The organism is Gemella sanguinis ATCC 700632 (genome assembly GCF_000701685.1).
Taxonomy (GTDB): domain Bacteria; phylum Bacillota; class Bacilli; order Staphylococcales; family Gemellaceae; genus Gemella; species Gemella sanguinis.
This window is the reverse complement of the sequence record NZ_JNJO01000001.1, coordinates 173,015-221,308: the sequence shown is the minus strand read 5'-3', so window position 1 is coordinate 221,308 and position 48,294 is coordinate 173,015. Positions and strand designations below refer to the sequence as shown.

The 48,294-nt window shown below is 28.2% G+C and carries 49 protein-coding genes and 1 pseudogene; 12 read left to right on the top strand and 38 right to left on the bottom strand.

Features of this window, described 5'->3' with window-relative positions:
• Positions 1–154: pseudogene (locus tag T369_RS09580) on the bottom strand (IS5/IS1182 family transposase); the annotation flags it as partial.
• Between the two features lie 333 nt (positions 155–487).
• Here T369_RS09580 and T369_RS0101105 point away from each other — a divergent pair.
• Positions 488–1,306 carry a DUF6612 family protein gene (locus T369_RS0101105; protein WP_031550581.1) on the top strand — a complete coding sequence of 273 codons (819 nt, stop codon included), beginning with the start codon at positions 488–490 and terminating at the stop codon, positions 1,304–1,306.
• A gap of 171 nt (positions 1,307–1,477) precedes the next feature.
• On the top strand, positions 1,478–3,049 hold the full coding sequence (locus tag T369_RS0101100; protein ID WP_031550578.1) for a DUF6612 family protein: 1,572 nt from the start codon (positions 1,478–1,480) through the stop codon (positions 3,047–3,049).
• Between the two features lie 77 nt (positions 3,050–3,126).
• On the opposite strand, the gene T369_RS0101095 is transcribed toward T369_RS0101100, so the two are convergent.
• Complete coding sequence (locus T369_RS0101095) at positions 3,127–3,948, bottom strand: HAD family hydrolase (protein ID WP_031550575.1); 822 nt, start codon at positions 3,946–3,948, stop codon at positions 3,127–3,129.
• Positions 3,949–4,141: 193 nt separating this feature from the next.
• Here T369_RS0101095 and T369_RS0101090 point away from each other — a divergent pair, with 193 nt between their 5' ends.
• The 5 genes from T369_RS0101090 (at position 4,142) to T369_RS0101070 (ending at position 8,904) form a co-directional block, all read left to right on the top strand.
• Entirely contained in the window at positions 4,142–4,903 is a 762-nt protein-coding gene (locus T369_RS0101090) for a DUF6612 family protein (RefSeq protein ID WP_031550573.1), read from the top strand.
• A 259-nt stretch (positions 4,904–5,162) separates the two neighbouring features.
• On the top strand, positions 5,163–5,939 hold the full coding sequence (locus T369_RS0101085) for a DUF6612 family protein (protein WP_006364241.1): 777 nt from the start codon (positions 5,163–5,165) through the stop codon (positions 5,937–5,939).
• A gap of 166 nt (positions 5,940–6,105) precedes the next feature.
• Complete coding sequence (locus tag T369_RS0101080; protein WP_031550571.1) at positions 6,106–6,867, top strand: DUF6612 family protein; 762 nt, start codon at positions 6,106–6,108, stop codon at positions 6,865–6,867.
• A 156-nt stretch (positions 6,868–7,023) separates the two neighbouring features.
• Positions 7,024–7,788: a DUF6612 family protein gene (locus T369_RS0101075; RefSeq protein WP_031550568.1), complete on the top strand. Its 765-nt coding sequence runs from the start codon at positions 7,024–7,026 to the stop codon at positions 7,786–7,788.
• A gap of 123 nt (positions 7,789–7,911) precedes the next feature.
• Positions 7,912–8,904 (top strand): ornithine cyclodeaminase, encoded by a 993-nt coding sequence (locus T369_RS0101070; RefSeq protein ID WP_031550567.1) that lies wholly within the window; start codon positions 7,912–7,914, stop codon positions 8,902–8,904.
• A 42-nt stretch (positions 8,905–8,946) separates the two neighbouring features.
• Here the strand turns inward: T369_RS0101070 and gloA2 are convergent, their stop codons facing one another.
• The 13 genes from gloA2 to T369_RS0101005 form a co-directional block, all read right to left on the bottom strand.
• Entirely contained in the window at positions 8,947–9,333 is a 387-nt protein-coding gene (gloA2, locus tag T369_RS0101065) for an SMU1112c/YaeR family gloxylase I-like metalloprotein (protein ID WP_031550566.1), read from the bottom strand.
• The gene (locus T369_RS0101060) at positions 9,320–10,108 is read right to left on the bottom strand and encodes a copper homeostasis protein CutC (protein ID WP_031550565.1); all 789 of its coding nucleotides are present in this window, start codon (positions 10,106–10,108) and stop codon (positions 9,320–9,322) included. Before T369_RS0101060 ends, gloA2 begins: the two co-directional genes overlap by 14 nt.
• Before the next feature lie 108 nt (positions 10,109–10,216).
• Entirely contained in the window at positions 10,217–11,953 is a 1,737-nt protein-coding gene (locus tag T369_RS0101055; RefSeq protein ID WP_031550564.1) for an ABC transporter ATP-binding protein, read from the bottom strand.
• 1 nt (position 11,954) lies between these two features.
• On the bottom strand, positions 11,955–13,694 hold the full coding sequence (locus T369_RS0101050; protein WP_031550563.1) for an ABC transporter ATP-binding protein: 1,740 nt from the start codon (positions 13,692–13,694) through the stop codon (positions 11,955–11,957).
• Positions 13,695–13,715: 21 nt separating this feature from the next.
• Positions 13,716–14,447 carry an NAD-dependent protein deacylase gene (locus tag T369_RS0101045; RefSeq protein ID WP_031550562.1) on the bottom strand — a complete coding sequence of 244 codons (732 nt, stop codon included), beginning with the start codon at positions 14,445–14,447 and terminating at the stop codon, positions 13,716–13,718.
• A gap of 54 nt (positions 14,448–14,501) precedes the next feature.
• On the bottom strand, positions 14,502–15,044 hold the full coding sequence (locus T369_RS0101040; protein WP_031550561.1) for a hypothetical protein: 543 nt from the start codon (positions 15,042–15,044) through the stop codon (positions 14,502–14,504).
• A gap of 53 nt (positions 15,045–15,097) precedes the next feature.
• Positions 15,098–15,610: a hypothetical protein gene (locus T369_RS0101035; protein ID WP_031550559.1), complete on the bottom strand. Its 513-nt coding sequence runs from the start codon at positions 15,608–15,610 to the stop codon at positions 15,098–15,100.
• A 24-nt stretch (positions 15,611–15,634) separates the two neighbouring features.
• Positions 15,635–16,153 carry a hypothetical protein gene (locus tag T369_RS0101030; RefSeq protein WP_031550556.1) on the bottom strand — a complete coding sequence of 173 codons (519 nt, stop codon included), beginning with the start codon at positions 16,151–16,153 and terminating at the stop codon, positions 15,635–15,637.
• Between the two features lie 16 nt (positions 16,154–16,169).
• A complete protein-coding gene (locus tag T369_RS0101025) occupies positions 16,170–16,718 on the bottom strand; it encodes a hypothetical protein (protein ID WP_031550552.1) in 549 nt (182 codons plus the stop codon).
• Between the two features lie 17 nt (positions 16,719–16,735).
• Positions 16,736–17,284 (bottom strand): hypothetical protein, encoded by a 549-nt coding sequence (locus T369_RS0101020; RefSeq protein WP_006364255.1) that lies wholly within the window; start codon positions 17,282–17,284, stop codon positions 16,736–16,738.
• A gap of 88 nt (positions 17,285–17,372) precedes the next feature.
• Positions 17,373–19,943 (bottom strand): preprotein translocase subunit SecA, encoded by a 2,571-nt coding sequence (gene secA, locus T369_RS0101015; protein ID WP_031550548.1) that lies wholly within the window; start codon positions 19,941–19,943, stop codon positions 17,373–17,375.
• 341 nt (positions 19,944–20,284) lie between these two features.
• Positions 20,285–23,017, bottom strand: coding sequence for an isoleucine--tRNA ligase (gene ileS / locus T369_RS0101010; protein ID WP_031550545.1), 2,733 nt, complete (start codon positions 23,015–23,017; stop codon positions 20,285–20,287).
• 349 nt (positions 23,018–23,366) lie between these two features.
• Positions 23,367–24,011: a hypothetical protein gene (locus T369_RS0101005; RefSeq protein WP_006364259.1), complete on the bottom strand. Its 645-nt coding sequence runs from the start codon at positions 24,009–24,011 to the stop codon at positions 23,367–23,369.
• A 236-nt stretch (positions 24,012–24,247) separates the two neighbouring features.
• Between T369_RS0101005 and T369_RS0101000 the strand changes: the two genes are divergently transcribed.
• The 3 genes from T369_RS0101000 to T369_RS0100990 all read left to right on the top strand — a co-directional run bounded on the left by T369_RS0101000 (position 24,248) and on the right by T369_RS0100990 (position 26,638).
• A complete protein-coding gene (locus tag T369_RS0101000) occupies positions 24,248–24,505 on the top strand; it encodes a SemiSWEET family transporter (protein ID WP_031550542.1) in 258 nt (85 codons plus the stop codon).
• 136 nt (positions 24,506–24,641) lie between these two features.
• On the top strand, positions 24,642–25,691 hold the full coding sequence (locus tag T369_RS0100995; RefSeq protein ID WP_031550539.1) for a PTS sugar transporter subunit IIC: 1,050 nt from the start codon (positions 24,642–24,644) through the stop codon (positions 25,689–25,691).
• 125 nt (positions 25,692–25,816) lie between these two features.
• The gene (locus T369_RS0100990; RefSeq protein WP_031550535.1) at positions 25,817–26,638 is read left to right on the top strand and encodes a lipoate--protein ligase family protein; all 822 of its coding nucleotides are present in this window, start codon (positions 25,817–25,819) and stop codon (positions 26,636–26,638) included.
• A 44-nt stretch (positions 26,639–26,682) separates the two neighbouring features.
• Here T369_RS0100990 and T369_RS0100985 read toward each other — a convergent pair whose 3' ends face one another.
• Positions 26,683–27,405: a DUF554 domain-containing protein gene (locus T369_RS0100985; protein ID WP_031550531.1), complete on the bottom strand. Its 723-nt coding sequence runs from the start codon at positions 27,403–27,405 to the stop codon at positions 26,683–26,685.
• Positions 27,406–27,424: 19 nt separating this feature from the next.
• A complete protein-coding gene (locus T369_RS0100980; protein WP_031550528.1) occupies positions 27,425–28,153 on the bottom strand; it encodes a DUF554 domain-containing protein in 729 nt (242 codons plus the stop codon).
• A gap of 135 nt (positions 28,154–28,288) precedes the next feature.
• On the opposite strand from T369_RS0100980, the gene T369_RS0100975 reads away from it, so the two are divergent.
• Positions 28,289–29,242, top strand: a complete 954-nt coding sequence (locus T369_RS0100975) for a ketopantoate reductase family protein (RefSeq protein ID WP_031550524.1) — start codon at positions 28,289–28,291, stop codon at positions 29,240–29,242.
• A 99-nt stretch (positions 29,243–29,341) separates the two neighbouring features.
• Here T369_RS0100975 and T369_RS08815 read toward each other — a convergent pair whose 3' ends face one another.
• From T369_RS08815 to clpB, 15 genes are all read right to left on the bottom strand, one after another.
• Complete coding sequence (locus tag T369_RS08815; protein WP_233417869.1) at positions 29,342–29,677, bottom strand: hypothetical protein; 336 nt, start codon at positions 29,675–29,677, stop codon at positions 29,342–29,344.
• A 12-nt stretch (positions 29,678–29,689) separates the two neighbouring features.
• A complete protein-coding gene (locus T369_RS09550; RefSeq protein ID WP_267878958.1) occupies positions 29,690–29,818 on the bottom strand; it encodes a hypothetical protein in 129 nt (42 codons plus the stop codon).
• A 378-nt stretch (positions 29,819–30,196) separates the two neighbouring features.
• Positions 30,197–30,556 carry a hypothetical protein gene (locus tag T369_RS0100960; protein ID WP_031550521.1) on the bottom strand — a complete coding sequence of 120 codons (360 nt, stop codon included), beginning with the start codon at positions 30,554–30,556 and terminating at the stop codon, positions 30,197–30,199.
• Between the two features lie 2 nt (positions 30,557–30,558).
• Positions 30,559–31,875: a T7SS effector LXG polymorphic toxin gene (locus T369_RS09385; protein ID WP_031550517.1), complete on the bottom strand. Its 1,317-nt coding sequence runs from the start codon at positions 31,873–31,875 to the stop codon at positions 30,559–30,561.
• Between the two features lie 22 nt (positions 31,876–31,897).
• Positions 31,898–32,191 (bottom strand): hypothetical protein, encoded by a 294-nt coding sequence (locus T369_RS0100950; RefSeq protein ID WP_031550514.1) that lies wholly within the window; start codon positions 32,189–32,191, stop codon positions 31,898–31,900.
• 26 nt (positions 32,192–32,217) lie between these two features.
• A complete protein-coding gene (locus T369_RS0100945) occupies positions 32,218–32,502 on the bottom strand; it encodes a TIGR04197 family type VII secretion effector (protein ID WP_006364274.1) in 285 nt (94 codons plus the stop codon).
• 176 nt (positions 32,503–32,678) lie between these two features.
• On the bottom strand, positions 32,679–33,272 hold the full coding sequence (locus T369_RS0100940; protein WP_031550511.1) for a TipC family immunity protein: 594 nt from the start codon (positions 33,270–33,272) through the stop codon (positions 32,679–32,681).
• An 11-nt stretch (positions 33,273–33,283) separates the two neighbouring features.
• Positions 33,284–34,906, bottom strand: a complete 1,623-nt coding sequence (locus T369_RS0100935; RefSeq protein WP_031550507.1) for an LXG domain-containing protein — start codon at positions 34,904–34,906, stop codon at positions 33,284–33,286.
• Positions 34,907–34,917: 11 nt separating this feature from the next.
• Positions 34,918–35,211, bottom strand: coding sequence for a hypothetical protein (locus tag T369_RS0100930; protein WP_031550505.1), 294 nt, complete (start codon positions 35,209–35,211; stop codon positions 34,918–34,920).
• 26 nt (positions 35,212–35,237) lie between these two features.
• On the bottom strand, positions 35,238–35,522 hold the full coding sequence (locus T369_RS0100925; RefSeq protein WP_031550502.1) for a TIGR04197 family type VII secretion effector: 285 nt from the start codon (positions 35,520–35,522) through the stop codon (positions 35,238–35,240).
• A 149-nt stretch (positions 35,523–35,671) separates the two neighbouring features.
• Positions 35,672–36,250: a hypothetical protein gene (locus tag T369_RS08805; protein WP_051618949.1), complete on the bottom strand. Its 579-nt coding sequence runs from the start codon at positions 36,248–36,250 to the stop codon at positions 35,672–35,674.
• A 105-nt stretch (positions 36,251–36,355) separates the two neighbouring features.
• Positions 36,356–36,682 (bottom strand): DUF7957 family protein, encoded by a 327-nt coding sequence (locus tag T369_RS0100915; protein ID WP_051618948.1) that lies wholly within the window; start codon positions 36,680–36,682, stop codon positions 36,356–36,358.
• A gap of 128 nt (positions 36,683–36,810) precedes the next feature.
• On the bottom strand, positions 36,811–37,383 hold the full coding sequence (locus T369_RS08800) for a hypothetical protein (protein ID WP_051618947.1): 573 nt from the start codon (positions 37,381–37,383) through the stop codon (positions 36,811–36,813).
• An 89-nt stretch (positions 37,384–37,472) separates the two neighbouring features.
• Positions 37,473–38,117 carry an aspartate/glutamate racemase family protein gene (locus tag T369_RS0100905; protein ID WP_031550488.1) on the bottom strand — a complete coding sequence of 215 codons (645 nt, stop codon included), beginning with the start codon at positions 38,115–38,117 and terminating at the stop codon, positions 37,473–37,475.
• Positions 38,118–38,244: 127 nt separating this feature from the next.
• Positions 38,245–40,827, bottom strand: a complete 2,583-nt coding sequence (gene clpB / locus T369_RS0100900; RefSeq protein ID WP_031550485.1) for an ATP-dependent chaperone ClpB — start codon at positions 40,825–40,827, stop codon at positions 38,245–38,247.
• A 474-nt stretch (positions 40,828–41,301) separates the two neighbouring features.
• Here clpB and T369_RS0100895 point away from each other — a divergent pair, with 474 nt between their 5' ends.
• Positions 41,302–41,565, top strand: a complete 264-nt coding sequence (locus tag T369_RS0100895) for a SemiSWEET family transporter (RefSeq protein WP_006364287.1) — start codon at positions 41,302–41,304, stop codon at positions 41,563–41,565.
• Between the two features lie 132 nt (positions 41,566–41,697).
• On the opposite strand, the gene T369_RS0100890 is transcribed toward T369_RS0100895, so the two are convergent.
• The 6 genes from T369_RS0100890 to T369_RS0100865 form a co-directional block, all read right to left on the bottom strand.
• Positions 41,698–42,456, bottom strand: coding sequence for a nitroreductase family protein (locus tag T369_RS0100890; protein ID WP_031550482.1), 759 nt, complete (start codon positions 42,454–42,456; stop codon positions 41,698–41,700).
• Positions 42,457–42,562: 106 nt separating this feature from the next.
• Positions 42,563–43,030, bottom strand: coding sequence for a GNAT family N-acetyltransferase (locus T369_RS0100885; protein ID WP_031550479.1), 468 nt, complete (start codon positions 43,028–43,030; stop codon positions 42,563–42,565).
• Between the two features lie 78 nt (positions 43,031–43,108).
• A complete protein-coding gene (locus T369_RS0100880) occupies positions 43,109–44,773 on the bottom strand; it encodes a hypothetical protein (protein ID WP_035496233.1) in 1,665 nt (554 codons plus the stop codon).
• A gap of 18 nt (positions 44,774–44,791) precedes the next feature.
• Positions 44,792–46,012, bottom strand: a complete 1,221-nt coding sequence (gene dcm / locus T369_RS0100875) for a DNA cytosine methyltransferase (RefSeq protein ID WP_031550473.1) — start codon at positions 46,010–46,012, stop codon at positions 44,792–44,794.
• A gap of 299 nt (positions 46,013–46,311) precedes the next feature.
• Positions 46,312–46,701: a DUF2513 domain-containing protein gene (locus tag T369_RS0100870; protein ID WP_031550470.1), complete on the bottom strand. Its 390-nt coding sequence runs from the start codon at positions 46,699–46,701 to the stop codon at positions 46,312–46,314.
• 41 nt (positions 46,702–46,742) lie between these two features.
• Positions 46,743–47,627 carry a hypothetical protein gene (locus tag T369_RS0100865; protein WP_031550467.1) on the bottom strand — a complete coding sequence of 295 codons (885 nt, stop codon included), beginning with the start codon at positions 47,625–47,627 and terminating at the stop codon, positions 46,743–46,745.
• Positions 47,628–48,294 lie beyond the last annotated feature (667 nt).

Here is a 48,294-nt window from a genome sequence, read left to right as displayed (position 1 = left end):
CTGTCGTATGGCTATAGTATTTTTCTGTTAAATCATAAATAAATTTAAAATCGATAGCTTTATCTACTTTTCTTAAAAAATGGTCTTTAGGTACTATTTCTGATAGTGTCATTAGTATTATTTCATCTTTTATATTTTCTACTTTATTAAACATACTAAAACCTCCTTTGTATACTTATATTATACCATTTTAAAGGTTTTATTTCAGTTAAAAAAAGGCTGTTGACCTATTTGTCAACAGCCTGTGAACTCCAAGTAAATTATTACTTGGAGTTTTTTTATTTTCCCTACTCTATATTTTAAAAAATTTAATAATTACTATTTATAAAAATTATCACTTTTTATGTACTCTTAACTAGAATAATATGTACTATTATAAAATTATCTTGAAAAAGTTTTCTTTCCTATAATATAATACTTAAGATGTTGTATTCATTCTTTTTATATATTATAATATTTATATAAATATTAATATGGAGGTTTTATTATGTACAAATCACTTAGAAAAATTCTGTTAATAATATCCACAGTTATACTATCAGTAGTACTTGCTGCATGTGGTACAAAATCGCAAACTGAGTCTCAACAAGAGTCTCAACCCAAACCTTTAACATCTCAAGATGTTATTGAAAAATATTCTGAAGCTGTAAAGAATGTAAATAGTTTTAAATATACATCAGATTTCACTTCAAAAACTGCTTCAAAAAATCCAGAATCATCACCATTAGGTCCTATTAACTTAGATTCTGGAATTAGTAAAGATGGTGTGTTGTCTTCGGAACCTTTCTCAATACTGACTAACCAAACTATGACACTTACAGGTACGAGTCTTAAAATATCTAATTATATAAACGAATCAAATGAACTATATACAAGAGCAGGTAATGAACCATGGAAAAAAACTAATTCTAAAAAAACTCAAAGCGAAAAAGCTGACGTAGTAAAAAAAGAAATTTATAACGATAAGTTTTTAGATGCATTAAAAAATGTTGCTGGTGATTTAAAACTAGAAGAACAAGGTGAAAACTATGTTCTAAGTTATTCAGGTACTGATGCAAAATTTATGGAAGTACTTCAACAATTTGATAGAGGTGCAGGATCAGTTGTAAATAAGCTTGCTGATACTAATATATTAAGTTTAAATTTTAAATTAACTATTAAAAAATCTAGTTTCGAGCCAACCGAAATACAATTTGATTGTGAAACTGGAAAGAATGAAAGTTCACTAACTACTAAATTCACAGGTAAACGTACATTTTCAGAAATTAACACTGCAAAAGTTACAAAACCAGAAGGTATCAATTAATACTATAAACTCCAAGTATGTGTCTACTTGGAGTTTTTGTTTTTTATATTATAACACATTTACAACTAAGCTGAAATAGCTTACAACCTTGCCATATTAACTTTTATTTGCTTGAATTAATACTATATATAAATTATAATAATTATATAAATATTATTTTTGGGGGGTATTATGAATAAATTATTTAAAAAAAATCTGTTAATGATTTCCATAACTATTTTTATAGCTGCATCAGCTATATTTATTTGCTATAAAAAGGTTCAACATCAGTCTCAAACAGAATCTCAATCATCGTCTCAAACTAGTCCTATAACCTCTCAATATGTGATAGAAAAATATTCTGAAACGGTAAAGAATGTAAAAAGTTTTAAATATAAAACAGAATATTCTACAAATTTTAATAATACAGATCCTAAAGTAGTAGAAAAAATAGGAGCTAAGGATTTAGTAATGAAAAAAATACAAGATGGTACTCTATCTATAGAACCATTTTCATTACAGTCTAACATTTTTTTGACTGATACTAAAAAATCTCAAAATTTATCAAATTATGTAAATGAAAAAAATATTCTATATTACAAAATAGATAATCAATCTTGGAAAAGTAAAGAATCTAGTCAGAGCATTAGCGAGGCAATTGACAGTAATAAAAAATATATTGCTAATGATAAGTTTTTAGATGCTCTTAAAAATGTTGTCGATGATTTAATACTAGAAGAACAAGGTGATAACTATATTCTTACTTTTATAGGAACAGACGATAAATTTATATCATTATTGTCTGAATTTGACAGTGACTTACCTCCTGCTCTAACTGACTTAAAAAAATCCGACGGAAAATATCTTAATTTTAGATTAACTATTAATAAATCTACCTTCGAGCCAATTGAAATATCATTCAAAGCTAGTATTTCTAAACATAACCAAGAGGGCACAGATAGAAAAATAGAAGCAAAACAAACATTCTCAGAAATTAATACTGCAAAAGTTGAAATTCCAGAGGATGTACAATATGAATCTCAGTCAGAATCGCAATCTAAGCTACCCTCACCACAGGACGCATTAGAGAAATTTAGTGAAGTTATCAATGATGTTGAGAGTTTTAAATATCTAACAGAATTTACTATAAAATCTACTAGAAAGAATACAGCAACAGGTGAAATAATGTTTCATGATCACGTAAAAGAAAACACTAGAGAAGAAGGTTCATTCTCTACAGAACCATTTGCAATACTTTCTAATCGAACTTCAGAATTTAGTAATTACACCATGAAAAGAATACAATATGAAAATAAATCGGATATTTTATACCAAAAAGATGATGATAAACCGTGGAGATTAAGAAATGGTGATAAAAATCTTGATAGTAAAGCTGATCGTATAAAATCTCTGATTGCCAACCCTTTGTTATTAGAATTTTTAAAGGGTATCTCTGACAACTTGAAGATTGAAGAGCAAGGAAATAACTATATTTTATCTTATTCAGGAAATGATAATAATATAATTAAGGCATTAAATGGATTTGATAGAAATTTATATATTTTTAATATAAAAGAAATTAATTTGATAAATGTTAATTTAAAAATAATTCTTAGAAAAAATAGTTATGAACCTATTGAAATATCGTTTACTTCCGAATCATTTAATACTTCAAGCGCTGAAAAAATTACTAGAGTTGAGGCAAAACGTACATTCTCTGATATTAATAATACGAAAGTAGAACAGCCTGAAGGTATACAATAAAATTCTAAAACTCCAAGTATATAACTACTTGGAGTTTTTGTTATAGCTTTTGTTTTAAATATTTATTCTTGAAATTCTTATTTTAAATCTTGATTATTAATTATTTTCTCAATTACATAAGCAACGCCATCTTCATTATTAGATTTTGTAATAAAATCTGCATGTTCTTTTACTTTATCTGTTGCATTCCCCATAACAATTGAATACCCTGCACTTTTTAACATTGAAATATCATTTTCTCCATCTCCAAAAGCAACCGTACTATCTCTATCTATATTCTTTAGGTTCATAACATATTCAATTCCTAGCGATTTTTTTGCATTGGTATGTGTTATTTCCAAATAACCACTTAATGATTTTTGAATTGTAATTTTTTCGTCACTATAATTAACTTCTACATAATTAACCAGTTTTCTAAATACTTCAATATCATCTTCTATAAAAGAAACTTTATAAATTTCTTTTAAAATCTCATTAAAATATTGATTAAAGTCCACTAAACTATAGTTTACCTTAACTACTTTCTTCTCACGTTCTATAACCTTATTTACTAAGTCTACATTCCAATTATCTGTATCATATAGACTTATACCTATTTTAGGAAATTTACTTCTAATATCTAAAACTAATTTTCTAGAAAATTCTCTATCTAATATTTCCTTATTCAATATTATAAATTTATTATTTTCTTTTTTAAATACCATAGCTCCATTAAAAGCAATGTGAATCCCACCTACTCCTAAATCATTTAAAATACTTTCCATTTTTTGCGGAGATCTCGCAGAAACTAAAGTTAACGGTATATTGCATTCTCCAATTATTTTTTTCGTATAGTCACTTAGTTCTCCATTATTATTTAATAATGTTCCATCAAGATCTGAAAATAAATGTTTTATCATAACATCACCTTTATAATATAATTTTCACTTTAATTCTATCATATTAATATAACTATTTCCATGTACAATATACTATTTAAAACTAAATATTTTTATTTAATAACAATATTGACTTTTACCTTTATATATACTACTATTATTATATATAAACAACTTTTTTATCCCAAAATTTTATAATAAACGGAGGTATATTATGAAAAATAGTTTTAAAAAAATTCTTTTATTATTTTTTACATTTTCTTTTGCAATAGGGATTTCAGCTTGTGGAATTTCACATAACTCTACTTCTTCAAAAGAAATACTTGAAAAATATTCTGAAGCAACAAAAAATATTAAAAATTTAAAATTTAATAGTATAAATAATATAGCAGTAACTTCAAATGATAAAAAAATCAATATAAAAATCAATATGGACGGTACATTAATATCTGAGCCCACTTCTATGCTTGTTTATATTAATCAACAAATTGATGATCTTTCTGAAAATACCTCTATTTACCTTAAAGATGATAACACATTATATATAAAAGAAGGCGATTCATCAAAATGGATCAAAGAAAATATTTCTGATGAAAATAAGGAAAGTATAAAGTCATTAAAAAATTTAGGTTTTACCGATAAAAATTTACAACTATATCGTGATATCTCAGATAAATTTAAAGTTGAAGAACAAGGCGACAATTATACTCTAACATATTCAGGTAATGATGAAAAAGTAATTGAATTCTTTAAAAAACAAAGCACCACTTCTGATAAATTAGATAATTTTTCATATAAAAATATTACTATTAAACTAATAATAAAAAAATCAAATTATGAACCAGTTGAAATACATACTACAATTGAAAATCAAGGTAAAACAGATACCTCAAATACAATAGTAACCGAAATGAAAGTAACATTCTCAGAGATAAATAAATCAAAAATTACTCCTCCATCAGATATTGAACATTAATAAATAAATTAACTTCAAGTAGAAATATACTTGAAGTTAATTTTTTGTTTTAATATAACTTATATCTATAATGATTTAGAAATTTGTTTAACAAAAATTAAACAAAATATTTAATATCTTTAATAAAATAAACTTGTTCTATGCTATATACAGTAATTCTATTGAAACCGTTTATTGACAATTACTGTAATATATATTATTATTAATATGTATATAATATTATGTTATCACATAAAATAATTAAATATGGAGGTTTTTTATGACTAAATCTATAAAAAAAGTTCTTTTAATGCTTACTACTGTAGTATTAACAGTTGTGCTAGCTGCTTGTGGTTCAGGTGGATCTGGTGGTGGAAGTAGTGCACCAAAAACACCAACTTCTAAAGAAGTATTCGAAAAATATACGGAAGTTGCAAAAAATATTAAAAGTGCTAAATTTATCGCAGATGTTCAAATGTCAGACTCAAAAGGACAATTAACTATGAAAATGAATGGTACTTTTTCAGGAGAACCACTTACAATGTTAGTTGACTATGATATATCAAATGGTAAACAAAGCCAAAAAATGTCTATGTATTTAAAAGACTCTAGCAATATTTACATAAGTCAAGGCAGCTCAGGATGGAAAAAAATGCCAGTTGATGAAGCTACAAAAAAACAACTTGATTCAATAAAAGATGTTGCTGGTAATGAAAAAGCCCTAAACTTCTACAAAAATAATGCGGACAGCTTCAAAGTCGAAGAAGAAGGAGATAACTACGTTTTAACTTATACAGGTAATGATGAAAAATTCAAAGAATTACTTAAAGAACTTGGTTCTTCATCTGGTACAGCTAGCAACTATGATAATTTTAATTTCAAAAATGCTACTGTTAAATTAACAGTTAAAAAATCAAATTACGAACCAGTTGCTTCTGAAGTATCTACTGAACTAGAAAATAAAAAAGATTCTCAAAATACTACAAAAGTAGTTACTAAACAAACTTTCTCTGAAATCAACACAGCTAAAGTTACAGCTCCAGAAGGAGTTAAATAATATACTATCTCTAAGCGATATAATCGCTTAGAGATTTTTTTTATTTCTTTATTTTTTATTATTTTTAGCTAATTAAACATCAATTGACTTTTTATCATAAATAAATTATCATATTTATATAGTAATTATTATTTATTAATAAAAAAATATTTAAAGGAGTGATTAAATGAAAAATACTATAAAAAAATTAGTTTTTATTATTACTATAGTTTTCTTATCTGTATCTTTAGCAGGTTGTTCGACAAAAACTCCTAGTTCTCAAGAAGCTATTGATAAATACACAGAAGCTTTAAAAAATATTAAAAGTGAAACTTACAATTCCGATGTCACTGTTAAAGATATATTAAGAAACAAAGAGAATACTTACAAATTTAATATTAATGGGACTATTGTAGATAACCCACTAGCAATGAATGTAAATATTAAAATAGATAATACAGCACTATCTCTATATATGAAAAATTCAAATTCATTATATGTAAAACAAAATTCTTTAAGTTGGAGAAAATATAAATCATCTAGTGAAACATTAGAACGTTTTGATTCAGCAAACAAAATTAGTCGAGATAAAGAAAATATTGATTTTCTAAAAAGTAATGCTAATGATTTTATGGTTGAAGAACAAGGTGATAACTACGTTCTTACCTACTCAGGAAGTGATGCGAAATACAAAGAATTTTTAATTTCATCTTTTATTGGATTTGGAGAAATGAGTGAATTTAAGAGATATGATTTAAAGAATATTACTATAAAACAAACAATAAAAAAATCTAGTTTTGAGCCTGTTGAATTAAATATTACCTCTGAACTTACTTATAAATATGATTCATCAGTTAAATCTTATATCGACATAAAAACTACAACATCTAATATTAATTTAGGAAAAGTAGCACAACCTGATGACTTAAAAGTTACAAATAATCTCTAAGCGGTAATTCGCTTAGATTTTTTTTATAGATATCATTAATCTTTTCGTCTAACAATCTATTCTAGAATTGATTGACAATTTTTCTAAATTTCATTATTATATTTATATAATGTTAATTATTATTTATTTCTAAAAATCTTAAAAAGGGGCATTTATATGAAAAGTACTATAAAAAAATTAGTTCTTATAATTTCTACAGTTATTTTAAATATAGTTTTAACAAGTTGTTCGACAAAAACGCCGACATCACAAGAAGTAATTGATAAATATTCAGAAACTTTAAAAGGTATAAAAAGTTTAAGTTACAACTCGGATATTACAATGTTAATTAAAAGTAATAGTAAAGAAACAAATTTAAAGTATAACGTAAATGGTTTTGTTGAAACCAAGCCAATATCAACAATTACTAATATAACTAACAATGGCAATACAGCATCTGCCTATATGAATGATTCAGAAACATTTTATTACAAACAAAATAATACCTCGAAATGGATCAAATTAAAAGCAAATAGTGAAAACGTAAATCGCGTTTATTCAAACAACAAAATTAGTATTGAAAACGAAAGAGTTAAGTTTTTAAAAGCTAACGCAAATGATTTTAAAGTTGAACAGCAAGGAGATAATTTTATTTTATCTTATTCCGGAAATGGTGAAAAATATAAAGATTTCTTAATTAAATCATTTATTGCCACTGGTAATGCTAAGACCATAAACAAAGCTAATTTAGAAAGTATTACTATTAAACAAACTATTAAAAAAGACAGCTTTGAACCAGTAGAATTGTATATTAACTGTACAATTTCTAATAAAGGATCTAGTTCTTATACGGCGGATATAGAACTTATAACTACTACATCTAATATTAATTTAACAAAAGTAGTACAACCTGAAGACTTAAAAGTTACTAATAATCTCTAAGCGGTAAAATTGCTTAGGGATTTTTTATTATCCCCCTACCTTATATATTGTTTTATAAAATATTTATTATTCTCAAACAATTTGTTATAATAAAGTTATATTATTAATATGGGGTAAAACATTATGATTATACTAAATAAAGAAGAAATTCAAAAATCCCTTCCTATGAAGGAAGCTATAGAAGTTTGTAAAGAGTCTTTAAAAGACTATTCAGAAAATAAAACTAATATACCACTTAGAATTAACTTACCAGTTGAAAAATACAACGGCCAAGCACTATTTATGCCGGGAAGTATTAGTTCAAACGAAGAAAAAGTTGGTATCAAAATAGTTTCGGTGTATCCAAATAATGCACAGTATAATTTACCTTCAGTTCCTTCAACAGTTCTTATGATAGATTCTAAAACAGGGATAGTAAATGGTTTATTAGATGGTACTTACCTTACTGCACTTCGTACCGCAGCTTTACAAGGAGCTGCAACTGATTTATTAGCTAGAAAAGATAGCAAAGTAGCTACTCTTATAGGTACAGGTGGTCAAGCATTTGAACAAGCACGTGCACTTTTAACTGTTAGAGATATTGAAGAACTTCGTATTGTTGGTCGAAACCCTGAAAAAACTAGAAAATTTGTAGAAAAGCTAAAAAATGAATTAAGTGAATTTTCAACTAACATTTTAGCATATGAACACACTAATGAAGCTGTTAAAGATTCTGATATTATCACAACAGTCACAACTTCTACAACACCTACATTTGATGCTAAATATATAAAAGATGGAACTCATATTAATGGTATTGGTTCTTTCACACCTGATATGATAGAACTACCTACAGAATTAATTAACAAAAATAATAAAATTTATTTCGATACTAATGATGGAGTCCTTAGTGAGGCTGGAGATATATTACTTCCTCTTGACAAAGGATTAATAACTAAAAGTGATTTTAAAGGTGAACTTGGAGACTTAGTTCTAAACCCAGCTATTGGAAGAGAAAATAATAATGAAATAACTATATTTAAGTCTGTTGGAACTGCTGTATTAGATATAGCATGTGGATATGAAATTATTTCAAAAGCACAAGAATTAAATCTTGGTACAAAAGTAGATATGTAAAAATTTAGACTAGAAACCTAAAATTAAGTTTCTAGTCTTTTTTTATTCATGTATTTCTAGTGGTAATCCATCAGGATCAAAGAAAAAAGCCATTTTTTTACCATCAAAATCATCATATCTTAGACCTTCATGTACAACACCTAATTTATCAAACTCCTCAAGAACATCTTCTACACTATCTACTTTAAAAGCAAGATGTCGAAGTCCAGTATATTCTGGAGAAGGCATAGGTGGTCTAATTGGGGCATCTTCTTTTATAAAAATTTCAAGAACTATATCCCCTTTTTTAACATTTAACAAAATATCATTTTTTTCAGGTCTATTATACTCACTAATCTTTTCAAATTTCAATTTATTAATATAAAAATCAGTAGTTTTATTGTAGTCAGTTCCTATTATTGCTATATGGTGTATTTTAGATAGTTTCATTATTTTCCTCTAGATTATTCTCTATTTTTTCTAATTCATAATTTCTAACTATAGCTACCACTTTATTTAATTCAAGTGGATCTACTTGTTCATAGTCACCTTGTTCAGTATATGCAAATGATACTTCTTCCCCACGTGTTGTTGGATCATTTTCGTATTCTTTAAATGTTCCGTGAATTTGATTCACACTTGTTTTATCTAATAACCTTACTACATTTTTAGAATCAATACCAGCTCCAGCAAGAATTTCTATATGTTTTCCATATTTTTCTTGGAATATTTTTAATAACTTACTACCACGAATAGCATTTTCACCCAATCCACTTGTTAGTATTCTTGTACAACCTAATCCTATTAATCGTTGTATATTATAATCTGGCTCCTTAGAACAATCAAATGCTCTATGAAATACACTCTCTGCTCCAAATTTATCACATAATTCAATCATCTTCTCTGTGGCTTGCCAGTCTATTTTTCCATCTTCCGTTAAAAATCCAAAGACTATTCCGTTAGCCCCATGTTTTAAAAGCTCACGTGCTTCTCTAAACATTTGATTCTTTTCTATCTCACTATAGCAAAATCCTCCCCCTCGAGGACGTACCATTACCATAATTGGTACTACTACTCCACTTTCTAGTACCATATCTAATAATGTAGTTGTAGGTGTCAAACCTCCCAAATAACTTGCACTAACTAACTCAATTCTACTTGCACCCTCACTTTGAGCAATTAAGCAATCTTTTACACTACTTGCACATACTTCTACTTTTATCATTTACCATTTCTCCTTTATTCAACTATAAATTTATTATATCACAAAATTATATCTTTTATATAAAAAAAATCAGTAATACCTATGTGATATTACTGATTAATATTTTATTTATTGCATCATTCCAGCTTGTAATTGATACATTTTATAATATGTGCCTTTACGTTCTAATAGCTGTTCATGTGTTCCTGATTCTATTATCTCACCTTTATCAAGAACATAAATACAATTTGCATCTTGTATTGTTGATAATCGGTGTGCTATTGCAATTGTTGTTCGACCTTTACGCATCTTCTCTAATGAGCATTGGATAGTCTCTTCTGTCTCCGAGTCAATATTTGCTGTAGCTTCATCTAAAATTAGTATCTTAGGTTCAGCCGCTATAGTTCTCGCAAATGTAATAAGCTGTCTTTGACCACTGGAGAAAGTAGAACCACGTTCAGTTACCTTACTTTTATACTTTTCTGGAAGTTCTTGGATAAAATTATCCGCATCAACAAATCTTGCCGCTTCTTCTATATCATTTTCAGTCAAGTTATCTTTATACATCCTAATATTAGACTCTACTGTCCCATGATATAAAAATGGATCTTGAAGTACTAATCCAATCTTATCTCTTAATTCTTTAGTACTATAATCTTTTATATCTACACCATCTATAAATATCTTACCACGCTCAAATTCATAAAATCTTAAGAAAAGATTAATAATCGAAGACTTACCTGAACCGGTAGATCCAACAAATGCTATTGTCTCTCCTTTATTTACATTGAACGAGATGTTTTTAAGTACATCTTGCTTACCATCATATGAGAAACTTACATTTTTAAACTCAATATTACCTTCTTCAATTTTATAATCACTATTACTTTGTTTCGGTTCATATTCAGTATTATCTATTAATTCAAATACCCTTCCGGCAGAAATCATTGATGTTTGAAGTACACTAAAGTTTTGCATAAGTTCTATTAATGGATTAAACAGTTGGTTAGTATATTGGATAAATGCATATATTAATCCAGCTGTAAAGCCTGCAGTTTGCCAACTAAGACCAAAGTAAGTTAGTATAACTCCATACGCTAATATTTTAAATAATGCCATTGCTGGTCTAAGTAATAAACTATCTACTGCTAAAGACTTGCTCATATAACGTAGGTGCTCTTTATTAACACCTTCAAACTCATCTAATAATCTCTTCTCTTGATTAAAGGCTTGTACTATTCTCATACCCTCTATAGACTCAGATAACTTTGTATTTAAATCACTCAACTTAGCTCTTGTTATCTCTACTAATCTACTAGAAAGTCTTTGATATAAATATACAGAACCTAACATTATCGGTATAAATAAAATCATTAGTATAGTTAATTGCCAACTTAAAGATACCATTGCTGTTAGTGTTACTACAAACATTAATACCGAATTTAAGAAACTTGAAAATATTGTTCCAAACATATCTGCTACTGCTTGAGTATCATTAGTTAATCTAGATACTATTGAACCTACTGGTGTCTTGTCAAAGTATGACATACCTAATTTTTGTAAGTTAGAAAAACTTTCTTCTCGTAGATCTCTTACTATACTATGTGCTACTTTAGAAAAATAATATTCACCTATAAAAGTAAAGACTACCCTTAATATAAATAATCCATAGTAACCGGCTAATATATATAGTCCTGCTGTTGCTATATTTTTTGTTATGTAATTATCTATATAGTACTGTGCTAAAAGAGGAATTGCTGTCGCTACTAATGTAGTAAGTAAGATAAAAGATAAAGCTATAAAAGTTAATCCTTTATACTTAGACATATAGCGTAATAATCTGAAAAATGTATTGCTCTTCTTCAAACTAATTTCCTCCTTTCATCTTCTCTTCTAATTGCTGAGTATTATATGTTTCTTTATACCAACCATCTTGTGCAATTAGTTGATCATGTGTACCACGTTCTATTATCTTCCCATTATCCATTACTATTATTAAATCTGCATGAACAATAGCTGATAATCTATGTGCAGTAATAATAGTTGTCTTACCGCTTCTTTCTTCTTTTAAGTTTTCTAAAATTAAATGCTCTGTTTTAGCATCAACTGCTGATAATGAATCATCTAAAATTAATATTTCTGGATTCATAATTAATGCACGACTCATAGCCATACGTTGTTTTTGTCCACCTGATAATGATACTCCGCGTTCTCCTATAATAGTATCAAAACCATCAGTCATATTTACTATATCATCATATATTCCACAAACTTTAGTAATATCCTCTACCTGTTTGTCCTTATACTTAGTATCAGCAAATCTAATATTTTCTTTTATAGACATTGCGAATAATACTTGGTCTTGTGGAACATATCCTATTAAGCTTCGAAGATCGTTTAACTTATAATCTTTTATATTATGATTATTTAAGTTAATACTACCATCTTCGACATCATATTCTCTAAGTAATAATTTTAATAAGGTAGTTTTACCTGAACCAGTTACTCCTACTATTCCTAATGTTTGTCCTTTATCTATAGCAAACTTAATATCAGATAATGTTTCCTCTCCTACATAAGAAAAACTATTAATGTTATACTCTAATCTACCATTATGTGCTGGTATCGTATTTTCTTTTTCTACGACATCATTCTCTTCTGCTAGTAGTTTCTCTATACGTGTATAAGATACATCACCACGTTGACCTATATTAAATAACCAACCAATTGCCTGAAGAGGCCATACTAACATATCAAGATATGTAACAAAAGTTACTAAATTACCAACACTTATTTCTCCTCTTGATATAAATATTCCACCAAAGATAAGTGTTAGTGTATAAGATAACCCTACAAATACAAGTACCATTGGATCAAATAGAGCATTGTATTTAGAAGCAATAATATTTTTACTAAATACCTTCTTATTAGTCTCTCCAAAACTATTAATCTCATCATTACCATAACCAAATGATTTAGTAACCCTAATACCAGATACACTCTCCTGTACTTTATTATTAAGGTCAGAAAATGATTCTTGCGCTTCTTTAAAACTTTGGTGATTTTTCTCACCTAGTTTATTAGTAGCATAAGCTAAAAATGGTAATGGAATAACAGCGATTAATGTTAGCTTAGCACTTATTAAAAATACCATAGTAAATAAAGTTACTAACGCTGTTATACTAGCGTCCACCGCTGACATTACTCCTCCACCTGCAACCATAACAACAGCATTTACATCATTAGTTGCGTGAGCCATTAAATCTCCTGTACGGTACTTTTGATAAAATGATGGAGACATTTTTGTGAAGTGTTGGAACAATCTAAAACGTAGAATTCGACCTAAATTGTACGCTGCACCAAAAATATAAACACGCCATACATATCTTAATCCATACATTATAAAAGCAGCTAATACTAAATAAATAATATTAATAAACAACTGACTATTAGTTAAATTACCCGCTTCTATTTTATCAACTATATTACCTATTACTTTAGGTGGTATTAAATTAAAGACACTTACTAAAGATAGAGCCAATATACCTATAATATATCTTCTCTTCTCTAATTTTAAAAACCAGCCTAGTTTTCTAATTAAATTCATTATATTTCCTTTCTATATATTTTATTTTTCACTTAATTGTTCATCAAGTTCTTTACATACTTTTCCTATACTATCATTAATGACTAAATCAGCCATATTGTCTTGAGGAGTTTTAGTTTTATTTATTACTACTAAATATTTTCCTCTAAAATATTGAATAAGGTTAGCTGCTGGATATACACTAAGTGAAGTACCTCCGATTATTAATACTTCCGCTTCTTGAATATACCTAATTGCAGAATTAAATGTAGTCATATCTAACTCCTCTTCATATAAAGTTACATATGGTTTTATAACACCAGAACATTTATCACAACGTGGAATTTCTTCTTTTTTATTTAAAAACTGTTCCAAATTATAATATGCTCCGCACTTAGTACAATAATTTGCATCTACAGTACCGTGTAATTTTAATACATTTTTACTACCTGCTTGTTCATGTAGAGTATCAATATTTTGTGTTATTACTGCTTTTAGTTTACCCATTCTTTCTAATTTAGCTAAATAATAATGAGCTGCATTTGGTTTAGCATCTGGATATATTAAGTTCTTTTTATAAAAATCAAAGAAATCCTCTGGATATCTTTCAAACATTGTTCTAGATACTAATTGTTCAGGACTAAAGCTTCTATTTAGCTTTATACTGAATATTCCATTAGCACTTCTAAAATCTGGTATATTAGATTCGGTTGAAACTCCAGCTCCACCGAAAAACACTATATTATTACTTTTATTTATATCACTAATTTTCATAATAAATCTCCTCCTAAATTCAGAAAACAATAAGTAAACTTTGTAATTTATAGCCTACTGTTTATTTTCTATAATTTCAATCCTATATTTTTCATTTAAGTACGATGACAAATCTTCCCAATCTTCTGTTTTAAACTTACAAAGATTAACATATAGTAGCACTCTTAGAATACTAGGGTCTATTATAATATTACTCTTTGAAATTTTGTTTAATCTAGTTATCTCTTTTAATTTTAATTCAATAAAGTAGCTTTTACTATTTGTATGATCTGGATCACTCACATCTACTACCTTATATTCTGCAGATAATAAATCCTCTTTTGGTATAAATGTCTCCTTTTGAATTATTATTCCAGAATATGCATAAATACCTTCATCAGTAAATTCAAAAGACACATTATTACCAAATAATCTTCTCACAGCTCCAATTGCAGCATAAACACCAGCAAGTAACATAATAATTTCTACTATTACTAAAAAGTTTATTTGCTCTAGATCAAAAATTCCATAATTACTAAGTATTAAAAAATTAATTAATACTACTATGGAAAACATTAAATATCCATACCCTACAATTTTTGCATAATATATTTTCATTAATATCTTACCTTTCTTAACAAGACTTATAACTCATGTTTTATTCTTAGTTATTAAATGACATCAATACTATAATTTTTCTCTAAATATGTTAATATCTCTTTCCATTCTTTTAAACTAAAGTTACATTGATTTAAATGTAGTTTTATTACCAGTTTTTCTGTATCAAAAGATATATTAGAGTTTGAAATTTTATTTAACCTTGTATCTTCTTTTACTTTAAACTCTATAAAGCAATCTGTATCATAGTTAAGATTAGGATCACTTTCTTTAACTTCTTTATATGTAGCCGAAATTAAGTTATCTTTTGATATAAATGTTTCTTTTTCTATAATTAAGCCACTATAAATATATACTCCTTCAGGTGCAACTTCAAAAAACTTTCTTCCTAACAGTTGTTTTATTATAACAAATAAAGAATAAAGTCCTAAAACTACTTGTATTATAAGTGCTATATTTATATTAGCTATATTAAGTTTAGAATCATACGCAAACGTACTTAGAAATAAAAGTAATACAAAAAATATATACTTTATTCCAGCAAACCTACTATAATATATTTTCACAGTATCATACCTTTCATTACTAATTTATACTTCAACAACAATCCCATAATGTTCTTTTATATACTCTACTAACTTAAGTAGATCTTTTCTCTTAAAAACACATTGGTTAGTTGCTAAATCTATAGATTTATTTTTTTTATGATATCTTAAAAAATTTTTCTTTAATTCTTTTTGTTCTTTATTAATAAAAACTGATAATTCATAATCCATTTTTTTATTTATATAAACACTTATATTATTTATATCTTCTTTCTTAATTAAAAACGTATCATATTTAATTTTACCAGTTGAAATAACAATACCCTCTACAGTAAATTCAAACGCAACAGGATTAATAAATAATCTATTAATTCCTTCAAATATAAATCTACAAGTGAAAATTAATATTGGTAAAGGAAATACGATAAATATAAATAATCTTACTGATATTGCAAAATCAGCATCAACATAAAGAGCTTTTAAAATAGGAAGAAGAGCTAAAAACATTATAATACCTATTAATACTAAGAGTATTGATAAATATTTCTTAAAATAAATTTTCATAGTAATAATTTTCCTTTTAATCTCTTATAAATTTAAAGTCATATGTATTTGAACAATAATGTTCAAGTTTGTCTATAATACGTGGATTTATTTTACAATCTGATAGATGCATTCTTAAAGTTTTAAATCTCATATTTTTATCAAAATTTGTAAAAATACCAATTTCACGCAAAATATCATCATTTTTAAAAGTAAATCTGAACATTCCTTCTACTGGTAAAGATGCTTCATTACTACTTTTAGTTATATGTTCAAGTTTTATAATTTCTTCTTTTGATATAAACAATTTTTCTAAGTTAAACGCGCCGCAGTAAATAGTTATACCTACAGCAGAAAATTCTACAGCCGTATTTACTATAAATAACCTTCTTATTGTCATAACAGTAAATCCTACACTAAAAATAAAAGCAAATAATAAAAGTAAACTAAGCAAAATTTTTGGTAGAATCTCTATTTTAGGAATCTTAAACATTAGTACGTACAATGCAGCAGATAGAGCTATTAGCATAATAATACTACATACTAGCATTACCGTGTAAGCAAACTTACTATAATAAATTTTCATATACTATCATTCCTTTATTATCTTTCAAATTTTATTTTATAAACAGTTTTAAAATAGTATTCGACACTATCAATTATATTCCAAGGAACAAGGCAATCATTTAATCTTATACCTAATGTTTTAAAATTCATATCTTTTGTAAAATTGGTAAATTTACCTAAGCTTTTTAAAATATCATCATTTTTTAAATAAAAAACAAATGATCCTTTGTCCCATCTAGCTCTACTAGTAGTAGTATAAGTATATGTATTATAACGTACAAGTTTTATTAATTCTTCTTTAGGAATAAACAATCTTTTAAATCTAAATGCTCCGTAGTTGATATATACACCCTCTTCGCAAAGCTCTAATACAGCCCTATTAATAAATAGTCTCCTTACTGCCATCATTGTAAATCCTATACCAGAAATAAGGATAAATACAAAGAACATATCACAAAAAATCACAGTCCAAATATCTATCTCTATTTTAAACATAAGAAAAATAAGAACTGGTGAACATATTGTCATAACAATACCAGCTATAAGTACAACCGTATAAGCAAACCAACTATAATAAACTTTCATTTATTAATCTCCTTCATTTTGTTTTTAATATATCAAAGAGGAAACTTATATAAGTCTCCTCTTCATAATATATTCTTTCTCTACCAAATTATTTATTAGCTTCGCGTTCTTTTTGAGCTTTTAATTCTTTAATTCTTTGTTTACGCTCTTCCATACGAGCTTTTTTCGCTTCACGAGCTGAGCTTCTTATTGGACCACGTGCTATATGTTCTTTACTATCGTTAGTAGTAAGTTTAGTATTTTCTTCTTTGATTTCAATATCTTCATGACGTTCTACTCTAATACGTAATAAGTTAGAAACTACTTCTACTTGAATATCATCAATCATATACTCGAACATTTCGTGACCTTCATTTTTATATTCACGAAGTGGATCGATTTGACCGTAAGAACGTAAGAAGATACCTTTTCTTAATTGGTCCATTTGGTCAATATGATCAGTCCATCTATCATCTATTGCATTAAGAAGAATATATTTTTCGAACGAATTCATAGTATCATCACCAAGTAAATCACGTTTTTCTTGTAATTCTGCTTTAATTTTAGCAATAGTAAGTTCTTTAATCTCTTCATCAGACATTACATCACCGTACTCTAATTCAGTGATAGGGTTTTGTCCTAAGAATTTCTCATTGATAGATTTGATAATCTCTTCTGTTTCTTCTCTTTCACTATGTACTTCTCCCATAGTTTGACTAGCGTATTGAATAGTTTTTTCAACTGCTTCATCAATCATTTCATAAACAATATCAGTAACTACTTCATTTTCTAATACTTCATTTCTTTCAGCATACATGATTTCACGTTGTTTACGTAATACATCATCGTATTGAAGTACTTGTTTACGTGCATCATAGTTATTACCTTCAACACGTTTTTGGGCACTTTCTACTGAACGGCTGACCATTCTACTTTCGATTGGAGCGTCTTCAGTTGCACCCATAATTTTTTGTAATCTATCAGCTCCAAAACGAACCATAAGTTCATCTTCCAATGATAGATAGAATCTACTGTAACCTGGATCTCCTTGACGACCAGAACGTCCACGTAACTGGTTATCGATACGACGTGATTCGTGACGTTCAGTACCAATAACAGCTAATCCACCAAGTTCACGAACACCTTCACCAAGTTTAATATCCGTACCACGACCAGCCATGTTTGTCGCGATAGTTACAGAACCTTTTTGTCCTGCTTGTTTAATTATTTCTGCTTCACTTTCATTTTGTTTAGCATTAAGTACTTTATGTGGTACTCCGTATTTATATAGAAGTTGTGAAACTAATTCACTCGTTTCAATAGAAACAGTACCTAATAAGATTGGTTGTCCTTTTTCATGACGTTGTTTTACTTCACGAGCAACTGCGTTAAACTTAGCTGTCATATTTGAGTAAATAAAGTCAGGTGCATCTTCCCTTAATACTGGTCTGTTTGTAGGAATTGTAGTAACAAACATGTTATAAATATTTCTAAATTCCTCTTCTTCTGTTTTACCAGTACCTGTCATACCACTAAGTTTTTTATACATTCTAAAGTAGTTTTGGAATGTAATTGTTGCCATAGTTTTACTTTCATTTTGAATAGGTACACCTTCTTTAGCCTCGATAGCTTGGTGTAATCCTTCAGAAAAACGACGACCAGGCATTGTACGACCAGTGAATTGGTCAACGATTAAAATCTCACCATCTTCAGCAACTACGTAGTCAACGTCTAAGAACATTGTGTAGTTAGCTTTTAGCGCTTGGTTAATATGGTGTGTTAAATCAACATTTTTTAAATCATATAGATTTTTTAATCCAAAGTAACTTTCAGCTTTATCTATACCAATTTCTGATAATTGAATACTTTTAGTTTTAATATCAAGAGTATAATCTCCATCACTACCATCTTCTTCTGTAGCTCTCTTAAGTGTCTTTACAAAAGCATCTGCTACTTTATATAATGAAGTTGATGCTTGACCTTCACCAGAGATAATAAGTGGTGTACGTGCTTCATCAATAAGTACTGAGTCGACCTCATCAATTACGGCATAGTTTAAAGGACGTTGCACACGAGCTTCAACTGTTTTAACCATGTTATCTCTTAAATAGTCAAACCCTAATTCGTTGTTTGTAGAGTATGTAATATCTGCATTATATGCTTCTCTTTTTTCTTCAGGATTTAATGAGTTTAAGTTAAGTCCTACTGAAAGACCTAGATAGTTATATAATACTCCCATCTCTTGAGCGTCACGTTGTGATAAGTATTCGTTTACTGTTACTACGTGTACTCCTTCTCCACTTAAAGCATTTAGATAAACAGGCATTGTCGCAGTAAGAGTTTTACCTTCCCCTGTTTTCATCTCAGCGATATCACCACGGTGAAGTGCGATACCACCCATAATTTGTACTTTATATGGTTTCATTCCTAATGCACGAAATGCTCCTTCACGAGCAGTCGCAAATGCATCAACTAAAATTTTATCTAATATATCAGCTGTAGATTTTCCTTTTTCTTTTTGTTCAGCAACATACTGTTTAAATTCTTCTGTTTTATTTTTTAATTGTTCATCACTAAGACTAGAGTATTCTTCATCTTTAGCTAATACTTTATCAGCTAGTTTTGATAAGCTTTTTACTTCTCTTCTGTTAGCGTCAAATAATTTTCCTAAAATTGCCATTAACATTTTCCTTCCAAAATATTTTTTGAAAATAATTAAAAATATTATTAATTATTTCACTTAATCAATATTGAACATTCAACTCTTTGAACCCTCAATAAAATATTTTATTCAAATTTAGTAATAATTTAAAAGAAATACACACTATCTTTAAAGTTAGTATTTCTTTACATCATATAATTATAACACTCATTGACCTTTAAAGCAACAACAATAACACGAATTGTGAACTTATTGAATAAGGTTAAACTCTGTTTTTTTCTATAAATATTTTTCTAAATTCTAACCTTAAATAAAAAGAACTTGAATTCAATCAGAATCCAAGTTCATTTATTAACTTACTATTTATTTAAGATACTAGCACAACGTGGACATAAACCTTCTTCGTTTACTTCTTCAACGATGTTCCAGCAACGTTCACAACGGTGTCCTTCAGCTTTTGTTACTTTAACAGTTGCTAAATCATAAGCAACACCATCGTTTTCTTTAACTTCAACACTACTTACGATAAATAGTTGGTGTAAGTTATCTACTGAGTTTAGTAATTCTACTACTTCACTGTCGTTACTGTAGATTTCAACAGCAGCTTCTAGAGATTTACCGATAACTTTTTCGTTACGGCTTTCTTCTAAAGCTTTGTTTACATCATCACGTACTTCTAGAAGTTTATCCCATTTAGCTTCTAATGCAGCATCATCGATTAAGTTCTTAGCTGGGAAGTCAGTTAAGTGAACAGATTCAGCATCTTCATATGGCATATTGTCATATACTTCTTCTGCAGTGAATGATAAGATTGGAGCTAATAATCTAACTGATTTACTTAATACAGTGTAAAGTACTGTCAGCATACTTAAACGTTTTTGAGATTTTTCAGCTTCGATATAAAGAATATCTTTACCATAGTCTAGGTAGAATGAAGATAATTCTACGTTGAAGAAGTTGATTAACTCTGTAGTAATACTGTTGAACTGATAGTTTTCATAGTAATCTAATACTTTAGCTACAACTTTTTCAAATTTAAGAACCATGTATTTGTCTAATTCTTCTAATTCATCATATGATAATAAGTCTGTTCTATTATCAAAGTTACCATTGAATAAGTTTCCTAGTAAGAAACGGAATGTATTTCTAATTTTTCTATAAGTTTCAGATACTTGTTTTAGGATATCGTTAGAAATACGCACGTCTTGAGTATAGTCAACACTTGCTGACCATAAACGGATAATCTCAGCACCTAATTGTTTACCTACATCATTTGGAGAGATAACATTACCTAATGATTTACTCATTTTATTACCATTACCGTCCATAACGAAACCTGCAGATACAAGCTCTTTATACGGAGCATCTCCAGAGATAGCTACAGAAGTAATTAATGAAGAGTTAAACCAACCACGATATTGGTCACTTCCTTCTAAATAAAGGTCAGCAGGATAAGTTAAATCATCACGCACTGCGCAACATCCTTGGTGAGAAGTTCCTGAATCGAACCAAACGTCCATAATATCCATTTCTTTAGTGAATTCACCATTTGGACTACCTGGATGAGTATAACCTTCAGGTAATAATTCTTTAGCATCTTTATAGAACCATACATTTGATCCTTCCACTTCAAAGATTTTAGCTACGTGTTCGATTAAAGTATTATCTAAGATAGCCTCTCCGTTTTCTGCGTAGAATACAGGAATTGGCACACCCCAAACACGTTGTCTACTGATTACCCAGTCACCACGGTCACGAATCATGTTATATAATCTTGGTTTACCCCATTCACTGTAGAATTTAGTTCTATCTACAGCATCTAATAATTCAGAACGGAACGCATCAACAGAACAGAACCATTGAGGTGTTGATCTAAAGATAATAGGTTTTTTACTTCTCCAGTCATGTGGATATGAGTGAGTAATATTTTCTTGTTTTAATAATGCCCCAGTTTCAGCTAAGTGTGCAATAATATTTTTGTTGGCATCAAAAACAAATTGTCCTGCGAATTGTCCAGCTTCTTCAGTTAAATTACCTTGGTTATCAACTGGTGATAATACTCCAAGTTTGTATTTACCTTGTCCAACGATAAAGTCATCAACCCCGTGTCCAGGTGCAGTATGAACTAGCCCAGTCCCTGAATCAAGTGTTACATAATCAGCCAAGATTACTGTAGAAGTTCTATCTAAGAATGGGTGTTGACATAGTAAATATTCTAATTCTTTACCAAGTACTGTTTTTCCTAGTTCAAAGTTTTCCCAACCGAATTGTTCAGCTAAGAAGTTAACTCTTTCTTTAGCTAATAGGTAGTTTTCACCATTTACTTTAACTTCTTGATATTCAAAATCAGGGTGAACTGCAATACCTAAGTTTGCAGGTAATGTCCATGGAGTTGTTGTCCAAATAACAAATTTTGTTCCTTTTTCTACTACTCCATCTTCACTTACTAATTCGAATCCAACATAGATAGAAGGTGAAGTATGGTCACGATATTCTATTTCAGCTTCCGCTAAAGCAGATTCTGATGATGGAGACCAATAAATTGGTTTTAATCCTTTATAGATATATCCTTTATCAACCATTTTACCGAATACACGGATTTGTTCAGCTTCAAATTTTGGATCTAGTGTTAAATATGGGTTTTCCCAATCACCAATTACACCTAGTTTTTTGAAGTCTGCACGTTGTTTATCTACTTGTTTTAACGCATAATCTTTACATTTATTTCTGAATTTTGTAGCTGGCATAGATTTTCTATCAACACCATTGTTTACTAATACTTGCTCGATTGGTAAACCGTGAGTATCCCAACCAGGAACGTAATTAGAAACAAAACCATTCATATTTTTATACTTAACGATAAAGTCTTTTAGGATTTTGTTAAGTGCGTGTCCAATGTGGATGTTACCATTTGCGTATGGAGGTCCGTCATGAAGTACGTATGAAGGTTTCCCTGCATTTTTTTCTAAAACTTTTCTATATAAATCCATTTCTTCCCAACGCTTTAAAAATTCTAGTTCTTTATTAGGAAGATTACCACGCATAGGGAATTTAGTTTTTGGCATTAATAATGTATCTTTTAATTCTACCATTTTTTCTCCTTTCAAAATAAAAAGCTCCTAGTAAAAGTTATTGAGGGCGGAATATATCCACGGTACCACCTCATTTAACTCCCACTAAGAGCACTCATTGTCCTATATAATTAATTTCTAATAAAGTGATAACTACTTTATGTCTTTATAAAACTTTTCACCAACCAGTTTCTCTCTAACAATAAATACATAGTAGTCCTGTCTTTATTCAATAAACATATTATATTACATCAACAATAAAGTTTCAAGTGTTTTTTGAGAATTTATTATTAAATTTTCTGAAAACGATGTTTTTTATATCACAATAAAAAAGCCTATATTATAAGTAATATAGACTTTTGTTTAATTTTTAAGCTCCTAAGTAACCTTTTAACGCTTGTGAACCATATTGTAATAACTGTTCATTAGTTAAAGAAGCTGATACATTTATCATACCATTTGATACTTCTATACCTTCTAGTTTTACAGGTAGTTCTACTTTATTAATAGTAATTACATTTCCATTAACACTCACACCTGTTCCAGTTAAATACTCTTTTAAATATTTTTCTAAAGCAAAATCAGGTATAGGTACTTTACCTATTTTAGCATCTTCTAATGTTAATTCAATTTTATTATTAGAACCTGATAGTTTTATATTAGAAGAAATTTCACTATTAATAAAAGATAACTGAACTGGTAGCTTAGCTGCTACTCTATTACCAACTAATTTATAACTACCTTCTTGAATTTCAGCACTATCTTTAGTCGCATGATTTAATATTGATAAGAACATTTCATTATCAATTTTAAGACTAGTAGATAATTTCGAATTACTATAACTTACATTACTTATAAACTCTTTATTTAATGATGCTAAATCCATAGATGAATTTACACTTGATAACTTTTCAGAAGGTTTAATATCTTCGCTAGGTTGCAGGGCATATACTGCTCCCCCACCAAGAAGCGCTATAACTACTAGAAAAGCTAATAATTTTCTTAATACTTTCACTTGAGTCAAACTCCTTTTTTATTATAATTTACATTATACAACAATATAGTAAACTATACAAACTAAACTTTAAACATACTTAATGTCTCTTTTTATAAATAATTTTTTTAAAAAATATTTATAGTTATTTTTAAGCCAAATAAAGCCTTTTACATTAAAAATATTTAAAAAATTGATTTGCAATATAGTTTTATATGTGTTAGTATACTCAAATACTTTGAAAGGAGAAAGATAATATGAATAATAATTTTTTTAAAATACTTAGTTGGGTAGCTACTTTTACTGCCATGCTTATGTATATATCTTATATACCTCAAATTTCAGGTAATATAAACGGTCATAAAGGTGACTTTTTACAACCTTTTGTTGCAGGAATTAACTGTACACTTTGGGTACTTTATGGATTTTTAGGAGAAAAACGTGATTGGCCTATCATTATAGCCAATTCACCGGGAATAATATTTGGATTTACAGCTGCATTCACAGCATTATAGCAATAAACTGGCTTATAATTTTTTATAGGTCAGTTTTTTATTTTACTTTTCCGAAATCAATGTACAAATTATAATTTTTAAGCTATAATTATTAGTAACCTTTTTAGGTTGTAAATACTCAAAAGGAGAATTAGTTATGGAAGAAAAAATTACTTTTAAAAAATTTACTATGAATGTACTTAACGGTGTTGCACTAGGAACTGTCCTATGTTTAGTACCCGGTGCATTATTAGGAGAACTTTTGAAATATATCGCAAAAGTATATCCATCTTTAGCGTTTTTATCATTTTCGGTTACAATTTCTAATGCCCTTATTGGACTTGCTTCAGGTATGATAATAGGAATGATGTTTAAGTTAACACCTATTCAAGGTACTTCTATTGGTTTAGCAACATTATATGCCAGTGGTTCAATAGTTCAAACAGCTGATAAAACAGGATTAATGTTAAAAGGTGCAGGAGATATTGTTACTATTATCTTTACTGCAGCATTAGCAACTGCATTTATCTTACTTATTGGAAACAAAACACAAGGTTACGCAGTATTAGTATTACCTACTCTGAGCCTTGTTGCAATTGGGGGTATAGGAAGATATTTACTTCCATTTTTCGCAGGACTTACTAGAGTATTAGGAGACGGAATTAAACATTTATTAACTCTTCAACCTATTATACTAACAATATTAATAGCGATTATCTTTGCTTGTCTAATTGTTACACCGATAACATCTGTTGGTATTGCACTAGCGATTAATATTGATGGTATAGCATCTGGAGCAGCAAACCTTGGTATTTGCGCTTGTGGTTTTACACTTGCTATTGCTGGTTGGGCAGTTAACTCAAAAGGTATCTGTCTTGCTCACTTTATAGGATCACCAAAAATTTCTATGGCAAATGTTTTTGCAAAACCAAAAATCATGTTACCAGTAATCTGTAGTGCAGCTTGTACAGGAGTACTAGCCGCTATCTTTAATATTAAAGGTACAGCAATGAGTGCTGGTTTTGGATTTAGTGGTTTAGTTGGACCTTTAGCTCACCTTGCGACTACTAACGGTGGTGCTTACGAAATAATTAAAGCCGTGATAATCTTTGCAGTAGTTCCAATTATAACTGGATACCTATTTGTAAAACTATTTACCAAAGTAATACCAATTATAAAACCAGAAGACTACAAAATTAATATGTAATACAATAAACCTTATTACTTTTTAAGAGTAATAAGGTTTTTTATATAGAAAACTATATTCTATAAAATTAATCTTTTTTAAGCTATAATATATTTATAATTCTATCTTACTTTTAAGGAGTAACTATGCTTGAACTTATTAAAAATAAAAAAGTTAATATCTACACTAACTTAAATGGGAATAATCCACTCATTCCTATAGCGACTGATGAGCTATTTCTTCGTCAAGCACTAACTAATAATGAGTGTATTCTACATATTCATTCTTTAGAAAATTCCGCTATTTTAGGAACACCTGATACACGTGTCCCATTTTTTAAAGAAGCTCTAGATTCATTTTATAACAATAATCTAATTCCTGCAGTAAGAAATATCGGTGGTTTAGGTATTATAGCCGACACAGGAGTTATAAGTTTTTCTATAGTTATGAAAATAAATCCAAGTACATTTTCTTTAAACGCTGGTTATAACCTTATGACTGAATTTATTAAGGAGATATTTCCAGAAGTATCAAGCAAGATTCAAGCGGTAGAAATTAGTAATTCATATTGCCCAGGTGATTTTGACTTAAGCATAGATGGTAAAAAGTTTGCCGGTATTGCCCAAAGAAAAGTAAAAGAAAATGTCGTCGTTTCTATTTATCTTAGTTTGTTTGGCAATCAACAAAATCGTACTAAAATAATGAAAGAATACTATGAGGCTGGTCTTAAAGATCAAGAGATAAAATACAAATATCCAAAAATAGATATTAACTGTATGGATACGCTAGAGAACTTACTTAACAAGAGTCTAACTACAAAAGAGTTATTAGAAAGAATGCTTAAAGTACTTTACTCTTTAAACTGTGAAATAGAAAAAGGAAATTATTCAAATAAAATGATAGAAGATTATGAGGAAATATTTAAACAGACTAAACAAAGAAACAATAAACTACTACATGGTGAATAAAACAAAAAAGCTAGTATAGAATTAAAATCTATACTAGTTTTGTTTTAATTAAATATCGGTATAAATGCAAAGATCACAGCTATTACAATAGCTGGTAACATATTAGCAACCTTAAGCTTCAGATTCCAAATTAAATTTGCACCTACACAAAATATTAATACTGAACCTACCATTGATAGATTAGTTAACGCACCTTGTGTCATAATCGGTTCAATAAATTTCGCAAGAATAGTTATTCCACCTTGAAATATAATAAGAGGCACAACTGAGAAAATACTACCACGACCATTTGCCGCAGTAAATATTAATATTGTCACAAAATCGAGTACAGCTTTTGCTGTTAAAATAGAATAATCATGAAATAAAGCATCTTGAATAGCTCCTAAGATAGACATAGCCCCTATACAAATAGTTAGAGATGCCAAAATAAATGAATCAACAAACCTATTGTCACCACTACTTTTAGTTACTCTTTTTAAGTAAATACCTAAATCTTCAAATAGTTTTTCTATATTTAAAACTTCTCCGATTAAAGTACCTAATGTCATACTGACTACCAATACCATAGCCCCACTAGATACTATTTTCCCATCGTTAATTTTTAAAGCATGCTCACACGCGCCAATTATTCCTAAGAAAACTACTGATACTCCAGCAACTTTCATTATAGCTTGTTGTATATTATTAGATATTTTATGACCTATTAATATACCAAGAGCTCCACCAAGTAGAACCCCCACTGCATTTATTAATGTACCTATTCCCATCTTTATTATCCTTCCATATTTACAATAAATGTAATATTATATTAACCCAAAACCAACTAAATGGCATTACTAAAATCATTGCTGGTATCATATCCACTACAGGAAACATTTTTAACTTTAGTATTCTAAATCCTGCCGCTACCATTAAGAAACCTCCACAAGCTTTAAAATCAGCAATCATATCCGGTGTTGTTAACGGTACGATAAAACTTGCAGATAAGAATAATGTCGTAAAGATAACAAACTGCGGAACAGCAATTAGCGAAACGATATACCCTAAGTTACACGCAAATATTGCTGCAGTAAAGAAATCCAAAATAGACTTAGTTATAAGCAAGCTAGAATCCCCAGTCATACCTTCACTTAAACTACCATATATTCCCATACCACTAGAACAAAATAGCACTATCACCGTAATTAAAGTAGCTAAAAATTCTGTTTCTGACATATTTGTTTCTTTTTTCGGTACGATACGAATCATTACTTTCTGAAGTTTTGAACAAAGCTCATACACTTTATCCCCCAGCTTAAACACTAATCCTACTATAGTTCCTATAATAAGAGCGAAAACAACCGCAGGCATATATTTCATTAAAACTATCGATGAAATACCCATCCCCATAGAACATAGACCAAATATCAGATTTAGCTGTTCTTTATACTTCTCTGGTAACTTATCTCCTAAAAGAGCTCCAGCTATACCACCTAGAAATATTGCGATGGTATTAATTATAACCCCAATCGGCATAATATCTCTCCTCTACTCAAAAAATACGTAAACTTATTCTAACACGTAGTTTATTTTCTTACAATACTTTTTCAGTTATAGATAAAATAATTTATCTATAGTATAATAATTATAATTATTTTGTGAGGTGGATTTATGGATATACTAACTATTGGACTTGGAACTATTGGAACTACATATAGCTACTTATTTAATAAAGCTGGCCATAATGTAGAACATTATATTAGAAAAAGTAGTAAAAAAATTAATATAACAGAATTAAATGTTGATATGCTAGATGGTAGAAATAATAAAAAAGGTGATCACTATACTGATACTTATAAAGTAAATACTCATACAAAAGATAACTATGATTTTATTTTTATTAGTATGCCAGCAGGAAATATTAAAAGTGTTATTGAAACATTAATCTCTAACAATATCAAAGGAACTATTATTCTATGCTGTGGTATTTGGGAAGATAAGAAGTATCTTGAAAAAGTAATGCAAGGTAGAGAATATATTCTTGGTTATCCTGTGGCTGGTGGTAATATTGTTGATGCTACTCTTACATGTTGTGTTTTTGATCATTTTATACTAGAGAAAAAAGAAAATTCTAAAATAGATAATTATGATAAACTAGTAAAATTATTTGACAGTTGTAACATTAAGTTAGAAACACCATATGATATGCTTGAGTGGATTTGGTTACATATGGCTATTAATGCTGGTGTAGTATCTATCGCTGCAAAATATGCAGATATGGATAATCCTACTGAAGCTGCGGAGAACCTTATGTCTTCTTCTAAACTATTAGCTGAAGCGGTTTGTGCAATAAGAGAAACTTCTAAGATTATAAAGGCACGTGGTGTAAACTTAAAACACTATAGAAATGAACTTTGGGGATATAAACTTCCGATATTTGTTTCAGCACCAATAATGAAACGAATGTTTGCGACTAATATTCTTACTAGAAAGATTATGACATTGCATAATAATACAGAAGATTTATTATTCGTTTGTAAATGTCTATACGATGCAGGAAAACAATACAATATAAATGCACCTATATTTTATAATGCATATGAAAAAGCAGAAAGTAAGTTTTAATATTAAAAGAGGACGAAAATTTTTCGTCCTCTTTAACATTATGGCATTATTTTTTTATTTAAAAGTGATAAATAATTTAACCTTCTGATTTTGTTCCTTTCAAGTTTTATAAACATTATCCAATAGTTTATTTATTTCTTGTTTTATTTCCTGCTCATACTTAGTTTTTTCTTCTTCGGTTAATTCTCTACTAGGTTTATCTTTACCTTGATCAATATTACGGCTAATTATATTCATGTTTTTATCAAAGATTATGAGTTTACTATACTTATCCATATATACATAAATTTTCCCTCCCTTCACAGGGGACTGTATAACTATACCTTTTTCTCCAGTTAGCTCTAATCTAGGTATTCTATCCATCATATCTAAATTATAATCATCTACCTGATATCCTGCTCTTCTTACTTGTTCTGCATATCTTGTTGTATTCATTAGTCTATCTAACTACTCAAACTCATTACCTTTGTTATTTTTCCTAGTTAAGACCTTAGGAGCCGCTACTGCTTCATACAAAATTACTATTACTGGAGCTACTAAAAATAGTGATAATATTATTTTAAAAATTTTACTCAATATTCTTAAGCCTACCTCTCTCTAAATAATCAAAAAAGTCTTTTTTATATTTTTCTAGTTGTTCTTTACTATAGTTTATAGACATATACCTTTTAGCTATTGTATCAGCACCTACTATTCTTTAGACAGCAATTTTTCCTTGTTCATAATTACCATATCCATGAGCTTTATAAAACTCGCTAACTCTATTTATTGTATTATTTTTTTACTCTAAAATTATATTGAGTCTGTACTTTAAAAATATCATTATTATTTGCCTGCATCATAGAATTATAAGTATTTATCGAATCTAAATCTGAATTAAAATCACCATAATTTGTTATTTAACTCATTGTTTATGTAGATTTTATATATTCCCAAAGATTAAGTTTACTTATATTATGTCCCAATCAATATTATATCTTCGCAAAGAATCCATCCACTAAATCCATATGAAGCATAAATTTTGTAGTATTTAAAATTCTTATTAATTATATATTTATTTAATTCTTCTGGTGTGGCATAATAAATTGGTGCTCCATAATTATTATTTTCTAATATATACTCTACATTATCCGAAAAGAAATTTTCAATGTCTTCTTCAACTATTTCTAAAATAATACTTCCTTTTGTTTCATCATAAAATTTATATATAAACATATTTTTAAATTCTAATGTTATATTATTATCAAAACTTAATTGTATTGAATTTGTTTTAAAGTTAACTGTATAGGTTAATAATTCTTTATCATGCAACATTTTTATTCTCCTTTCTGTCTTGGTGGAATTTTTTTCCAATCCCACGTATGTCTATGAGGAAATACATGAGTTCCATCATCTCCATGAAAATAATCAATATCTATTTTAGCATTGCCTTTTTCATCATAATATCTTCTTTGTTTTAATTGACCATTTGCTATTAAGTCTATTGAAGAGTTTGGAGTACCTTTTACAGGAAGACTAAGCTTATTTTTCTCAATAATATGATATTCAAGTTGCTTACCTTCATAAATCAACCGATCAATTTTAGATATATTTTTATTATCTATTATTTTATTTATATCTACTCTTTGTAATTTACGCAGAACCTTGTATCCTACATAACCTCCAAATCCTCCAAAAGCCATATTTGTCAAAATGTCTGAAGGCTTATTGCCTTTTATAACACCTTCTAAACCTGCTATAAAGCTGCTTGAAGCTATTATCGTTTTTAATGATCCACCTCCTGGTATTGTCCATGGAAGTACTGTTATTAATAAATCCCTCTTCTCTTCATAACTTGCGTTATGTATTACACTTGCACCTATAATTGGTTTACCATGTAATCCTGAATAATGTGCTACATACCTATCATATTCTTCTGCATTTATTTGACTATTTATCATTCTTTTTGAAGATTTAATGCTATTTGTTTTATTACTTTCTTTATTATTTTTTTCCCATATTTCCTTGATAGTACCTACCCATCCCATTTCATTTTTGCCAGGTAGCATAAATGTTTTTAGTGTTGGACTCCAACTTCGTTGGGCTAATGCAATCCCTTGTGCAACAGAGTAACTTAAAACATCTACTTCTTGGAATATACTAACAGAATTCGCATCAAACGCTAGTAGCTTACTTAACTTTTCTTCCAAGTCTCGTTGAATTTTTCTATAACTATCTATCTTTTCTTGCAAATTACTTACTTCATTTAAATCCACTGGATCTTGTTCAAACTGCTCATTCAATAGATTTTCATTCAAAGCAATTTGGCTTTTTGTCTCATCAATTAATCTTTCTAAATCACTTTGCTTTAGGGAGTCTCCATATACTTCACTCGTATATTTATTTATATATTCCTCGTTTGCTTTTTCAATAGCTTTATTTAATAATATACATCCATCAATTAGTGGAGATAAAACACTTCCACAATAAGCTTTGGCACTATCATATGCTGCACCTTGCAAGCTATTTGTTTGAAACATAAAGTTTGATAATGCTTGTTGTATTTGTTGATAACTTTCTATTTGACTTGTCGTAAGGTTTTTTATACTATTGGTTTGGCTTTGAGCAGAGCCTAATATCATATTTATACTCATACATTCTCCTACTATCTCATAATTATTTTTTTAATTTATTGTACTTAATTTTTAAATCAGCTTCTTCATCTAGAAGTGTATTTTTTCTCTTTGTCAGATTTTTTCTACTTAGCTCCTCACAATAACTTATATTATCCATATGTCTATTATATTCTCTTCCAAATATATGATATAACTGTTCTTTTAATCTATGGCTCCGATATTGTTCTTTATTGCTTAGTTCCTCTAATCTTTCGAGTTTTTTTAACTTCTTTTTATTATCATCTAGCTGTTCTTCTAGCATTCTCCTTTTAATATAATCTTCTTTATTATCCATTAATTAATCCTCATAGTATTTAATAACTAACGTAAATATTTAGGTTGTAATTCCTTACTCAAGGCATTATCCATAGCTTCAAATTCTGCGGCAAGGCTATGTATATTATTACACATACTTTGAATTACTTGTTGAAGCTCTTGGCCAGTAGCTAGTGCTAAATCAGCACTACTTTGAGCTTTAGTATTTCCGGCTACTGTAGTTTCTGAATCTTTTGTAACGGATCTAACATTACTTAAACCACTGCTAGCACCTATTAGTTGAGTTGCCGCTCCTGAAGCTTGTTCTTTACTACTTTGCAATAAATCCATATTAGCTCCTTTTATCTTTTACTTTTTTATATTATACTATATATTATACTATTTATCAAAATTTAATTATATTTTTGAATCAAATAACTTACATTTATCTGTTAGTTTTCCTCCTCTTATTATAAGCAAAAAAGAAGCAACTAATTATGGCTACTTCTTTTTCTCATAGTATTTTATTAACTTAAAAATTCATCTTTCTCTATTGTCAGTTTTCCCATATTATCTTTTGAATATGAACTGTTACTATATCTCTTCCAATCCGTCAGTACAGTATCTAATAGTTTATCAGACTTTTCTTGTAGGTATTCTTTTGAAATATTGTATTTTTCTAGTAGTTCTTTTCTTTGCTTTTGTTTGTCATCAGTACTAGGAATATTTCTACCACGAAAACTAACATAATTAATTAATTTTCGAGTATCTACCTCATATCTATAATTTATATCTAAGTATACGTCTTCAGAGATATAACTAGAAGAAATTATCGAGATACTTTTTCTATCTAAGTTATTCACTAATGAAATTTCTACTTTATCTTTATCTGTATTAGTTTTATAATTTAGAGCTCTAATACTTTGTTCTGTTTGATGTCTAGTTAAAGGTACTATTTGAGGCATATTAGCAATTGTCCTAAGTGGCAGGACATTATAATAAGAATTGTACATCTCTTCAAAAGCATTTCTATTATTCGCTTTATAATAACCATACCCTCCACCTATCAGGACTACCATAGCTGTTATAAATATCTTCCATTTTTTACTTATTTTTTGCATAACTACACCTACTATTCTTTATTATAATTTTTTAAATCATTTTGATTATTTTCTAAACTCTTAATAAAGTTATATGTTTGTGGATAATTTTTTTGTATATCATCTATAGTACTAGGCTTACTAACTGGCTGATTATCTTTATCTACATAATATACACGTAGTTGTTCGAATATTGTATCTTCTACTTTGTTAAGTGGTATATTCTTTTTAAATTCTTCAGCTCGGTTATAAATACCATTTCCTAAATTATTATAATATTTATTACTTGCTTCAATAAAGCTAATGTTATTTTTTTTCATTAAGCTTGTTATATTAACAGAATCTAAATCTGCCTTATAGTCCTCATTACCTATGCTTGGGGGATCACCAGCTGCATTTGTTGTATCACCTAACCAACCTGATATATAATTAGTTTTTTCATGTCCCCCTATAAAATCAGCGAGGCGTAGTTGTCCATACAAATGAGTAGACATTGTGATATATTGGTGCGTAAAATCTGTTTTATCTTTAAATGAATCTACCTGACTATTCCATAACTTGTTAAATTCTTCCTCTGTTAGGGTATATCCAATTGCAACTTCCATATTTTTTTTATAGTTTGTTCTATTATCATCTGAGAGCGGACTATAATCACCATGTTGTATTCTAACTTTATATTTTAAATAATTATACTCTGAATCTGTTAAACCACCATATACTTTTAACTGACCTTTTATAGTAAAGGCAAATTCCGGAACTTGACTTTCCAGCTGACCAAGACCAGCTGTATTATTCCACATAGTCTGATTCAATAAACTATTTTCTTCATGACCATAACTCAACCCACCAAGCAACCTTGTAAATACATAATCTTTTCTATCATCTTTTATTCTAGGATCTTTATATATATTTCTTCTAAGTTTTATAATTATTCTTGCTGTTTTATCATCAAAACCATATTGACCTTTTAAAGATTCCTTATAGTTAAGCTCATTTTGGCTATAGTCTCTTTCTTCCCATTTACCTTCTATTATACCAGCCCACCCCATTTCTTCTCTACTAGGTAGTAAGAAGGATTTTGACGTTGGACTCCAACTCTTATTAGCTAGCTCCATCCCCTGATCAACCGCATTCTTTAAAGATTCTATTTCTTGGAAGAAGCTTGGTGACTTCGCATTAAATGCTAATAACTTTCTTAGTTTTTCTTCAAGATCATGCTGAATTTTTCTATAACTTGATATTTTGTCTTGTAGGTTGCTTACTTCACTTAAATTGGGAGGATTTAGTGATAGATTCTCTTTTAATAAATTCTCATTTAAAGTTATTTGGCTTTTTGTATCTTCTATTGACCTTTCTAATTCACTTTGTTTTAGCGAATCACTATGCACTTCACCTATATATGTATTTATATATTGTTCATTAGATCTTGCTATTGCTTGATCTAGCAATATACTACCTCTAATCACTGGAGTTAATACACTACTGCAATATGCTTTTGCACTATCGTATGTTACACCTTTTAAACTATTCGTTTGTAAAACAAAATTAGACAAGGCTCTTTCTATTTCTTCATAACTTGCTATTTGCTTTGTCGTAAGACTTTTTATACTATTGGTTTGGCTTCGTGCCGAGCCTAATATCATATCTATACTCATACTATCACCTACTATTTCTCTAGTTTTTGATACTTAATTTTAAGATCTGCCTCTTCATCTAGAAGAGTATTTTTTGTTTTTGCTAAATTTTTTCTACTTTGTTCTTCACAATAATCTATATGTTCAATGTGTCTACTATACTCTCTTCCGAACAAGTGATGTAACTGTTGTTTTAATCTATGACTTTGAGATTGTTCTTTATTATTTAAATCTTCTAATTGTTCAAATTCTTTCAACTTCTTTTTGTTGTCATCTAACTGTTCTTCTAACAGTTGCCTTTTAATATATTCGTCTTTATTTTCCATTTATTAATCCTTTTAGTATTTATTAATTAACGTTTATTTTTAGGTTGTAATTCTTTACTTATCTCCTTATCCATAGCTTCGAATTCAGTTGCAACACTATTAATGTTTTTACACATATTTTGAATTACTTGTTGAACTTTTTGACCATTAGTTATCGCTGTATCAGCACTGCTTTGTGCATTGGCATTTCCAGCTACAGTAGTTTCTGTATCTTTTGTGACTGTTCCTACATCATTTAAACCATTACTAGCTCCCATTAATTGTGTCGCTGCTCCTGAAGCTTGTTCTTTACTACTTTGCAATAAATCCATATTAGCTCCTTTTATCTTTTACTTTTTTATATTATACTATATATTATACTATTTATCAAAATTTGATTTTATTTTCACATCTAAAATTAAATCTATGTTTTATCATCTATCTGATATATAAACAAAGAAAAGGTACAAGTTAAAAAATACTATTTATTTTTTTCTTTTTCTTGTTCTTCTTTTGCAATTTTTACTAAGTGTTCATATTCTTCTTCAGAAAATAGTTTTTTACATCTTTCAGGATTTTTTAAAACTAATTCTGGAAATTCTCGTATAAAATCTCTATCTGTTTCATCCTGATTATTTGTTGGCCAACTTCCTGTTTCCGCATATATTATTACTTCATAAGCATCCCTGTCTGATTTAAATGCTTTTTTCATTAATTCTTTTGTTATTGGATAATATACTTCTCCTATTCCTACTCCCCCTATATCTTTTTCAATACCTATTTCATATTTGCCATTTTCTTCATAAATTGTAAAATCACTTCCTACATATGTTTTAACATCAGTTTTATTATAATCTTTTAATTCACCTTCCTTTGGCCATCTATTGTTTTCTAAATAAAACATTACCTCTAAAGCATCTTTATCCGATTTTCTTGATTTCTCTGCCAAGCTTTTCATAACTTCGTAACTAAAAAACTCTTTCCCTCTAAACCATGAAATAGTATATTCATTATCATCTATTATTATATTATGATTTTTATAGTTTTCTATTTCTCTCATGTTATCCAATACTCCTTTGTATACATTTCTATCTGTATAGTTACCTTTGTATAATTGATTTATTATCACACTTCTGATGTAAAAGCATATGACTATAGCCTACTTCTATTTAACACAATCAGTATCTTCTATATACCCTGTTTGAATATCTATTATACTTCGTCTACCGTAAAAGTCAGTAGCATAAATCTTACTTTTATCTTTTGAAATAGACATATTTTCGTAAGGTAATTTATCGGGAACTGTTTTATTAGTTTCAACTCTCCATATTATGTTTTCATCATCGGATAATAAATATATATTATCTATCATCGTGTCTGAAAAAGGAATAGCTAACAAAATTACTCTTCCCATTCTTGTTTTTATTTCAGTTCTTATTTTATAATTTAATAATAATTTTCGTAAATATTTTTTATCGTAACAATCTTTCATTTTTATAATCACCTATGAGTTATTCCATTAAATTAAATTATTTTTCACTTTATTTAGAAATAGAAGATATGACTTAAACGGAAAGCTAAAACTTATCTTTTCTTTTAAAGAATAGCTTTAAACTAGCATTATTTATTTTCTTCTTGTTCTTTTTGTTTTTTTCTCTCTTTTCCTAGTTCTACTAAGCGAGTAAATTCTTCTTCTGAAAATATCTTTTTATTTTCTTCATAATTATAAAATATAAATTCTGGACGTTTTCTTAAAAACTCTCTTGTGGATTTATTTGGATCATCTGATGGCCAAACCCCAGATTCAAGATAACTTATAACCTTATTCGCATCATCAGGAGATTTAAACACTTTTTCTTTGAGTTCTTTTGTTATTGGGTAAAATACTGGGCCTCCGTAATCTTTTTCTATTCTTATTTCATACTTCCCATTTTCTTCATAAACTATAAAATGGTCCCCTATATACTCTTTTACATCTGTTTTATTGTAGTTTTCTAATTCTCCTTCTTGTGGCCATCTTTTATTCTCTAGATAAAACATTACTTCTAATGCATCTTTATCTGATTTTCTTGATTTCTCAGCCAAACTTTGTGTTACATCAAAATCAAAAAATTCTTTACCTCTATTCCATACTATACGAAGGCCAAGCTCATCATTAATTATAGAGTGGTATTTAAATTTTTCAAAGTCCATAATTACTTTAACTCCTTTTAAATATTCGTTAAACTGTATATTCTCTGGGTATAAGCTAATTTACTCACCCTTTTCCAATAACAACCTAACTACTTCTTCATACTATTAATCATAAATACACCAACATCTATAATTGGTAGTTTTGAAATTTTTTCTAGTTCTTTTTTTATATATGGAAAATGCGTACATCCTAATACGACAGCTTCTACTTTAGTTTGTTCAAAATAGTTAAATAACACTTCAAAGTTAAAGTCTTTAACTATTTTCTCTGGGCAATTTTCTTCTTCTATAGCTTTTACCAGTTCTAACATTGATAACCCTAAAACACGTAAACTTGGATTTGATACATATAGATTATTCTCAACACCTGTTAAACCATGTGAGTTTGCTGCCATTACAGCTAAATACTTATACTCTAGTCCAAGATTTCTATACATCTGCATAGGTGTTACTATTTTTATATTATGCTCAGTAGCTAATCTATCAAAGTCTACTACTGAACTTAGTGAGTTACAATATACAAAGATAACTTCACAATTTTTTTCTTTTAATTGTTCTATTATTTCTACTATTATTTTTTCTCTTTCACTATCATTTAATGATTGAAATGTTGTTTGTTCAACTGGATTATTAGATATAGGTACTAACACAATATCATTATAACCATATGAATTTAATAAGTTCTCACCTAATTTAGAATCAATAGGCGTTCCAGCCATAACCGCAATTTTCATACTTGCTCCTCCATTTAATAAATTTACTTTTATTACTATTCTTTTTAATTATACTACAAAATATATTTATAAAAAAGTACATAAAAAAACAAACCCCAAGATTAACTTGAGGTTTGAATTATATATATTATTTTATATCAATTTTCAGTTGATCATCTACGTAATCAAGATGTATTTTCATTCCATCTTCTATACCGTGACGTATTAATTCAACTGATAATTTATTTTCGATTTGACTTTGGATAAATCGTTTAAGTGGACGAGCACCAAATTTCATATCGAATCCTGCAGTTGCCACCCAAGCAGAAACTTTTTCATCATATGTTAATTCAATATTTCTACTTGCAACACGTCTTACTAATTCATCAAGAAGTTTATTAGCAATTCCTTTAATATTATCTTCAGTTAATGGTTTAAAGATAATTATGTCATCCATACGGTTAAGAATTTCTGGTTTGAAGTATCCGTAAAGTTGGTTAGTAACATTTTTACGAGTTTCTTCAGAAATAACACCGTCTTTTACTTCTTCTAATAGTTCTAATGAACCGATGTTAGAAGTCATAATGATAATTGTATTTTTGAAGTCTACTACTACACCTTTAGAATCAGTTAAAGTACCTTCATCTAATAGTTGTAATAAGATGTTAAATACATCTGGGTGAGCTTTTTCTATTTCGTCCATTAAGATAATACTATATGGATTACGTCTTACACTTTCAGTAAGTTGTCCACCTTCTTCATAACCGATGTATCCTGGAGGGGCACCAATTAAACGGCTGACTGAGTGTTTTTCCATATATTCACTCATATCTATTCTAACGATATTGCGTTCATCATCAAATAAGTTAAGAGCTAAAGCTTTAGCAAGCTCAGTTTTACCTACACCAGTAGGTCCTAAGAATAGGAAGCTACCGATTGGTCTATTTGGATCAGCAATACCTGCACGAGAACGTAATATTGCATTAGTTACACTCTCAACAGCTTCATCTTGACCTATTACTTTTTCATGAATAGTATCAGCTAAGTTAAGAAGTTTTTCTTTTTCTGTTTCTACTAATCTAGTAACTGGAATACCTGTCATTTGACTTACGATAAAGCCAATTTCATCTTCAGTTACTTCTTGTTTTAATAATTTATAATCTTCATGTTTAGATTTTTCTTCTAATTCTTCTAACTCACGTTTTAATTTTGGTAAAGTTGAGTATTGTAATTCTGAAGCTTTTTCTAAGTTATAGTTATTTTGAGCTTGTTCTAACTCTAATTTAACTCTATCGATTTTTTCACGAAGATCTTTTACCGCAGATAATTTTTCTTTTTCACTATCTACTTGTAATTGAAGTTTATTTTGTTCTTCTTTAAGATTTGCTAATTCTTCTTTTAAGTTTTCTAAACGACGTTGTGATACTTCGTCATCTTCACTACTTAAAGCTTTTTCTTCGATTTCAAGTTGCATTACTTTACGATTGATTGTATCTAACTCTGCTGGGTTAGATGAGTTTTCAGTTTTAATAGTAGCACAAGCTTGGTCGATTAAATCTATAGCTTTGTCTGGTAAGAATCTGTCAGTAATATATCTGTTAGATAATTCTGCAGCTTCTACGATAGCACGGTCAGAAATTTTAACACCGTGATAAACTTCGAATCTTTCTTTAAGACCACGTAGAATAGATATTGTATCTTCTACAGTTGGTTCTTTAACTAGAACTTTTTGGAAACGACGTTCTAATGCAGAGTCTTTTTCGATATATTGACGATATTCGTTAAGTGTTGTAGCACCAATACAGTGTAATTCACCACGAGCAAGCATTGGTTTTAAAATGTTACCTGCATCCATAGCACCGTCAGTTTTACCTGCACCAACTAACATGTGGATTTCGTCAATAAATAGGATTATTTTACCTTCTTGTTCTTTAACTTCTTTTAATACAGCTTTTAATCTTTCTTCGAATTCACCACGATATTTAGCACCTGCGACTAAACTAGTTAGGTCTAATTCGAATACTGTTTTATCTTTTAAGCTTTCTGGTACGTCACCACGAACGATACGTTGAGCTAAAGCTTCAACAATCGCAGTTTTACCTACACCAGGTTCCCCGATTAATACTGGGTTATTTTTTGTTTTTCTAGATAATATTCTAATCACATTTCTTATTTCTTCATCACGACCAATTACTGGATCGATTTTACCACTACGTGCAGCTTCTACTAAGTCACGTCCATATTTTTCTAATACTTCGTAGTTGTTTTCTGGATTTTCATTCATAACTTTCTTACCTCCTCTTATACCATCGATAACTTCAGTTACTTGTTTAAGTGTAGCAACTTTATCGACATATTTTTTTACTATACTATTTTTTACATAACTTGCTAGAACTATATGTTCACAAGATATAAATTTATCTTCATATTTATCTTTGTATTTGTTAGCTTCTATTAATAAGGCATTTAAATCGTTACTAAGATAGCTAGCATAATTTATATTCTCCCCTTCTACCCCACTTACTTTTGATATTTCGTGATCTAATTCACGAAGTAAATTTTCCTTATCAATATTAATTCTTCCTAAAATATCACTATATAAGTTACTACCAGTAAGTGCTGCTTTTATAAACATCTCACTCGTAATACTTTGACTTTTTTTCTCAATTGCAAATTCGGAAGATTTCGCTAAGATTTCTTTCACACTATTTGTAAAACTATTAATATCCATTGTAAATCTCCTTTTTATTTTTTAGTAGGTCTTTGCCCGTCAAATTTATTTTTTAATGTCAAATTATCTTTGACCTTTTTTGACCTTAAATAAATTATAGCATGTTTGACCTTTTTTGACAATAGTTTTTTTAAAAAAAATTAAAAAAAAATAAAATAGCTATTATATCAATAACTATAATATATATGTTAACTTAGATTAATAGAAATACTCTAATTTTATTTAACTATATATTATTTAAAATATACATACGTGAAAATTTTTATTAGTTTACACTACTTTTCAAATAAATATTAACTTAGTATATACTAAATCGCACCTGCTCCAATTGTATCTATATAAGTAATTATAGATTCTAACAGGGATATGAACTTTATTATAAAAACTACCTATAATTATAATTTCATGAAAACTAAATGCAAAACTCTTGAATCTTATTTCAATATGTTGTATTGTAAACATAGGAGGTACCTTATGACAAAACAAAAAATTAATCGTATAGTAGGCTCAATTGGAGCATTTATTGGGATTTTTGTATTTATTGCTTACATCCCACAAATTATTTCGAACTTACATGGTGTTAAAGCTCAGCCTTTCCAACCATTATTTGCGGCAGTTTCTTGCCTAATTTGGGTTATCTATGGTTGGACAAAAGAACCTAAAAAAGACTGGATTTTAATTATTCCTAATGCAGCAGGTGTTGTATTAGGTGGACTAACGTTCCTAACTTCTCTATAATAATAAAACTAACAATAACCATCCCTAAAAAGGATGGTTATTTTTGATTTTACATTTTATCCCTTAAATTAATATAAGCACCGTCTATATACTATAGCGTACATAAACAGTGCTTATATTTTTTTGTCTTAATTATTTTTTATTAACAAATCCATTTTTTTCTAATAATTCTTTTGTTACAGCTTCTATTCCTGAAGGTTTAGCATAGAAGTCTGCGAATTTCTTAGTCCATGTTTTAGTTTCACGAGCTTCTGCAAAGTCTATCATAGTTTGACGATATGCTTTTAATACTTCTTCATTAGATTTTGGAAACTCATTGTATCCAACGTTAGCTTCGTGTGGTAGTCTTGGTTTAACTTTTTCTGTAGATTTTTCTTCATCAATTACACCAATACTTAATCCACATAAGAACAATGCATTTTCTGGAATATTTAATAATTCAGAAATACCTTTAGCAAATCCTCTCACTCCACCACAAAATACTATACCATATCCTAATGATTCAGCAGCTAATGCAGCATTTTGCATCGCAATACCAACATCCATAGAACCAATTAATAGAGGTTCATATTGATTAGAAATATCAAACTCTCCACCTTCAATTTCAAATGATAATTTAATATTGCTGTAGTCTAGGCAGTATATTAAGAATGCTGCAGAACTTTCGATGTGAGCTGCATTACCTGGAGCTTGTTCTCTAATTAAATCAGCAATTTTTTGTTTTGTTTCCCCTGTTGTAGCAATAATGCTGTAGTGTTGACCATTCATCCAGCTAGATGCTTGTTTAGAACATTCGATAATTTGATCTAAATGTTCTTTTGGTAGTTCATTACCTTTTACAAAACTTCTTCTTGTACGATGGTTCATCATTGTTTCTATTACTTTGTTCATACTTTACCTCAATGGTTAAATGAATTATTTGTTGTGTTGATAGTTATATTATAACGCGAAAGATTGAGGTTGAAAAGGGAAATAGTATTTACTTTATAGAATTCCACTAATCTTTTTGAAAGAATACAATATCCATTCCATCTTTAATATGCTCTATCTTATCTATTCTTCTATAACCTAATTTCTCATATAAATAGATATTACCTTTCTCTTGTAGAATAGTATCTAATTCCCAATGATTAGAACCATATAATTTTTCTAATTCTTTTATAGCTAACTGAGCTAATCCTCGATTTCTATATGATGGCATAATCCATAAAGGAGCGATTCTTTTTCTACTTCCATCTTCTTTATCAACAACTCTTACTGCCCCAACCTTGTTATTATCTTTTATAATAAAGAAATACTTCGTCCATGGTTGGTTATATTTATTCAATATATTTTCATAACTTTCCGTCGCTGGACTCATATCATAGTCTTTATATTTTTCTAATAAATCTTTAAATGCCTCTACTTGCATTTTCCATATTTCTTTCATGTCAGATTCAGTTGCTTTCAATAATACTATGCTCATTCTTTTTTCCTCAAACTTCCAATTTCAACTTCTTTAGAAAATACGTTATAAAAATAAATATATTTTAGAGAATAAGAACTAACAAAAATAATCACTATCATCAGTATTTTCGGCAATTTTTAGATGTTTATTATTATTTGATTTTTTGTTAGCTGATATTTCTTTTATATCTAATATCTTATTTTTTGCAACCCATCCTATTGCATCTTCTGGAGGATTATTTTCATCAATCCAAATAAACTCAATTCCAATTTCTTCTATATTTTTGTATTTCGTAAATCTAATTGCATTTATATGTAATTCAGCTAATCGTTCTGCTGTTAATAATTCCCTTTCTTTTAATTGAAATACACCTCTTAATAACCATTCACCTAGAATATCTTGTCTATCAATTGATTGAATAGCTTTTCCAGAATCCTGATTAATATATGCATCTATAACATTTCCTGAAGATATAAACTTAAGTTTAAATGTCCTATCTTCCTTTGGTAAAATTAATGATGATTTTCCTTCTTCTAATTTTCCTGCATCCTTTGCAAAAAAATCTGGGAAATTCTTATGAAAATTTTTAGAATCCGGTATAGGAATATATACTTCTCCTACAGGTCTATACACCATTTTTTTAATTTCATTTGCTAAATAATCATCATTTAGATTTTCGATAAAATTTATTAGCTTAGATCTTAGTTGTTTTTTCTCTGCCGTTTTAGTATTTTCAATCAATATTTTTTTTAACATATCAATTATAAAATTGATATCCTCAATACGAAAATTATCTCTAAGATATCTTTCTATTTTTTTTATTCTCTTTTCTCTACTACTTTTCCCGATTTTACTTGAACCATCAAATGCATTAAAACCTGAACTTTCCTCTACTTTTCCATCTTTATTAGCTATCATCCACGATACTGTTTGTAATATTTTGTTTTCTTCAGATTTTCTAGAAAGTAAATGTAGATTTTCAAATATATAAAATGGGTCTTTTACATACTCCAATTCCCATTCTTCTAATACTATATCTTTATTTTTAAAATTCATATATAATTGACTATCAGCTGACGTATATTTATAAAAGTGTTTCCCATCATTAAATTTGAAATTTGTAGGTGTTTTTAATGACGTAGCCCCTTCTATTTCAATATTTTCTATATCAATCGGCAAATAATCAATTTCTCCAACATAAATTTTAGGATTTTCACCTTTTTTTGACGGCATTAAAACATGATAGACTGATTTAACAGTCACATCATCATATACAAATCCTTTTAATTGCTCTTTCGAAGAAGCAATACGTTTATTTCTAAGTAATGATATTTCTTTAGCTAATTCATAATAGTAATTGTTATTTATATTATCATTTTCTTCTTTTGTTTTTACATTTTGAGAATTGTCTCTTATAATGTTGAATTTATCTATCCAACCTTTTGATTGACTATCACTTTTAAATTGAGCTATTTTTTGATCTCCAGAAGAAATTCCAAATGATTTTATTCCTACTAAGTATTTATTTTTTTCATCTAAAATTATAGAAGCATCAAATGATGTATTTGATATATCTTCACCAAATGCATTGAATGATTTTTGAAATACTGTTTCTTGAAATTTAGAATTAATAATAGGTGTTACAAAATCTTCACTTTCTTCATCTTCCTTTTTTTGAGAAAAAGCTTCACTTAAGCTCGCAAAGTTTGTTATTAATAGTTTGTAATTCTGTTTATCTTCTTTATTTAAATTAAACCACATGACTTATCCCTTTTATTATTAAATCTCTACTATGCTATAAAATTCTAAGTTTCCACCTTTTTTTACTAATTTCAGGTATTCTTCACTAGTTAAAATAGGTAATTTAATATCATAATTTTTTATACAATTCTTAGCTTGTTCAAAGGTTTCAACTACTTCTTTAACGTATGATTCTCCTTCAAAACGACTTTGCATTTTTGTATATATTATAGAGTATCCAGAGAACATTTTTGTTTCATTTCTTTGTATGTATACTCCATCTAATGCTAAAGAAATATTTTCAGCAATTCTAGTAATCACTGGTACTACCACACTATTTCCAGCTTGTTTATATAACTGACCATTAGAAACATCCTCAGGTAGTTTATAATCTTTAGGATATCCTTGAACATTAAAAGTTTCTTTTGGAGTTAATTTTCTTATTTCTCCTGATGATGTACATATTAACGGAACATTATGACCACCAGTTCCCATATTAGCTGTTAGCGCGGGAACTACTCCACTTTTATTTTCTCTAACATACTGTCTTCTCCATTGATATACTGTATTCTGACTAGTTATTTCATCTTTCAATTTATCATAAAATGGTTGTTTCCCATCTCTATAATAATATATTTCTTTTTCTTTTACATCAAAATCAATAATATCTGACAATTTTGTTTCCAACTTAATCTCATTTGGAAATTCAAATTTATCATATGATTCTTTTTCTAAAAAACCAACTATATATATACGTTCTCTATTTTGAGGTATATTTCCATAATCTTTCCCATTTAATACTTTCCATTTTATATAATAGTTATTTTCAGTTAGAGCTTCTTTTATAACTTTAAAAGTATTACCATGATCATGAGTAACCATATTTTTTACATTTTCTAAGAAAATAGCTCTAGGTTTCTTGTTTTTTATTATTCTTAACAATTCAAAAAACAAATCGCCTCTCTCATCCTCAAACCCTTTTCTATAACCAGCTATACTAAATGCTTGACACGGGAATCCTCCCACAATAACATCTAATTTTTCTTCCTTTATTTCTTCTGGTTTTACTTCATGAATATCTCTAGGATCTAGAAAAACATTAGGAAAATTTAATTTATATGTTATTCTAGCATGTTTATCTATTTCATTGGCATACACCACTCTGAACTTATTAGTTTTTTCAAAACCTAATTCAATTCCACCAACTCCGCTAAAAAAAGCGGCAACATTATATCTTGTAGAACTTACAGAATTTGTCATGTATAACTACTCCTTTATAAATTTATTAACACTTTATTATAACATAAAATTATAGATAATGTTTTTTATAGTGTTTATTTTTAATTTAATATGATGCTTAAATCTTAATCTAAATATATGCAAATAATTAACTTAGTAGTTACAGAAAATTTATCCACGCAATCAAATATGAAGTAGTTATGCAAATAGTTACTAGTATAATCAAAATAAATTAAATATTAAAATACTTATTCTAAAAATTAATAACCCTTGAAAAGCTAACAATTATATTAAATAACACCCAAAAGTTTTTTTAAAAATTATTTTAATGATAAATATTGATTAATCAAATTAGACGATACTTGAATAGCAATTTGAGAAAAAGCGGAAACTGATTTAATTTTTAATTCATTGGCTACTTTTTTAGAAACATTCCAAACTTTGTTTGAACGAATAGTATCTAAAAATTGATGCCCTTCCCAAGTTATATTATTAAATTTATAAATATACACTTTGTTTGAAGCATATTGAATCGTAACATCAATATAATTTGCTTCTTTTAATCTTTTAAGATGATAGATTAACTCTTCAATATTATATCCATATTTCTTAATAAACTTATCTAATTCTGATTGAGATAAAGAACTGTCGTATTTTTGATTTTCTGCTTTTAGCAATAGATTTCTAATTAAATTATAATTTAATTTCATATAATTTTTTCCTCTCTTATATGTATATTTATACTATGAATTTATTTTGACTTATCTGATGAAAGAAAAAATGAGTGTATAAGAAAAACTGCATTAATTAAAAGATGATAAACCTTATCATCAGAATAAAATTGAATCATCAAGACTAAAATTGATAGTAAAAAATTTAAATAACGATTCAAAATAATCTTACGTATACTTTCCATATCCAATATAGAATTATTAATAATCTCATTATTTTCTTTAAAATACTCATCAAATTCTAATTCAATTTCTTCTTGAACTTTTTCTGGCATATGGGGTTTAGAAACTAGTATTACATCTTCTATCTTTGGAAGTTCAAGAGTTATTGATTCCAATGGAATTTTTATATTATCATATTTCAAAGCTTCAGAAATCATTTTATTATAGCTACGCATAGAAAAGGAAAAACCACTTGATTTTTGGATTGCTTTTACAGTTGATGAGAATGAATTTAAAGGGTACTCATTTACTCTTTTTATAGCTAAATTTAGTGTATCACTTAACGATTGTTGATTTTTTAGATTTTCTGCTAATGAAATAAAACTCGATTTTTGGAATGCTTTTACTGAAGAAGAAAGCGAATTTAAAGGATGTTCATTTACTCTTTTTATAGCTAAGTTTAGTGCACCACTCAACCACTGTTGATTTCTTAGATTATCCACTAATAAAAAATTACTCGATTTTTTAATTGCTGTTACCGTAGATGAGAGCGAATTTAAAGGATACTCATTTATTCTTTTTATCTCTAAGTTTAGCGAATCACTTAACCACTGTTGATTTTTTAAACTTTCTGCTAACATATTAAATAAGTTCTTTTTATTATTATATTCATTACTTAATTCTTCTATCATTTGTTTAGCTGAGTTAAGTGAAGAAGTATATATTTTCTGATTAATATTCATTTGTCACCTCGTTTTTAAAATTTTATTCTCAGTAAAACATATAAAAAATAAATTTCCCGGAAATATTCAAATATATTATATCATAAAGGTTAAAAAAGGTCAAAGGAATATTAACAATAATTTATTAGTAGTTTAAATTCATAAAATTTATTTTACACTTAAAAAAAATATTCAAATATCATTCATTAGCTATAATATTTCAAATAATCTTTATTTACTTTCAGTACCTCTTCTGAAATTTTCTATTATATATTATTTTAAAGAATTAGTTATCTTACAATGTACTCTAAACCGTAATATTATTACTATTGTATCTCGCTTTATATACAAATTTACATTAGTTATTAAATTTTATTTTCTAAATGCTATCTATTTATTATACCTAAAGCTCCATATTTATGTTATAATAATTATAGGGATATCATAAATTATTTTAAAAATAATCTTCAAAGTACTATTCCTATAGAAAAAACTTAGTTTTCATTAAACTAAGCCTTTTTTTTATTATTCTTTTATCTTTCTATATTTATTAAATACTACTAATAATTATATAAAATATTGAATACCTTTTCAATATTTTGTTTTTTATATTTAAAAATTCTCACATTTGTGTTATAATAATTACAGGAATATAATATATAATTTTAAGGGTAATCTTCAAAGTATT

Excerpts from the sequence above, each read along its gene's own strand:
- ileS (WP_031550545.1), bottom strand. The coding sequence starts at position 23,017 with ATGGTAGAATTAAAAGATACATTATTAATGCCAAAAACTAAATTCCCT.
- T369_RS0101105 (WP_031550581.1), top strand. The coding sequence starts at position 488 with ATGTACAAATCACTTAGAAAAATTCTGTTAATAATATCCACAGTTATA.
- T369_RS0100865 (WP_031550467.1), bottom strand. The coding sequence starts at position 47,627 with ATGAATATTAATCAGAAAATATATACTTCTTCACTTAACTCAGCTAAA.
- T369_RS0101080 (WP_031550571.1), top strand. The coding sequence starts at position 6,106 with ATGAAAAATACTATAAAAAAATTAGTTTTTATTATTACTATAGTTTTC.
- T369_RS0100940 (WP_031550511.1), bottom strand. The coding sequence starts at position 33,272 with ATGCAAAAAATAAGTAAAAAATGGAAGATATTTATAACAGCTATGGTA.
- T369_RS0101000 (WP_031550542.1), top strand. The coding sequence starts at position 24,248 with ATGAATAATAATTTTTTTAAAATACTTAGTTGGGTAGCTACTTTTACT.
- gloA2 (WP_031550566.1), bottom strand. The coding sequence starts at position 9,333 with ATGAAACTATCTAAAATACACCATATAGCAATAATAGGAACTGACTAC.
- T369_RS0100950 (WP_031550514.1), bottom strand. The coding sequence starts at position 32,191 with ATGGATAATAAAGAAGATTATATTAAAAGGAGAATGCTAGAAGAACAG.
- T369_RS0100895 (WP_006364287.1), top strand. The coding sequence starts at position 41,302 with ATGACAAAACAAAAAATTAATCGTATAGTAGGCTCAATTGGAGCATTT.
- T369_RS0101040 (WP_031550561.1), bottom strand. The coding sequence starts at position 15,044 with ATGAAAATATATTATGCAAAAATTGTAGGGTATGGATATTTAATGTTT.
- T369_RS0101090 (WP_031550573.1), top strand. The coding sequence starts at position 4,142 with ATGAAAAATAGTTTTAAAAAAATTCTTTTATTATTTTTTACATTTTCT.
- T369_RS0100880 (WP_035496233.1), bottom strand. The coding sequence starts at position 44,773 with ATGTGGTTTAATTTAAATAAAGAAGATAAACAGAATTACAAACTATTA.
- T369_RS0100935 (WP_031550507.1), bottom strand. The coding sequence starts at position 34,906 with ATGAGTATAGATATGATATTAGGCTCGGCACGAAGCCAAACCAATAGT.
- T369_RS0101085 (WP_006364241.1), top strand. The coding sequence starts at position 5,163 with ATGACTAAATCTATAAAAAAAGTTCTTTTAATGCTTACTACTGTAGTA.
- T369_RS0100885 (WP_031550479.1), bottom strand. The coding sequence starts at position 43,030 with ATGAGCATAGTATTATTGAAAGCAACTGAATCTGACATGAAAGAAATA.
- T369_RS0101045 (WP_031550562.1), bottom strand. The coding sequence starts at position 14,447 with ATGAAAATTAGTGATATAAATAAAAGTAATAATATAGTGTTTTTCGGT.
- T369_RS08800 (WP_051618947.1), bottom strand. The coding sequence starts at position 37,383 with ATGGACTTTGAAAAATTTAAATACCACTCTATAATTAATGATGAGCTT.
- T369_RS0101025 (WP_031550552.1), bottom strand. The coding sequence starts at position 16,718 with ATGAAAATTTATTATAGTAAGTTTGCTTACACGGTAATGCTAGTATGT.
- T369_RS0100905 (WP_031550488.1), bottom strand. The coding sequence starts at position 38,117 with ATGAAAATTGCGGTTATGGCTGGAACGCCTATTGATTCTAAATTAGGT.
- clpB (WP_031550485.1), bottom strand. The coding sequence starts at position 40,827 with ATGGATATTAATAGTTTTACAAATAGTGTGAAAGAAATCTTAGCGAAA.
- T369_RS0100995 (WP_031550539.1), top strand. The coding sequence starts at position 24,642 with ATGGAAGAAAAAATTACTTTTAAAAAATTTACTATGAATGTACTTAAC.
- T369_RS0100945 (WP_006364274.1), bottom strand. The coding sequence starts at position 32,502 with ATGGATTTATTGCAAAGTAGTAAAGAACAAGCTTCAGGAGCGGCAACT.
- T369_RS0100890 (WP_031550482.1), bottom strand. The coding sequence starts at position 42,456 with ATGAACAAAGTAATAGAAACAATGATGAACCATCGTACAAGAAGAAGT.
- T369_RS0100915 (WP_051618948.1), bottom strand. The coding sequence starts at position 36,682 with ATGAAAGATTGTTACGATAAAAAATATTTACGAAAATTATTATTAAAT.
- T369_RS0100985 (WP_031550531.1), bottom strand. The coding sequence starts at position 27,405 with ATGGGAATAGGTACATTAATAAATGCAGTGGGGGTTCTACTTGGTGGA.
- T369_RS0100960 (WP_031550521.1), bottom strand. The coding sequence starts at position 30,556 with ATGTTGCATGATAAAGAATTATTAACCTATACAGTTAACTTTAAAACA.
- T369_RS08805 (WP_051618949.1), bottom strand. The coding sequence starts at position 36,250 with ATGAGAGAAATAGAAAACTATAAAAATCATAATATAATAATAGATGAT.
- secA (WP_031550548.1), bottom strand. The coding sequence starts at position 19,943 with ATGGCAATTTTAGGAAAATTATTTGACGCTAACAGAAGAGAAGTAAAA.
- T369_RS0101030 (WP_031550556.1), bottom strand. The coding sequence starts at position 16,153 with ATGAAAATTTATTTTAAGAAATATTTATCAATACTCTTAGTATTAATA.
- T369_RS0101060 (WP_031550565.1), bottom strand. The coding sequence starts at position 10,108 with ATGATAAAAGTAGAAGTATGTGCAAGTAGTGTAAAAGATTGCTTAATT.
- T369_RS0100980 (WP_031550528.1), bottom strand. The coding sequence starts at position 28,153 with ATGCCGATTGGGGTTATAATTAATACCATCGCAATATTTCTAGGTGGT.
- T369_RS08815 (WP_233417869.1), bottom strand. The coding sequence starts at position 29,677 with ATGAATACAACAAGATATGCAGAACAAGTAAGAAGAGCAGGATATCAG.
- T369_RS0101075 (WP_031550568.1), top strand. The coding sequence starts at position 7,024 with ATGAAAAGTACTATAAAAAAATTAGTTCTTATAATTTCTACAGTTATT.
- T369_RS0101070 (WP_031550567.1), top strand. The coding sequence starts at position 7,912 with ATGATTATACTAAATAAAGAAGAAATTCAAAAATCCCTTCCTATGAAG.
- T369_RS0100925 (WP_031550502.1), bottom strand. The coding sequence starts at position 35,522 with ATGGATTTATTGCAAAGTAGTAAAGAACAAGCTTCAGGAGCAGCGACA.
- T369_RS0101050 (WP_031550563.1), bottom strand. The coding sequence starts at position 13,694 with ATGAATTTAATTAGAAAACTAGGCTGGTTTTTAAAATTAGAGAAGAGA.
- T369_RS0100870 (WP_031550470.1), bottom strand. The coding sequence starts at position 46,701 with ATGAAATTAAATTATAATTTAATTAGAAATCTATTGCTAAAAGCAGAA.
- T369_RS0100990 (WP_031550535.1), top strand. The coding sequence starts at position 25,817 with ATGCTTGAACTTATTAAAAATAAAAAAGTTAATATCTACACTAACTTA.
- dcm (WP_031550473.1), bottom strand. The coding sequence starts at position 46,012 with ATGACAAATTCTGTAAGTTCTACAAGATATAATGTTGCCGCTTTTTTT.
- T369_RS0101095 (WP_031550575.1), bottom strand. The coding sequence starts at position 3,948 with ATGATAAAACATTTATTTTCAGATCTTGATGGAACATTATTAAATAAT.
- T369_RS09385 (WP_031550517.1), bottom strand. The coding sequence starts at position 31,875 with ATGAGTATAAATATGATATTAGGCTCTGCTCAAAGCCAAACCAATAGT.
- T369_RS0100975 (WP_031550524.1), top strand. The coding sequence starts at position 28,289 with ATGGATATACTAACTATTGGACTTGGAACTATTGGAACTACATATAGC.
- T369_RS0100930 (WP_031550505.1), bottom strand. The coding sequence starts at position 35,211 with ATGGAAAATAAAGACGAATATATTAAAAGGCAACTGTTAGAAGAACAG.
- T369_RS0101020 (WP_006364255.1), bottom strand. The coding sequence starts at position 17,284 with ATGAAAGTTTATTATAGTTGGTTTGCTTATACGGTTGTACTTATAGCT.
- T369_RS0101100 (WP_031550578.1), top strand. The coding sequence starts at position 1,478 with ATGAATAAATTATTTAAAAAAAATCTGTTAATGATTTCCATAACTATT.